Below are 56,871 nucleotides of genomic sequence, written 5' to 3'. Positions count from 1 at the left end.
CTGCCGCCACCGACCCCGGCTCAAGGGAGCCGCCTAGCATGAACGTGACGACCCTTGCCCCCGGGCAGAGACGAGGAGCGCACGCCATGAGCATCGTCCCTGACAACGCGCGGCGAGACGCCCACCACCTCTACCGGGCGATGCGCGAATTCCTGGAATCGATGGACGACACGCTTCCGGGCAAGTTCGAGATCACCAGGGAAGGGATCGTCCACGACATGATGGCGCCCGTCGGCCCACATGAACTGGCCACCTTGCACCTCCGAAGGCGCCTGGAGAAGGTCATGCCGGAGGAACTCGTGGCCCACACGGGCACTCCGGACGTGGAAGCCGAATCCGAGGGCATCATGCGGCATCCCGACGTCATGGTCATCGCGATGGCCGACATGGACGTCCCGGGTTCCATCGACGGACGGACGCTGATCGCCGCCATCGAAGTGGTGTCCCGCTCCAACCCTGAGAACGACTGGGTCGGCAAGACACGCGACTACCCGTGCCTCGGCATCCCGATCTACGCGATCTTCGACCCCCGCACCGCCACCGGTGCCGTACTCTCCGACATCCACCCGACCCCCAGCGGCCCTCGCTACGCCACCCGCAAGGACTTCCTGTACGGCGAGGACGTCACGATCGCCGACTGGACCATCTCCACGGTCGGGCTACCCCGCTACGGAGACACCCCCACGGACAGCACCGCCACCGACCCGTCGTCCTGACTCCCCCCGCCACCTGGCCCACTCCCCCGCGACACCCCACCCCCCGCGCCGGGACAGTGGAAGCATGGCTGAACAGACCACCCTGCTGACCGGGCAGAACCTTCCTCCCGTGCGGGACTGGATCGCGGGGGACGTGAAAGGCAGCGACTTCGATCCCGTGCTGGCGGAGCTGATGCAGGACGAGCCCCTCGCCCGGATCCGGCTGCCGCACGGGGAGGGCTGGGCCTGGCTGGCCACCCGGTACGAGGACGTCCGGATGATCGCCGGCGACCCCCGGTTCAGCCGGGCCGCGGCCGTCGAGCCGCCGATCACCCGGCCCGCGCCCACCTTCGAGCCCGACCCCGGATGCCTGGCCTTCGCCGATCCGCCCGATCACGGCCGGCTGCGCCGCACCGTCGAGAGCGCCTTCGCCGACGGTGCCGTGGAACGTCTGCGGCCGCACGCCCAGCAGATGCTCGACGAGCTGGTGGACGGCCTGCTGCACGACGGCCCCCCGTCCGACCTCGTCGAGCGCGTCCTCGAACCCTTCCCCGTCGCCGTGGCCTGCGAGGTCATGGGCGTGCCCTCGGGAGAGCGCCGGCAGGTGCGGGCCTGGGTGCGGCAGATCGCCTCGACCGACGGCTGCGCCGACAGCGCCAAGCGGGCGAAGGACGCCCTGTCCGCCCTGTACGAGTGGATCGGCGCCTCTGTCCGGGAACGGCACGGCAGTACGGACGCGGACGTCCTCTCGCTGCTCGGCGCCGCCGTCGGGCGCGGGGACATCAGCGAGGCCGAGGCGGTCGGCATCGCGGGACCGCTCCAGACCGGCGGTGACGCCGTCACTCACACGTGCGGCCAGATGCTGTTCATCATGCTGACGGACACGGCGTTGTACGAACGGCTCCGCGGGCGGCCCGAGTCCCGTACCGCCGCCGTCGACGAGCTGCTGCGCCACATCCCGCACCGCGCGTCCGTGGGACTCGCCCGGATCGCCCTGGAGGACGTCGACGTGCACGGCGTACGGATCTCCGCCGGCGAACCGGTCTACGCCTCCTACCTCGCCGCCAACCGTGACCCCGACGTCTTCCCCGACCCCGACCGGCTCGACGTCGACCGGGACGCCGGAGCGCACCTCGCGTTCGGCAGCGGCCCGCATCACTGCGCCGGCGCCTCCTTCGCCCGGATGCAGACCGAGCTGCTGGTCGACACCCTGTTGGACCGGCTCCCGGGACTGCGGCTCGCCGTGCACGTCGACCAGGTGCCGTTCCGCCGAGGCGCGATGGTCCGCGGACCGCGGAGCCTGCCCGTCCGCTGGTGACCGCCGCACCCGACACCGCTGCGCCCGACACCCCTGCGCCACGCACCCGGGCGGGGACGGCGAAAGGGCCCGCACGACCGAAGTCGTACGGGCCCTTTCTGGAGCTCGTGAAGGAGCTACCAGGTCATTCGGTCAACAATTACTTGTTGATCTTGGTGACCTGGCCGGCGCCCACGGTCCGGCCACCCTCACGGATGGCGAACTTCAGGCCCTCTTCCATGGCGACGGGCTGGATGAGTTCGACCTTCATCTCAGTGTTGTCGCCCGGCATGACCATCTCGGTGCCCTCGGGGAGGGTCACGACGCCGGTCACGTCCGTGGTGCGGAAGTAGAACTGCGGGCGGTAGTTGTTGAAGAAGGGGGTGTGACGGCCACCCTCGTCCTTCGACAGGATGTAGGCCTGGGCCTCGAACTCGGTGTGCGGCGTGACCGAACCGGGCTTGATGATGACCTGGCCGCGCTCGACGTCCTCGCGCTTGATGCCACGGAGGAGCAGACCGACGTTCTCACCGGCCTGGCCCTCGTCGAGCAGCTTGCGGAACATCTCGATGCCGGTGACCGTGGTGGTGGTCTTCTCCTGCTTGATGCCGATGATGTCAACGGTCTCGTTGACCTTCAGGACACCACGCTCGATACGGCCGGTGACGACCGTACCGCGACCGGTGATCGTGAAGACGTCCTCGACGGGCATGAGGAACGGCTTGTCGACGTCACGCTCGGGGGTCGGGATCGCCTCGTCGACGGCGGCCATGAGGTCCAGGACCGACTGGCCCCACTCCTTGTCGCCCTCGAGCGCCTTGAGCGCCGAGACCTTGACGACCGGAAGGTCGTCGCCCGGGAACTCGTACTCGGAGAGGAGCTCACGAACCTCGAGCTCGACGAGCTCCAGGATCTCCTCGTCGTCCACCATGTCGGCCTTGTTCAGGGCGACGACGATGTACGGAACGCCGACCTGGCGGGCCAGGAGCACGTGCTCCTTGGTCTGCGGCATCGGGCCGTCGGTCGCGGCGACGACGAGGATGGCGCCGTCCATCTGCGCCGCACCCGTGATCATGTTCTTGATGTAGTCCGCGTGACCGGGGCAGTCGACGTGGGCGTAGTGACGGCCCTCCGTCTGGTACTCGACGTGCGCGATGGAGATCGTGATACCGCGCTGGCGCTCCTCGGGAGCCTTGTCGATCTGATCGAAGGCCGAGGCCTCGTTCAGGTTCGGAAACGCGTCGTGCAGCACCTTGGTAATGGCGGCCGTGAGGGTCGTCTTACCGTGGTCGATGTGACCGATGGTGCCGATGTTGACGTGCGGCTTAGTCCGCTCGAACTTTGCCTTCGCCACTGGGGTCCTCCTGCGGAGTGGTTCTGGTACGCCTTACTCATCGGCGCCAGGTGATCTTTGCTGGGATGCCGCCCGCCGGGGTTTTCCCTCCCGGGTCATCCCCGGCGGTCGGTGTCAAGCCTAAAGCGTGTAAACGGGGTGTGTTACTCGCCCTTGGCCTTCGCGATGATCTCCTCGGCGACGTTCCTGGGAACCTCGGCGTAGGAGTCGAACTGCATCGAGTAGCTTGCGCGACCCGACGTCTTGCTGCGGAGGTCTCCGACGTAGCCGAACATCTCCGAGAGGGGCACGAGGCCCTTCACGACGCGAGCGCCGCTGCGCTCCTCCATGGCCTGGATCTGGCCACGGCGGGAGTTGAGGTCGCCGATGACATCACCCATCGACTCCTCGGGCGTGGTGACCTCGACGGCCATCATCGGCTCGAGCAGCACGGGGCTGGCCTTGCGCGCGGCCTCCTTGAACGCCTGCGAACCGGCGATCTTGAAGGCGAGCTCGGAGGAGTCGACCTCGTGGTAGCCACCGTCGAGAAGAATGACGCGGACGCCCGTCATCTCGTAGCCGGCCAGGATGCCGAACTGCATGGCCTCCTGCGCACCGGCGTCCACCGACGGGATGTACTCCCGCGGGATACGGCCACCGGTGACCTTGTTCACGAACTCGTACGCCGGACCGTCGGTCTCGGTGATGGGCTCGATCGCGATCTGCACCTTGGCGAACTGACCGGTACCACCGGTCTGCTTCTTGTGGGTGTAGTCGTGACGCTCGACGGTCTTGCGGATCGTCTCGCGGTAGGCGACCTGCGGCTTACCGACGTTGGCTTCGACCCTGAACTCGCGCTTCATACGGTCGACCAGCACCTCGAGGTGCAGCTCGCCCATACCGCCGAGGATGGTCTGGCCGGTCTCCTCGTCCGAGTGAACGTGGAAGGAGGGGTCCTCCTCCGCGAGACGCTGGATGGCTACACCCAGCTTCTCCTGGTCACCCTTGGACTTGGGCTCGATGGCGACCTGGATGACGGGCGCCGGGAAGTCCATGGACTCCAGGATCACCGGGTTCTTGTCATCGCAGAGCGTCTCACCGGTCGTGGTCTGCTTCAGACCCATCACGGCGACGATGTCGCCGGCGCCCACCGCCTCGATCTCCTCACGCTTGTTCGCGTGCATGCGGTAGATCTTGCCGATGCGCTCCTTCTTGCCCTTGACGGAGTTCAGCACCGCGGTGCCGGTCTCCAGGCGGCCCGAGTAAACCCGGACGAAGGTGAGCTTGCCGAGGTGCGGGTCGCTCATGATCTTGAAGGCGAGCGCGGACAGCGGCTCGTCGATCGACGGCTTGCGCTTGATCACGAGCTCCGCGTCCTTCACGTCGTGGCCCTCGATGGCCTCGACGTCAAGCGGAGTCGGGAGGTAGCGCACGACCGCGTCGAGCAGGGGCTGAACGCCCTTGTTCTTGAACGCGGTGCCACAGAACACCGGGGTGACCGTGACGCCCTCGGACTTGCCGGACGCGATGGTGACGCGACGGATCGCGGCGTACAGCTGCTCCTCGGTGGGCTCCTGGCCCTCCAGGAACAGCTCCATGATCTCGTCGTCGTGCTCCGCGACGGTCTCGACGAGCTGACCGCGGTACAGCTCAGCGGCCTCGACGTGCGTGGCCGGGATGTCGACGACGTCGTACATCTCGCCCTTGGCCGCCTCGGCGGACCACACGAGCGCCTTCATGCGGACCAGGTCCACAACGCCCTGGAAGTCCATCTCGGCACCGATCGGGAGCTGCATGATGATCGGGACAGCGCCGAGGCGGTCCTTGATCATGTCCACGCAGCGGTGGAACTCGGCGCCGGTACGGTCCAGCTTGTTCACGAAGCAGATGCGCGGCACGCCGTAACGGTCGGCCTGACGCCACACCGTCTCGGACTGCGGCTCGACACCGGCGACACCGTCGAACACCGTGACGGCACCGTCGAGGACGCGGAGCGAACGCTCCACCTCGACCGTGAAGTCGACGTGCCCGGGGGTGTCGATGATGTTGATCGTGTAGTCGTCGTCCTCAAGCGGCCAGTGACAGGTGGTGGCAGCAGAGGTGATCGTGATGCCACGCTCCTGCTCCTGCTCCATCCAGTCCATGGTGGCAGCGCCGTCGTGGACCTCACCGATCTTGTAGCTGACGCCGGTGTAGAAGAGGATCCGCTCGGTGGTGGTCGTCTTACCCGCGTCGATATGCGCCATGATCCCGATGTTGCGGACCTTGGCCAGGTCAAGTGAAGTGGTAGCCATAAGGCTTCGGTCTTCTCTCGGTCTCGATGTGGGTAGCGACTACCAGCGGTAGTGCGCGAAGGCCTTGTTGGACTCGGCCATCTTGTGGGTGTCCTCGCGCTTCTTCACAGCGGCACCAAGGCCGTTGGAGGCGTCGAGAAGTTCGTTGAGCAGACGCTCGGTCATGGTCTTCTCGCGACGGGCGCGGGAGTAACCGACGAGCCAACGCAGCGCGAGCGTGCTGGCGCGACCGGGCTTGACCTCGATCGGCACCTGGTACGTCGCACCGCCGACGCGGCGGGACTTGACTTCGAGGGTCGGCTTGATGTTCTCAAGCGCGCGCTTCAGCGTGATGACCGGGTCGTTGCCCGTCTTCTCACGCAGACCCTCCATGGCGCCGTAAACGATGCGCTCGGCGGTGGAGCGCTTGCCGTTCATCAGCACCTTGTTGATGAGGGAGGTCACCAGGGGGGAACCGTAGACCGGGTCGATGATGACCGGGCGCTTCGGGGCGGGGCCCTTACGAGGCATTTCTACTTCTCCTTCTTGGCGCCGTAGCGGCTGCGGGCCTGCTTGCGGTTCTTGACACCCTGGGTGTCGAGCGAGCCGCGGATGATCTTGTAGCGAACACCCGGCAGGTCCTTCACACGGCCGCCGCGCACGAGCACGATCGAGTGCTCCTGCAGGTTGTGTCCCTCACCCGGGATGTAAGCGGTGACTTCGATCCCGCTGGTCAGACGCACACGCGCGACCTTACGCAGGGCCGAGTTCGGCTTCTTCGGGGTGGTCGTGAACACACGCGTGCAGACGCCACGACGCTGGGGCGAACCCTCGAGTGCGGGCGTCTTGTTCTTCTCGACCTTGTCCTGCCGGCCCTTCCGGACCAGCTGCTGGATCGTAGGCACTACTTCTCCGGTTTCTGTGTGCCGAATGGTGAAGCTAACCTGGAACATCGCCGACCCACGCGGTCGGGTGTGTCGAACACTGCAGACTCTCGCCGTGAAGCGAGAAGGGCGCAGATTGCGGTGGCCGCTTATGGCTCTCGTTGCGGTTTGAAGGCACGCACCAGAGCCAGGGCACACCCCAGGCACAAGGTCTGAGGGTACCTACCTCATGGACTTCGGTCAAAACAAATGCCGTGGCGCCCGACACGCCGGACTTCTCCCCATCCATTCTGGGCGCTCCACGACCCTCCCGCAGCTTCGCGGAGGCCCTGGACGACCAGGTCGATTGCGCTGTGCGTGAACACCGCGCGGGATGCTGACCGACTGCCGCCGACCGGTCACCACGCGTCGGCGGCGCCCGCGTCCGCCGGACACCTTCGCGCTTCCGCCGGCACCCCGCTCCGCCCCTCGACTCCGCTCACCGGCACAGCAGTACGACGCCGCTGGACCCGCTCCCGCGGCATCCTCGGAGCCCTCTGACGGCATGCGGAGCCGGGAGCCCTCCTGCCGCCGCGGAACGCCTCCGAGGGCGGCGCATGCAGGAGGGCGGCCACCCCCACCGGGGATGACCGCCCTCCGTACTACTGCCTAGCGCCTACCGCTCACTGGTTGTACGGACCGTAGTCGTAGTCCTCCAGCGGGACGGCCTGGCCGGAGCCGGTGCCGAACGGCGAGTAGTCGATGTCGTCGTAACCGACGGCCGAGTACATCGCGGCCTTGGCCTCTTCGGTCGGCTCCACCCGGATGTTGCGGTAGCGGGACAGACCCGTACCGGCCGGGATGAGCTTACCGATGATGACGTTCTCCTTGAGGCCGATCAGGGAGTCGGACTTGGCGTTGATCGCCGCGTCCGTCAGAACCCTGGTCGTCTCCTGGAAGGACGCCGCCGACAGCCACGACTCGGTCGCCAGCGAGGCCTTGGTGATACCCATCAGCTGCGGACGGCCGGAGGCCGGGTGGCCGCCTTCCTGGACCACACGACGGTTCTCGGTCTCGAACTTCGACCGCTCGACCAGCTCGCCGGGCAGCAGCTCCGCGTCGCCCGACTCGATGATCGTCACGCGGCGCAGCATCTGCCGGATGATGATCTCGATGTGCTTGTCGTGGATCGACACGCCCTGCGAGTTGTAGACCTTCTGGACCTCTCCGACCAGGTGGACCTGGACGGCACGCTGACCCAGGATGCGCAGCACGTCGTGCGGGTTGGTGGCACCCACGGTGAGCTTCTGGCCCACCTCGACGTGCTCGCCCTCGGACACCAGGAGTCGGGCACGCTTCGAGATCGGGAACGCCGTCTCGTCGCTGCCGTCGTCCGGGGTGACCACGAGCTTCTTGGTCTTCTCGGTCTCCTCGATCCGCACGCGGCCGGAGGCCTCGGAGATCGGGGCGACACCCTTCGGCGTACGAGCCTCGAAGAGCTCGACGACACGGGGCAGACCCTGGGTGATGTCGTCACCGGCCACACCACCGGTGTGGAAGGTACGCATCGTCAGCTGGGTACCGGGCTCACCGATGGACTGGGCGGCGATGATGCCGACCGCCTCACCGATGTCGACCAGCTTGCCGGTGGCCAGCGAGCGGCCGTAGCACATGGCGCAGGTACCGACGGCGGACTCACAGGTCAGGACCGAGCGGGTCTTGACCTCCTCGATGCCGTGCTTGACGAGCTCGTCGATGAGGACGTCGCCGAGGTCGGTGTTGGCCGGGGCCAGCACCTTGCCGTCGACGGTGATGTCCTCGGCCAGCGCACGTGCGTACACGCTGGTCTCGACGTTCTCCGTCTTGCGCAGCACGCCGTCCTCGCCGCGCTCGGCGATGGCCAGGCGCAGACCACGGTCGGTGCCGCAGTCCTCCTCGCGGATGATGACGTCCTGGGAGACGTCGACCAGACGACGGGTGAGGTAACCCGAGTCGGCGGTACGCAGAGCGGTGTCCGCCAGACCCTTACGGGCACCGTGGGTCGAGATGAAGTACTCGAGCACCGACAGGCCTTCACGGAAGGAGGCCTTGATGGGGCGCGGGATCGTCTCGTTCTTGGCGTTGGACACCAGACCACGCATACCGGCGATCTGACGCATCTGCATCATGTTGCCTCGTGCGCCCGAGTTCACCATCATCGAAACCGGGTTGGTCTTCGGGAAGTTCGCGTTCATCGCCTCGGCAACCTCGTTGGTCGCCTTGGTCCAGATCGCGATGAGCTCCTGCGTGCGCTCTTCCTTGGTGATCAGACCACGCTCGTACTGCTTCTGGACCTTCTCGTCCTGGTCCTCGTAGCCCTTGACGATCGCGCGCTTCGCGTCGGGAACGACGATGTCGGAGATGGCCACGGTGACACCGGAACGGGTCGCCCAGAAGAAGCCGGCCGCCTTCAGGTTGTCGAGCGTCGCCGCCACGATGACCTTGGGGTAGCGCTCGGCGAGGTCGTTGACGATCTCCGAGAGCTGCTTCTTGCCGATCTCGTAGTCGACGAACGGGTAGTCCTCGGGCAGCAGCTCGTTGAAGAGCGCGCGGCCCAGGGTCGTCCGCAGGCGGAAGGTGTCACCCTGCTGCCATTCCGGCTCGTTCTCGTCGCGGGCCGGCGGGGTCCAGCCGCGCGGCGGGATGGTGCCCACCGGGAAGCGGATGTCCACGCGCGACTGCAGCGAGAGCTCGCCGGCGTCGAACGCCATGATCGCCTCGGCCACGGAAGCGAAGGAACGGTCCTCGCCCTTCACGTTCCGCAGGTCGCCGTCGGTGGTCAGGAAGAACAGACCGAGGACCATGTCCTGGGTCGGCATCGTGACCGGGCGGCCGTCGGCCGGCTTGAGGATGTTGTTCGAGGACAGCATCAGGATGCGGGCCTCGGCCTGCGCCTCCGCGGAGAGCGGCAGGTGGACGGCCATCTGGTCACCGTCGAAGTCCGCGTTGAACGCGGTGCAGACGAGCGGGTGGATCTGGATGGCCTTGCCCTCGACCAGCTGCGGCTCGAAGGCCTGGATGCCGAGGCGGTGCAGCGTCGGCGCACGGTTCAGCAGAACCGGGTGCTCGGCGATGACCTCTTCCAGGACGTCGTACACGACCGTGCGGCCGCGCTCGACCATCCGCTTGGCGCTCTTGATGTTCTGCGCGTGGTTCAGGTCCACCAGGCGCTTCATCACGAACGGCTTGAAGAGCTCCAGCGCCATGGCCTTCGGCAGACCACACTGGTGCAGCTTCAGCTGCGGACCGACGACGATCACGGAACGCGCGGAGTAGTCCACACGCTTACCGAGCAGGTTCTGACGGAATCGACCCTGCTTGCCCTTGAGCATGTCGGACAGCGACTTCAGCGGACGGTTGCCGGGGCCCGTCACCGGGCGGCCACGACGGCCGTTGTCGAAGAGCGCGTCGACGGCCTCCTGGAGCATGCGCTTCTCGTTGTTCACGATGATCTCGGGGGCACCGAGGTCGAGAAGCCGCTTCAGGCGGTTGTTGCGGTTGATCACACGGCGGTACAGGTCGTTCAGGTCGGAGGTCGCGAAGCGGCCACCGTCCAGCTGCACCATCGGGCGAAGGTCCGGCGGGATGACCGGCACGCAGTCGAGCACCATGCCCTTGGGGCTGTTGCTGGTCTGCAGGAACGCGGAGACGACCTTGAGGCGCTTGAGCGCACGGGTCTTCTTCTGGCCCTTGCCGGTGCGGATGATCTCGCGGAGGCGCTCGGCCTCCTCGTCCAGGTCGAAGGACTCGAGGCGCTTCTGCAGCGCCGCGGCACCCATCGAACCGTCGAAGTACGTGCCGAAGCGGTCACGCAGCTCGCGGTAGAGGAGCTCGTCGCCCTCCAGGTCCTGGACCTTGAGGTTCTTGAAGCGGGTCCACACCTCGTCGAGGCGGTCGATCTCGCGCTGCGCACGGTCGCGCAGCTGCTTCATCTCACGCTCGGCACCCTCGCGCACCTTGCGGCGCACGTCGGCCTTGGCGCCCTCGGCCTCCAGCTCGGCCAGGTCGGTCTCGAGCTTCTTGGCGCGGGCTTCGAGGTCGGCGTCGCGACGGTTCTCGACCTGCTGACGCTCGACGGAGACGTGAGCCTCCAGCGAGGGCAGGTCGCGGGTGCGGCGCTCCTCGTCGACGAACGTGATCATGTACGCGGCGAAGTAGATGACCTTCTCAAGGTCCTTCGGGGCGAGGTCGAGCAGGTAGCCCAGCCGCGACGGAACGCCCTTGAAGTACCAGATGTGGGTGACGGGAGCGGCAAGCTCGATGTGGCCCATCCGCTCACGGCGCACCTTGGCGCGCGTGACCTCGACGCCACAGCGCTCACAGATGATGCCCTTGAAGCGAACGCGCTTGTACTTGCCGCAGTAGCACTCCCAGTCCCGGGTCGGACCGAAGATCTTCTCGCAGAAGAGTCCGTCCTTCTCGGGCTTGAGGGTGCGGTAGTTGATGGTCTCGGGCTTCTTGACCTCGCCGTGGCTCCACTGACGGATGTCGTCAGCGGTGGCCAGACCGATCCGGAGCTCATCGAAGAAGTTGACGTCGAGCACTATGCGTCAATCCCTCTCAGGGTTGTAAGTCTTAGGGGTCTGATACGGGGGTCCTGGGGCCGGCGGGCCTTGATCACCTTTTCCACAGGCGGTCAAGGCCCGGCCGGACTCCCGTCAGACCTCTTCGACGCTGCTCGGCTCGCGCCGGGACAGGTCGATGCCGAGCTCCTCCGCCGCGCGGAAGACGTCCTCGTCGGTGTCACGCATTTCGATGGACATGCCGTCGCTGGACAGCACTTCCACGTTGAGGCAGAGGGACTGCATCTCCTTGATGAGCACCTTGAAGGACTCGGGGATGCCGGGCTCAGGGATGTTCTCGCCCTTGACGATGGCCTCGTAGACCTTCACGCGGCCGGTGACGTCGTCGGACTTGATCGTCAGCAGCTCCTGGAGGGCGTAAGCGGCGCCGTACGCCTCCAGCGCCCACACCTCCATCTCACCGAAGCGCTGACCACCGAACTGAGCCTTACCACCCAGCGGCTGCTGGGTGATCATCGAGTACGGACCGGTCGACCGGGCGTGCAGCTTGTCGTCGACCAGGTGGTGGAGCTTGAGGATGTACATGTAGCCGATCGAGATCGGGTCCGGGAACGGCTCACCCGAGCGACCGTCGAACAGCCGCGCCTTGCCGGACGGGAGGACCAGACGGTCACCGTCGCGGTTGGGCAGGGTGTGCTCGAAGAGACCGGCGAGCTCGTCCTCACGCGCACCGTCGAAGACGGGGGTCGCGACGTTCGTGCGCGGCGGAACCTTGTCGGCGCCGATCGCCTGCAGGCGCTGCGCCCACTCGTCCCCGAGACCGGAGACGTCCCAGCCGCGGCTGGCGAGCCAGCCGAGGTGGATCTCCAGGACCTGTCCCGGGTTCATTCGGGACGGGACACCCAGCGGGTTGAGGATGATGTCGACCGGGGTGCCGTCCTCCAGGAACGGCATGTCCTCGATCGGCAGGATCTTCGAGATGACACCCTTGTTGCCGTGACGGCCGGCGAGCTTGTCACCGTCCGTGATCTTGCGCTTCTGCGCCACGTAGACACGAACCAGCTGGTTCACGCCCGGCGGCAGCTCGTCGCCCTCTTCACGGTCGAAGACGCGGACACCGATGACCTTGCCGATCTCGCCGTGCGGGACCTTCAGGGAGGTGTCGCGGACCTCACGGGCCTTCTCACCGAAGATCGCGCGCAGCAGGCGCTCCTCCGGCGTCAGCTCGGTCTCACCCTTGGGCGTGACCTTGCCGACGAGAATGTCGCCGGCGACGACCTCGGCACCGATACGGATGATGCCGCGCTCGTCGAGGTCGGCGAGGACCTCTTCGGAGACGTTCGGGATGTCCCGGGTGATCTCCTCGGGGCCGAGCTTGGTGTCACGGGCGTCGACCTCGTGCTCCTCGATGTGGATCGAGGAGAGGACGTCGTCCTGCACGAGGCGCTGCGACAGGATGATCGCGTCCTCGTAGTTGTGACCCTCCCACGGCATGAACGCCACGAGCAGGTTCTTACCGAGGGCCATCTCGCCGTCCTCGGTCGCGGGACCGTCGGCCAGGACCTGGCCCTCGATCACGCGGGCGCCCTCGTCCACGACAACCTTCTGGTTGACGGAGGTGCCCTGGTTCGACCGGGAGAACTTGTGCAGGCGGTACGTGGTGTACGTGCCGTCGTCGTTGGCGGTGGTGATGTAGTCCGCGGAGACCTCCTGGACCACACCGTCCTTCTCCGACTTCAGGACGTCACCGGCGTCGACCGCGCAGCGGTACTCCATGCCAGTGCCGACCAGCGGCGCCTCGGACTTGATGAGCGGAACGGCCTGACGCATCATGTTCGCGCCCATGAGGGCACGGTTGGCGTCGTCGTGCTCCAGGAACGGGATCATGGCGGTCGCGACCGACACCATCTGGCGCGGGGAGACGTCCATGTAGTCGACGTCGTCACCGGGGACGTAGTCGACCTCTCCGCCACGACGGCGGACCAGGACGCGGGACTCCTCGAAGCGGAACTCGTCCGACAGCGGCGCGTTGGCCTGCGCGATGACGAATCGGTCCTCTTCGTCGGCCGTCAGGTAGTCGACCTCGTCGGTGACGACGCCACCGGTGACCTTGCGGTACGGGGTCTCGACGAAACCGAACGCGTTGACCCGGCCGTAGGAGGCGAGCGAGCCGATCAGGCCGATGTTCGGGCCTTCGGGGGTCTCGATCGGGCACATGCGGCCGTAGTGCGACGGGTGCACGTCACGGACCTCGAAGCCGGCCCGCTCACGGGAGAGACCACCCGGGCCAAGAGCCGACAGACGGCGCTTGTGGGTGAGACCCGACAGCGGGTTGTTCTGGTCCATGAACTGCGACAGCTGGCTGGTGCCGAAGAACTCCTTGATGGAGGCGACGACCGGCCGGATGTTGATCAGCGTCTGCGGCGTGATCGCCTCGACGTCCTGAGTCGTCATGCGCTCGCGGACGACGCGCTCCATACGAGCCAGACCCGTGCGGACCTGGTTCTGGATGAGCTCGCCGACGTTGCGCAGACGACGGTTGCCGAAGTGGTCGATGTCGTCGGTCTCGACGACGATCGAGGTGCCGTTGTCACCAACGGTCTCGGTCTCACCGGCGTGCAGCTTCACCAGGTACTTGATCGACGAGATGATGTCCTCGACGGTCAGGATCCCGGCGTCGAGCGGGGCGTCGCTGCCCAGCTTCTTGTTGACCTTGTACCGGCCGACCTTGGCGAGGTCGTAGCGCTTCGGGTTGAAGTAGAGGTTCTCCAGAAGCGTCTGCGCGGCCTCACGGGTCGGCGGTTCGCCCGGACGCAGCTTGCGGTAGATGTCGAGCAGCGCGTCGTCCTGGCCCTGGGTGTGGTCCTTCTCCAGGGTGGCGCGCATGGACTCGTACTCGCCGAACTCCTCGAGGATCCGCTCGGTGGTCCAGCCGAGAGCCTTCAGGAGAACGGTGACGGACTGCTTGCGCTTGCGGTCGATGCGGACACCGACCATGTCGCGCTTGTCGATCTCCATCTCCAGCCAGGCACCCCGGGACGGGATGACCTTGGCGGAGAAGATGTCCTTGTCGGACGTCTTGTCGATGGAGGAGTCGAAGTAGACACCCGGCGAGCGGACCAGCTGCGACACGACGACACGCTCGGTGCCGTTGATGACGAAGGTGCCCTTGTTGGTCATGAGCGGGAAGTCGCCCATGAAGACCGTCTGGGACTTGATCTCGCCGGTCTCGTTGTTGGTGAACTCGGCGGTGACGAAGAGCGGGGCCGCGAACGTGAAGTCACGGTCCTTGCACTCGTCGATGGAGTTCTTCGGGGGCTCGAAGCGGTGGTCGCGGAACGTCAGGGACATCGACCCACTGAAGTCCTCGATCGGGGAGATCTCCTCGAAGATCTCCTCCAGACCGGACTTGGTGGGGACGTCCTGTCCGCTGTCCAGAGCCGCCTCGACACGAGCCTTCCACGCGTCGTTGCCGAGCAGCCAGTCGAAGCTCTCGGTTTGCAGCGCAAGAAGGTTCGGAACCTCGAGGGGCTCCTTGATCTTTGCAAAGGAGATGCGCAGCGGGGCGGTGCTGGCGCCGTTGTTCGTATTCGCGGTCGAGGCAGTGCGCGAGGCGGCCAAGAGGGGGTCCTTCCGAGGGCTCGGACTCACTACGCGCGTACCGGTCCCATGTCGGACACAGCATCGGGCCTTTCTCTGTCCGGCCGGATAGGGCCAGGTCAGAGATGATCCGATCGTCGATGCTCCAGCATGGGTATGCCCCTGGTGACGGGCAGGAGGCAGCTAACAGGCAGCGCAAAGGGTCAGTGTAGCCACTCGGCCCACTGATGTCCAGTCCCGGTTTTGGCGACCCTGTTCTTCGTCCTCAACACCTGCCGCAAGCCATGCCCTCGATGCACATCGATACTGCCCTCTTCGCCGCCGATCCATGCCTCGGATACGGATCGTTGTGACGACGCGTCCTGAGAATTGCGCGCTGCGTGCGGTTCGTCAAGGCCCCCCAGGCCCAAAGCATGTGCCGCGATCGTCACGTCCGGCCCGTCCCGCAACCCGTCTCTCTGCCTGTCACAGGGCTGCGGGGGCACGACGAAGATCACCATACTCGCCGTGACCTGCAGTGCAAGGCAGCCGCTTCGAGGACCCCCGGCAACGCCGAAGAGCGACCACCCAGTTGGGTGATCGCTCTTCGGTGCGTCAGCGTTACAGCGCTACGTGAGCGGCTGTGACAGCTTCACAGGAGCCCTTGAGAGGCTCGTCGAGTTACTTGACCTCGACGGAGGCGCCGGCGCCCTTGAGGGACTCGGCGGCCTTCTCGGCGGCGTCCTTGGCGACCTTCTCGAGGACGGGCTTCGGAGCGCCGTCGACGAGGTCCTTGGCCTCCTTCAGACCCAGCGAGGTGAGCTCACGCACGACCTTGATGACCTGGATCTTCTTGTCGCCGGCACCCGTGAGGATGACGTCGAACTCGTCCTGCTCCTCAGCGGCCTCAGCGGTGGCGGCGGGGCCGACCGGGGCAGCGGCAACCGCGGCGGCGGCGGTGACGTCGAACTTCTCCTCGAAGGCCTTCACGAACTCGGAGAGCTCGATGAGGGTGAGGTTCTCGAACTGCGCGAGCAGCTCTTCCTGGGACAGCTTCGCCATGATGGCGTCCTTCCACTCATTCGGCAGGTGCCGGTATGTACTGGTGAGGCGGGCGTACGTTCGGCCCGCTGCGACCGTCGCCTCAGGCGGCGGTCAATGCGCGAGCCGAATTACTCGGCACCGCCCTGCTCGGCCTGCTTGACACGAAGCGCCTCCGCGGTGCGGACGAACTTCGAGGGGAGCGCCTGGAAGAGCTGAGCAGTCTGCGTCTGCTTGCCCTTGAAGGCACCCGCCAGCTTGGCGAGCAGAACCTCGCGGGACTCGAGGTCCGCGAGCTTCTTGATCTCGTCGGCGGACAGCGCCTTGCCGTCAAGGACACCGCCCTTGATGACGAGGTTCGGGTTGTCCTTGGCGAAGTCACGAAGACCCTTCGCCGACGTCACCGGGTCACCGGTGATGAAGGCGACCGCCGTCGGACCGTTGAACAGGTCGTCGAGCGTAGAGATCCCGGCCTCGTTGGCCGCAATCTTGGTCAGCGTGTTCTTCACCACGGCGTACTGGGCGTCTTCACCGAGCGAACGACGCAGCGTCTTGAGCTGCGCCACGGTGAGACCCCGGTACTCGGTCAGCACGGCGGCGTTCGAGCTACGGAACTGGTCCGCGAGCTCGGCTACCGCGGCAGCCTTGTCGGGCCTTGCCATAAGCGTGGCCTCCTTCCGGGTGATGAGGACCGCTCAGAAGGGGCCGACAAAACAAAACGCCCCGGCGCAGGCGCACGGGGCGTAGCTCTACCGGATGATCCGCACGCGTGGCAGCGGGTTCCGGGAACATGTCCACGATCACCTACGCGGGTCGTCCGCAGTTTCAGCGGATCCTTCGGTCACCACACCCTCTTGCGAGAACGAGGCAACGACCAGCGGTCTTTGGCTTCTCGTGGAGAGTACGTGAAACGAACTCCGTGAAGCAAATCCGGCCGAACGGCCCGGTACCACCGGGCGTCGGCCGGACCCGCTCACGCGGATCAGCCCTCCTGGGCGCCCTTCATCATCTCGGCGAGATCGGCGGTGTCCTTGGCGGGCGGAGCCTTCACCGTCACCGGCTTGTTGTAGTCGAGGAAGGTGATGGTCATGTCGAGCGGACCCTTGTCGGCGGTCCCCCGCATGCGGAACTGCTTGGTGCGGCTCTCGCCGTCGATCCAGGCGTCCATCGTGAACGCGTCGAGGCCCATCTTCTCGTACTGCTCAAGGCTCTTCTCGCGCTGCTCGCGCGTGGCCTTCTTCTCGCCCTTCAGCGTCTTACGGAGTCCGGCGAGGGTGATCGATCCCTTGTAGTGCGTGGTCTTCACGCCCTCGACGGTCTCGGTGCCGACCTTCTTCACGTTCTTGGAGCCGGTGAGGAAGGTGGACTCGGCCGCCGGGTTCTTGTCGGCCTCGCCGCCGCCGAGCTGGTCCGCGCCCATCCCCTTGTCGGCGCCGAGCGCGGACATGTCGAACTTGATCCAGCTCTTGCCGTCCATCTCCTTGGCCGCCTGCGCGCCGCCGCCTATGTACATCGCGCCGTCCACCAGACGCATCTCGACCGGACCGTCCGTGCCCGAGTCCGCGGCCGTCATCTTCATGCTCAGGGCCAGCGGCTTCATGCTCATCGACGCTTCGGCGGTCACCCTGCCCTCTTCCGGGACCTTGCCGGCCATCCGGTAGTGCAGCGAGGTGATGTCCTCGGTGTTCTTGGCCGCCTTCGCCACGGCCGCGGCGGGCGTCATCTCCGGCGACTGGTCGGTGCCCTTGGAACAGGCCGCCGCTCCCCCGCCCAGGACCAGGGCCGCAAGGGCCGCGCCGGTCGCTCCGCGTCGGACCGAGGTGTGCACAGCAGGTCTCATGATTCCCCCCAGGAAACAGATGAGCGATTCACAGATTCAGATGCGGCATGAACTTACCCGAGGGGTACGACAAGATCCTCAGGTTTTCGGCGCCCCTCACGACCGCTGCGGGGCCGCCCCCGAACCGCCTCCGGGCCGCTGTGAGGGCGTTCCGGAGGCGCGGCCTCCAGGGGTCAGGACGTGGCCCCTCCGGCGGCTCCCTGGGCCTTCAGAAGGTCCTTGAAGTCCGCGGTGTCGGCGGCCGGGGGCTTCTCGGCGGAGACCTTCGTCCCGTAGTCGCTGTAGTACGCCGTCGACGTCATGGTGCCGCTCGTCAGCTCGCCCTTCTCGACCTTCTTGACGAGCAGGTCGTCGCCGTCCACCCAGATGTCGACCTTCTCGGTGCTGACGCCGGCCGTGGTGAGCTGTTTCTTGAGATCGGCGAGCTGGCCGGCACTGAGGTGGGACGACCTGGTCGCGAGGTCCGCCACGTCGACCGTGCCGGAGTAGTGCGTGGTCCGCCGGCCGCGCACGGTCTCCGAGCCGACCTTCCGGACGTCCCCGGAGGCCAGCAGGAGCTTCACCGACTGGTTCGGCGTGGTGTTCTGCATCTGGTCCTTCAGGTACGCGCCCGAGCTGCCGCCGAACTGGGCGAGGTCGTCGTACGCGTACCGGATCCAGTGCTTGCCGCCCGACTGCCGGGCGAACGTGTCGCTCATCCGCGCGTAGTACGCGTCGGAGAGGTACCGGGCCTGCATCGAGGTGCTGCCGGTCTGCCGCATGGTGTCGGCGAGCGTGCCGCCCGTGTACGTGATGGTCATCGTGCCGGTGAGGCCGTCGGCCCAGCCCATGACGCCGTCGGCCTTCATGTCCATCAGGGTGCCCATGGACGTCGTGGACTCGACCTTCGCGGAGTCCGCGCCGTCGGTGGACCGCTCGGCGGAGCGCAGTGCCGCTATGGGGCTGACGCGGGTGGTGCCCCTGTGCACCGCCTTGTCGTCCTTGCCGGAACTCCCGGACGCGTCCGAGGAGTTGCAGGCGGTCAGGCCCCCGAGCGCGGCGGTCAGCGCGATCGAGAGGCTCACCCGGCGCACGATGGTGCTCTTCATTCGTCCCCACCCCTGTGTGATTCCTGTGACCGCACGCTAGCGCGGGCCACTGACGCACGTGTCCGGAATCCCGCCGGGCGCTCGCCGCGGAAGGGCTCCGGACATGAGGACGGGCCCCGCACCTCGAAAGGTTGCGGGGCCCGTCTCAGATTCGCGTGCGCGACGCGGTCACCGGGGTGAGCGGAGGGCTCAGACGGCGGCCGGGTCCTCCTCGACGAGGAGGTTGCGGGTGCGGTTGGGGTCGACGGGGACGCCGGGGCCGATCGTCGAGCTGAGAGCGGCCTTCTTGATGTAGCGACCCTTGGCGGCCGACGGCTTCAGACGAAGGATCTCGTCGAGGGCCGCGCCGTAGTTCTCCACCAGCTGGGTGTCGTCGAAGGACACCTTGCCGATGATGAAGTGCAGGTTCGAGTGCTTGTCGACGCGGAACTCGATCTTGCCACCCTTGATCTCGGTGACAGCCTTGGCGACGTCGGGGGTCACGGTGCCGGTCTTCGGGTTCGGCATGAGACCACGGGGACCGAGCACGCGGCCGAGGCGGCCGACCTTGCCCATGAGGTCCGGGGTGGCGACGACGGCGTCGAAGTCCAGACGGCCCTTCGCGACCTCGTCGATCAGTTCGTCGGAGCCGACGATGTCGGCGCCCGCGGCCTCCGCGGCCGCAGCACGGTCACCGGTCGCGAAGACCAGGACCCGGGCGGTCTTGCCGGTGCCGTGCGGCAGGTTCACGGTGCCACGGACCATCTGGTCGGCCTTGCGCGGGTCGACACCCAGGCGGAAGGCGACCTCGACGGTGCCGTCGAACTTGCTCGTGGAGGTCTCCTTGGCGAGACGGACGGCCTCGAGCGGGGCGTAGAGCTTCTCCCGGTCGATCTTGGCGTCCGCAGCGCGGAGAGACTTGCTGCGCTTGCTCACTACTGCTCCTGATGTGTTCTGAGGAGTCGTGGTGTGGGCCGAGCAGGCCCTGCCACGTGCGGCCGGAGCCGCAGATTTCCTACGAAGGTGGGTGTCAGCCCTCGACCGTGATGCCCATGGAACGGGCGGTGCCGGCGATGATCTTCGACGCGGCGTCCAGGTCGTTGGCGTTGAGGTCGGGCATCTTGGTCGTGGCGATCTCACGGACCTGCGCCTGGCTGATCTTGGCGACCTTGGTCTTGTGCGGCTCGCCGGAGCCCTTCTCGACACCCGCGGCCTTGAGGATCATCTTGGCGGCCGGCGGAGTCTTGGTGATGAAGGTGAAGGAGCGGTCTTCGTAGACCGTGATCTCCACCGGGATCACCCAGCCACGCTGCGACTCGGTCGCGGCGTTGTAGGCCTTGCAGAACTCCATGATGTTGACGCCGTGCTGACCCAGCGCGGGGCCGACCGGCGGGGCCGGGTTCGCCGCACCGGCGTTGATCTGGAGCTTGATGAGCCCCGTGACCTTCTTCTTCTTGGGAGGCATTCCGGGTCCTCTTTCGTTTTCGCCTTCCTACGTCCGAGTCGCCCCGGACGGCTGCCCCCAGTCGGACCAATGATCCGGATGGAGGCATACCGCACAACGATAACGGGTATCCATGCGCGGCTAAAAACCGAGCAGGTCAGACCGGCTGCAAGAGCCCGTCTGACCTGTTCGGAAGACGTACGTCCAGAAGCTGCTAGTTCTTCTGGATCTGGTCGAAGGAGAGCTCGACCGGAGTCTCGCGGCCGAAGATCTCGACGAGGCCCTTGACCTTCTTCGAGTCGGCGTTGATCTCGTTGATCGTGGCCTGCAGCGTGGCGAACGGGCCGTCGGTGACGGTGACCGAGTCGCCGACCTCGAAGTCCAGCACCTGGACCTCGACCTTGCGCTGCGGCGCGGGCTTGCCCTCGGCCTCGGCAGCCTCGCGGGCCGCCTTCTCCTCGGCCTCCGGAGCGAGCATCTTGACGATCTCGTCCAGGGTCAGCGGGTACGGGTCGTAGGCGTTGCCCACGAAGCCGGTGACGCCGGGGGTGTTGCGAACGACGCCCCAGGACTCGTTCGTCAGGTCCATGCGGACCAGGACGTAGCCCGGGAGCTTGTTCTGCTTGATGGTCTTGCGCTCGCCGTTCTTGATCTGCGCGACCTCTTCCTGCGGCACCTCGGCCTGGAAGATGAAGTCCTCGACGTTCAGCGAGACGGCACGCTGTTCGAGGTTGGTCTTCACGCGGTTCTCGTAACCGGCGTACGTGTGGATGACGTACCACTCGCCGGGGAGCGTGCGCAGCTCCTCGCGCAGGGCGGTCACGGGGTCGACGGGCTCGGCCTCTTCTTCGGCCTCGGCCTCGGCGGCTTCCTCGGACTCGTCGGCGACGAGGGCCTCGGCGGGCACGTCCTCGTCCGCGACGTCCTCACCGGACTCGTCCTCGACGTGCAGGGCCGCGTCCTCGGCGGGCTCGCCGGCGGCGGCATCGGCAGCCTCGAACTCGTCCACGACGTCCGCTCCCTCGACGACCTCGAGTTCGTCGTCAACGGACTCGACCGACTCGGAGGCGTCGTTCAGGTTCGGGTCAGACACGGTGGCTGCTTCTTCCTGGATACATGGGGGTGGAACACGCGAAAGGGGCGCCGGTGACGGCGCCCTTCGCTCTCGGCTCAGCCGAAGACGTACTTGGCGGCGTGGTTGAGCCCATAGTCAATCACGGTCACCAGGCCGATCATGATGACGACGAAGACAATCACCACGGTGGTGTACGTCGTCAGCTGATTGCGAGTCGGCCAGACGACCTTGCGGAGCTCCGCGACGATCTGGCGGTAGAAGGTGGCAAGGCGCTTCAGCGGGCCCTTCTTGGCACGCTTACCGCCCTTGCGGGGCTTCTTGGACTCGGGCGCCTCGGCATCAGGCATGTCGATGGAGCCCACGGCGTCCGTCACTCGTCCTCACCTGATTCCGGGTCGTGGCCGTGCCGCGCCCGGTTGAGCCGCACGGCGGTGCAATGCAGTACGTACATGCGCACACATCCTGGCGAAAGGTGTGTGAAGCAGGGCCGGAGGGACTTGAACCCCCAACCGCTGGTTTTGGAGACCAGTGCTCTACCAATTGAGCTACGACCCTTTGATTTCCCCCAACGTACCGCATCCGCCCGGGTGCTCGGTGGCACCGGTTGGGTGCGGCCGGTGAAGGCCAACGAGGTGAGAGTGTACGTGCTCCTGAGCCGGGCGTCGAACAGAAAGTGTCCGCATGTGCCGCCTCCGCTGAAGATCCACTGGTGAGGCCCGGGGAAGCGGACGGATGTTCTGGCACTGTTCAGTCTGTGAAACCCGCGTGCCGGGGGCGTTTCCGGTCTGAAACGATGGGTGCCATGAGCGCTGCAACCCCTCCCACCGAGCGCCGGGTCTCCGCCCGAGTCGGCTCGATCTCCGAGTCCGCCACTCTCGCCGTGGACGCCAAGGCCAAGGCCCTCAAGGCCGCCGGACGTCCGGTGATCGGCTTCGGCGCCGGTGAGCCGGACTTCCCGACCCCCGACTACATCGTGCAGGCGGCCATCGAAGCCTGCTCGAACCCCAAGTACCACCGCTACACGCCGGCCGGCGGGCTCCCCGAGCTGAAGGCCGCCATCGCCGCGAAGACCCTGCGCGACTCCGGCTACGAGGTGGAGGCCGCCCAGGTCCTCGTCACCAACGGCGGCAAGCAGGCCATCTACGAGGCCTTCGCCGCGATCCTCGACCCGGGCGACGAGGTCATCGTCCCGGCGCCGTACTGGACCACCTACCCGGAGTCCATCCGTCTCGCCGGCGGTGTCCCGGTGGACGTCGTCGCCGACGAGACCACCGGCTACCGCGTCTCGGTCGAGCAGCTGGAGGCCGCCCGCACCGAGAACACCAAGGTGCTGCTCTTCGTCTCGCCGTCCAACCCGACGGGCGCGGTCTACACCCGCGAGCAGATCGAGGAGATCGGCCGCTGGGCCGCCGAGAAGGGCCTGTGGGTCCTGACCGACGAGATCTACGAGCACCTGGTCTACGGCGACGCGGAGTTCCACTCCCTGCCCGTCGTGGTGCCGGAGCTGCGCGACAAGTGCATCGTCGTGAACGGCGTCGCCAAGACGTACGCGATGACCGGCTGGCGCGTGGGCTGGGTCATCGGCCCGAAGGACGTCATCAAGGCCGCGACCAACCTGCAGTCGCACGCCACGTCCAACGTCTCGAACGTGGCCCAGGTCGCCGCGCTCGCCGCCGTCTCGGGCGACCTCACGGCCGTCGCGAAGATGCGCGAGGCCTTCGACCGCCGCCGCAAGACCATCGTCCGCATGCTGAACGAGATCGACGGCGTGCTCTGCCCCGAGCCCGAGGGCGCCTTCTACGCGTACCCCTCGGTGAAGGCACTGCTCGGCAAGGAGATCCGCGGCAAGCGCCCCGCGGACACGGTCGAGCTGGCCGCGCTGATCCTGGAGGAGGCCGAGGTCGCGGTCGTGCCCGGCGAGGCCTTCGGTACGCCGGGCTACCTGCGGCTGTCGTACGCCCTGGGTGACGAGGACCTCGTCGAGGGCGTCAGCCGGATCCAGAAGCTGCTCGCCGAGGCGAAGGACTGACGTCCCTCCTCCTCGGACGCCCGTCGGAGCGCCGGTGACATCGCGCTCCACGCGCGCGCGGGGGCCGGCCACTCACCGAGTGGCCGGCCCCCGCTCTTTCGTTCGGGCAAGCCCCCGATCAGGGAAAGCGCTACCGGCGCGCCATCCGTGTGCGGCAAGATCCTGGGATGGAGCGCGTACGTGATGTAAGTGAACTGCCGAAGGCCCATCTGCACCTGCACTTCACCGGGTCGATGCGGTCCACGACCCTGCTGGAACTGGCCGACAAGTACGGCGTACGACTGCCGGACGCGCTGACCAGCGGGGAACCGCCGAAGCTGCGGGCGACCGACGAGCGCGGCTGGTTCCGCTTCCAGCGCCTGTACGACGCCGCCCGGTCCTGCCTGAGAGAGCCCGAGGACATCCAGCGGCTGGTCCGCGAGGCCGCCGAGGAGGACATCAAGGACGGCTCCGGGTGGCTGGAGATCCAGGTCGACCCGACGTCGTACGCCCCCCGGCTCGGCGGGCTGATCCCGGCCCTGGAGGTCATCCTCGACGCGGTGGACTCGGCCGTGCGGGACACCGGGCTCGGGATGCGCGTCCTGGTGGCCGCGAACCGGATGAAGCACCCGCTGGACGCCCGGACGCTGGCCCGGCTCGCCGTCCGGTACGCGGACCGCGGGATCGTCGGCTTCGGGCTCTCCAACGACGAACGGCGCGGCATGGCGCGGGACTTCGACCGCGCCTTCGCGATCGCACGGGAGGGCGGGCTGCTGGCCGCGCCGCACGGCGGCGAGCTGACCGGGCCCGCCTCCGTCCGCGACTGCCTGGACGACCTGCACGCCTCCCGGATCGGCCACGGCGTACGGGCCGCCGAGGACCCCCGTCTGCTGAAGCGCCTCGCGGACCGCGGGGTGACCTGTGAGGTCTGCCCCGCGTCGAACGTCGCGCTGGGCGTCTACGAGAAGGCGGCCGACGTACCCCTGAGGACTCTGTTCGAAGCCGGGGTCCCGATGGCCCTCGGCGCCGACGACCCACTGCTCTTCGGATCACGGCTCGCCGCCCAGTACGAGATCGCGCGGCGCCACCACGCCTTCACGGACGCGGAACTGGCCGAGCTGGCACGTCAGTCGATCCGCGCATCGGCGGCACCGGAGGCCGACCGCGCGAAACTGCTGGCCGGCGTCGACGACTGGCTGACCTCCTAGGGCGCGTCCGCAAAGTCACGTCGTCCGCCCGAAGGGCGGGTCCGTCACCGGCTGTCGGGCGCGATCCCGGTGAGCAGGGTGCGGGCGAGCGCCGGGGCGAAGGTGTCGAGCCGCGGGGCCGTGCCGTCCTGGGTCGCGTCGTAGGCGAACGCGCGCTGCGCGCAGGCCCCGAGGAGCAGGGAAGCGGCGGCGTAGGTGTCGGCGCCGGGCTGGACCCGCCCGGCCTCCTGCTCCGCGCGCAGATACGCGGCGACACCCCGGATCGGCATGTGGGGGCCGGCGCCCATGGCCCGCATCGCCTCGTCGTGACGCCGCTTGAGCTGGGTCTCCGCGTACAGGGAGGCGGCGATCGGGAAGCTCTGCTCGTAGAAGAGGGCCGCCTGGCGGGCGATCGCGGTGAGGTTCTCCTCCAGCGAGTGTCGCCCCGGCTCGGCCGTCAGCCGCTCCAGCAGCGGGCCGAGCCGGGGAAGGCGCTCCTCCAGGACGCGGATGAACAGCTCTTCCTTGCTCGCGAAGTACTTGTAGAGGGCCGCTTCGGAGCAGCCGGCCGCCTTCGCGATCTCCTTGGTGGTGGCACGGGAGAGGCCGAGGGTGAGCATGAGCTCGTGCGCCGCGTCGAGGATGCGGATCCTGGCCGGCTTCGACCGCGCGGGCTCGGCGGCGGATGTCTGCTGCATGGGGCCCAAGGATTCCACGGCGTGTCCTCGCGGGGTTGACGGGTGGGTGAGTACTTACTCACTCTAGAAGGAGCAGAGGTGAGTGAACACTCACCCACCTCGTCCGTCCATCTACCCACCCTCTGGGAGCAGGTCATGAAACTCACCGTTCTCGGTGCCACCGGAGGCATCGGCCAGGAGATCGTCCGCCAGGCCCTGGGCGCGGGCCACCAGGTCACAGCCGTCGTAAGGGATCCGGCGCGGCTCACCGTCACCGGCGCCGGTCTGGAGGTGTACCGCACCGACCTCACCGACCCGGAGTCGCTGCGCCCCGCCGTCGCGGGCCGGGACGCGGTGCTGTCCGGGCTCGGCGCGCGCCGGCGCAAGGACGCCGGGGTCGCCTCCCGGCTCACCCGTACGGTGCTGGGCGCGATGGAGGCGGAGCAGACACGGCGTCTGCTCGTGGTCAGCGCGAGCCCGGTCGGCCCGGCGGCCACGGAGGACGGGTTCGTCGACCGCGCCATGCGGGGCATGATCTCGTCGCTTCTGAAGGACGTGTACGCCGACCTGCGGGAGATGGAGGCCGCACTGGCCGCGAGTGCCACGGACTGGACGGCCGTCCGCCCGCCCCGCCTCCAGGACAAGCCGGTGACCGGCTCCTATCGCACGGCCGTCGGCGGATTCCCGGCCCGGGGCCGCTTCATCGGACGCGCCGACGTGGCCCACGCGATGCTGGCGATGACCCACGACCCGGCGACGGTGAAGCAGGGCGTGGGCGTCGCCTACTAGGCCGCCCCCGTGGGGCCGCCGGTGGGAGACCTCCGCGTCAGAGGCTGACGCCGACCGTGACCGGTTCGTTGACCAGGGTGATGCCGAAGGCGTCGTGGACTCCGGCGACGACTTCGCGGGCGAGCGCGAGGAGGTCCTCGGTGCTGGCCTCGCCCCGGTTGGTAAGGGCCAGCGTGTGCTTGGTCGAGATGCGGGCGGGGCCGGTTCCGTAGCCCTTGGTGAAGCCCGACTTGTCGATCAGCCAGGCTGCCGAGGTCTTGGTGTGGCCCTCGCCGGCGGGATACGCGGGCGGCACGGCGTCGGCACCGAGGCGCTCCCGCACGCGCGCGTGGAACGCGGCGAACGCCTCGTCGGTGAGGATCGGGTTGGTGAAGAACGACCCGGCGGACCAGGTGTCGTGGTCCTCGGGGTCGAGCACCATGCCCTTGCCCGCGCGCAGCTTCAGAACGGTCTCGCGGGCGTCGGCGAGAGGGACGCGGTCCCCGGGCTCGACACCGAGCGTGCGGGCGGTCTCCGCGTACTTGACCGGCGCCGAGAGGCCGTTCGCGTCCTCCAGCTCGAAGCGGACGCGCAGCACGACATGGCGGTCGGGGTCACCCTTGAAGCGGCTGTGCCGGTAGGAGAAGGCGCACTCGGCGTTGGTCAGCGTGACCGTCTCGCCCGTCTTCCGGTCATAGGCGATCACTTCACTGATCGTCGACGACACTTCCTGACCGTACGCGCCCACGTTCTGGATCGGGGTCGCGCCCGCGGAGCCGGGGATGCCGGCGAGGCACTCGATCCCGGCGAGCCCGGCCCCGACGGTGCGGGCGACCGCGTCGGTCCACACCTCGCCCGCGGCCAGCTCCAGCGTCGTACCGTCGAGCGAGAAGCCCTCCGTGGCGATGCGCAGGGCGGTGCCCGCGAAGCCCTTGTCGCCGATGACCAGGTTCGATCCACCGCCGATCAGCAGCAGCGGCGTGCCGGCGGCGTCGGCCTCGCGCACGGCGGCGACCACCTCGGCGTCGGTCGTGGCGGTGATCAGCCGGGCGGCCGGGCCGCCGAGCCGGAAGGTGGTCAGCGGGGCGAGCGGGGCATCGTGGAGTTCCAGCACGGGCCCAAGACTACGAGAAGGGTCGGGAGCCCCCGGCCACCGGTGCGCGCCGGATCGCCGTGCCGGACCTGCGGCGCCCCGGCACGCCGAACGGCCCCGCCGGTCGGGCGGGGCCGTTTCGTCGTGCGGTACGCATGTTCCCGGTGTCAGCGGGCGGCGGTCTCCAGGGGGCCGGTCTCCAACCGGGCGGCACCGGTCCGAGCCGCCTCGGTCGGATCCGCTTCGGGGACGAGCGCCGGCGTTCCGTCCTCCTCGGCGCGTTGCGGGCGCCCGGCGCTCGGGATGGCCAGGGCGGCGAGACCCGCGAGACCCACCACCACGGCGCCGACCACCAGCGCCGGCCGCAGTCCGTCGATGAAACTCTGTGCCGTCGCGTAGCCGCCCTGCGCCGCGAAGATCGAGGACATCACCGCGATACCGAGCGCGCCGCCCACCTCGCGCAGCGCGTTGTTGGCTCCGGAGGCGATGCCCTGCTCCTGCGGCCGGACGCTGGACATGACCAGGTTGGACGCGGGGGCGAAGTAGAGGGACATCCCGACGCCGCTGATGATCAGCGCGGGCAGCTGCGCGGAGTACGAGGCGTCGGCGGCGACCACGGAGGCGTAGTACGCGAGCCCCGCGGCCTGGAGGAAGAGCCCGGTCGCCACGACGGGACGTCCGCCGACGCGGTCGGAGAGGTAGCCGGCGATGGGCGCGACGAGCATCGGCATCCCGGTCCAGGGGAGCATCCGCAGGCCCGCCTCGGTCGGCGAGTAGCCGAGCACGCCCTGCATGTACTGGCTGAGCAGGAAGATCGAGCCGAACATCCCGAGGAACATCAGCAGGCTGGCCGCGTTGATGCCGGCGAAGGCGCGGGAACGGAAGAGCCGCATCGGGAGCATCGCGTTCCTGGCGCGGCTGCCGTGCAGGACGAACCCGGCGAGCAGCGCGGCGCCCGCGAAGAGGGCGGTCAGCACGAACGGGCTGGTCCATCCCTCGGCGGGCCCGCGGACCAGGCCGTAGACGATTCCGAAGAGGCCGCCGCTGGCGAGCAGGGTGCCCGGGAAGTCGAGCGGGTTGCCGTTGCCGAAGGACTCCGACAGCCGCAGTCGGGCGAGCGGGAGGACGGCGAGCCCCAGCGGCACGTTCAGCCAGAAGATCCAGTGCCAGGACACGTGTTCGGTGAGGCTGCCGCCGATGAGGGGTCCGGAGGCGACCGCGAGTCCGTTCACCGCGCCCCAGATCCCGTACGCCATCCCGCGCCGGGCGGCCGGGACCGCGGCGGTCAGCAGGGTCAGGGTCAGGGGCATCATGATCGCGGCGCCGACGCCCTGGACGGCCCGGGCGGCGATCAGGGAGTCGATGCCGGGGGCCATGGCCGCGGCGGCGGAGGCGCCGGTGAAGATGCTCAGGCCGACGAGGAAGAGCCGGCGGCGTCCGAACCGGTCACCGAGGGCCGCGCCGAACATCAGCAGGACGGCGAAGGTGAGCGTGTAGGCGCTCACGGTCCATTCCAGGTCGTCCAGCGCTCCCCCGAGATCCTTGCGGATCGAGGGCAGGGCCGTGGTGACGACGAGGTTGTCGAGGGCCGCCATGAATCCGGCGACGCTGGTGATGACGAGGGCCCAGCCGGCGCCGCCGCGCCGCTTGTCCGGTACCTCGGCCGACTTCGCGGTCGACGCCCCGGCCGGGTCGATCGGCCCGCTCTCTCCTGCCGGTCCGCCCTGGTCTGTCGGTCCGCCCTGGTCTGTCCGTGCCGTCCGCTGTGTCATCGCTCCCCCAGAGGTTGATGTGGATCATTGGTTAGTTATTGATGACTAACTTCTGCGGCCAGAGAAAGGCGCGGAACTCCACCTTCCCGCCGCCCTACTTCTCCAGCCGGCCCGTGATCCGCGCCGACGGGTACAGCCCTTCCCAGACCCGGTGCTCGGGCGGGAACCCCATGGACACCAGGCAGTTGATGAGCATGCCGTACGCCATGAAGGTCGCCGTGTCGTCGACCTGCGCGCCGAGCGGCACGTGCACCGTGTCCCAGAGCCGCATCCAGCCGGCCCGCACCGCTTCGCCGAGCTCGTGGTCACCGGCCTCCTCGGCCGCCGCCACCGCGACGTACATCTGCATCTGCATGAGCAGCCGCTCCGGGTGCTCCGCGATGACCTTCACGTAGGCGTTCGCCATGGAGTGCAGGGCTTCCTCGCCCTCCAGGCCGTCGGAGGCGTCCTCCATCGTGCGCCGCGCGAGCTCCATGCAGTGCTCGGCGGCCGCCAGGAAGATCGCCTTCTTGCCCGGGAAGAGCCGGAAGAGATACGGCTGCGAGACACCCACGCGCTTGGCGATCGCCTCGGTGGACGTGCCGTAGTAGCCGCCCCGGGCGAACTCGCTCATCGCCGCGCGGATGACGCTCTCGCGCCTCTCCTCTGCGCTCATCCTGACCATGCGGCTAAGTTAGTACTCAATCACTAACTACGTCAAGAGAGGGGGAACCGGCGGTTGTCGGAGACCGGTAAGGGGCGTCCGCAATGGGCGGACGCCCCTTACCCAGGCCTCGAAACAGGCCTCGGCCGTGCGCTACGGGTTGCCGCTCAGGCCAGTCGTACGACCGCGCGGGACATCCCGAGGACCTTCAGGCCGTCGCTCGTCGCGGTGAGGTCGACGCGCACGGTGTTGTCGTCGAGCTTGGCGCCGATCTTGGCGCTGACCTCGATGGTCGCGCCCTTGTCGTCGTTCGGGACGACGACGGGCTTGGTGAACCGCACGCCGTACTCGACGACCGCGCCCGGGTCGCCGGCCCAGTCGGTGACGACACGGACCGCCTCGGCCATGGTGAACATGCCGTGCGCGATCACGTCGGGGAGACCGACCTCGACCGCGAACTTCTCGTTCCAGTGGATCGGGTTGAAGTCCCCGGAGGCGCCCGCGTACTGGACGAGCGTGGCACGGGTCACGGAGAAGGTCTGGGCCGGCAGCTCGGTGCCGACCTCGACGTCCGCGTAAGAGATCTTCGCCGCCATGTCAGCCCACCTCCGCCGCGCGCGCCACAAGCTTCGTGACGGCTGTCACGACGTGCTCGCCCGCCTCGTCGTGGACCTCGCCACGGATGTCCAGGATGTCGTTGCCCGCGAGGGACTTGATCGACTCGATGGTCGAGGTGACCGTCAGCCGGTCGCCCGCACGGACGGGCCGGGTGTACGCGAACTTCTGGTCACCGTGCACCACCCGGCTGTAGTCGAGGCCCAGTTGCGGGTCCTGGACGACCTGACCGGCGGCCTTGAACGTGATGGCGAACACGAAGGTCGGCGGGGCGATCACATCAGGGTGTCCGAGCGCTCGCGCGGCCTCGGGGTCCGTGTACGCGGGGTTACCGTCACCGACGGCCTCCGCGAACTCGCGGATCTTCTCCCGGCCGACCTCGTAGGGGTCGGTGGGCGGGTAGGACCGCCCCACGAAGGACTGGTCGAGCGCCATGGGCTCGGCACCTCCTGGTTGTCTTCGCTCAATGACGCGGGTCCACTGCGGACCCGGAAAGGCCGGGCCGCCACGGACTCCGGTGCCCGGATCCGTGCCGGACACGGTTGCACAACGACGCGAGGCCGCCCCCCGCGAAGGGGACGGCCTCGTGTACGAGCCTGAATTATCGCGTTTCGCGGTGCGCGGTGTGCGCATTGCAACGCGGGCAGTGCTTCTTCATCTCCAGTCGGTCCGGGTCGTTACGCCGGTTCTTCTTGGTGATGTAGTTCCGCTCCTTGCACTCCACGCAGGCCAGCGTGATCTTCGGGCGGACGTCGGTGGCAGCCACAGGAGTGCTCCTTGACGAACGGATGGGACATTAATGCATAGAAGAGTAGCCGATCGAAGGACCGACCCCGCAATCGGCTACTGTCAGTAGCGGTGACCGGACTTGAACCGGTGACACAGCGATTATGAGCCGCTTGCTCTACCGACTGAGCTACACCGCTTTGATGAGATCGGCTCCCGCCTTGCGACGGGAACCTCTCACACCAGAGCCCCAATACGGAATCGAACCGTAGACCTTCTCCTTACCATGGAGACGCTCTACCGACTGAGCTATTGGGGCGAGCGATGAAGACATTACACGGTCGCCCGCCGATCGCCCAAATCCGTTTCGCGGCACCCGCCCCGGCCTGTTCCCCGCTGTTCGCCCGGCCGTTCCCGGGACCTCTCACGCACCCCTGGCGGCCCACGGATCACACGCGGTGACGAGGGCGTGACGAGCGCTTCCTGGGCCGTCCCAGCGTGACGGGAGCCCCACCGATCCCGTCGCGCGCGCCGTGTCGCCGGACTCCGCCCAGGTCCGGTCCGGTGCGGTCCTGCCTGGTCAACCACGCGCCGACGGACCACACCGGTACGACTATTGCGCTCCTCCCCGACGTTGACGGGTCGCCGCCCTAGGCTCGACTCACGCTGCGTGATCTTGTGTCCCCTCGCTCCGCAGCCGTCCCTCCCGCAGCCGCCCTCGAGCCCAGGAGCGCGATGCCCGACCGTCAGCAGCAGCCGCCCCACTCCTCGTCGGGACAGACCGACACGTCAGCGCTGCTGCTGTGCGGAGCGCGCCTCACCGACGGCCGGGCCGTGGACGTACGGCTGGGCGGCGGGCGGATCGAGGCGGTCGGGACCGCCGGAAGCCTGGCGGGCGCCTCCGGGGCCCTCGCCGCGAAGGTGGACCTGGACGGCTATCTCCTCCTGCCGGCGCCCGCGGAGGCCCACGCGCACAGCGACACCGCCCTGACGGCCGACGGTGACGGCCCGCTCGCCTACGACGACCAGGAGGTCCAGCGCCGGGCCACCGAGGCCGCCCTGCTGCAACTCGGCCACGGCGCCACGGCGTTGCGCTCCCACGTGCGCGTCGGCGACGTCCAGGGGCTGGACGCGCTGGCGGCGGTGCTCCAGGTGCGGCGGTCGCTGCGGGGGCTCGCGGAGCTGACGACGGTGGCGATGCCGCGGCTGCTGACCGGCGCGGCCGGTGCCGACGGGCTCGCGATGCTGCGGGACGCCCTGAAGATGGGCGCCTCCGTGGTGGGCGGATGCCCGGACGCCGACCCCGATCCCACCGGATACGTGGAGGCGGTCCTGGAGCTCGCCTCCGAACACGGCTGCCCGGTCGACCTGCACACGGACGCTGCCGACCCCGCGCGGCTCGCCCGGCTCGCGGCCATGGCGGGCGGGCTGCGGCCGGGCGTGACACTCGGACCGTGCGGCGGGCTCGGCGGACTGCCGACCGAGGTGGCGTCCCGCGCCGCGGACCAACTCGCCGCGGCCGGCGTGACGGTGGTGTGTCTGCCGCAGGGCGGCTGCGGCTCGGCCGACGTCCGCGCCACCGCTCCCGTACGGCTGTTGCGGTCGGCGGGGGTGCGCGTCGCGGCCGGCAGCGGCGCCCTGCGGGACGTGTCCAACCCGGTGGGCCGCGGAGACCCCTTGGAGGCTGCCTACTTGCTTGCCTCCCGCCACGGCCTGCGCCCCGAGGACGCCTACGAGGCGGTGAGTTGTGCCGCCCGGGCCGCTCTCGGGCTGCCCGAGGTGCGCGTGGAGGCGGGATTCCCGGCCGAGTTGCTGGCCGTGCGCGGGGACCGGCTCGACGGGGTGCTGTCCCTCGCGTACAGCAGGATCGTGGTGCACCGGGGGCGCGTGGTGGCGCGGACCAGCGCGGTGCGCGAGTACTGCAACTCGGCGTCCGCGTCGGGGCTCGACCTGCCGCGACAGGGGCGTGGGGGGCTTTCGTAGGACGCGATCCGGTCTGATCCTGCGGGGTCGGGCGGTCCTGGGCCGGACCGCCCCGGCGCGGGTAGCCCGCCGGCCCCCGGAGGCTTTCCTCCGGGGGCCGGCGGGCTGAAGGCGGTGCGGGCCGCGGCTGCGGCCCCGGCGCTCTAGAGCTCGCCGCCGCCGAGCATGCCGCCGCCCAGGGCTCCGGCGCCGACGCCCGGGAACGTGCCCGCCGGGAGTTCCGTGGCTCCCTTCGGCGCGCTGACGTCGCCGGCCTCGGCGAGCTTCAGGACGAGGGGGAGCTTGCTGCCCTTCGGGCCGTCGGCGAGGGCCGCGAGGTCGACCCTGATCTGCCGGAGGTCGCCGTTCTTCAGGGTGAAGTCGACGGAGACCTTCTTGTCCGGGGCTTCCTTGAGGTCCTTGGCGGTGGGGAGTTCCATGCCCGTCGGCAGGTCGCCCTGGAGCGGCCGGAGCTTGGCGATGACGCCGGTGACCAGGTCGCGGAAGTTGCCCGTGGCGACGACGTGCTCGACGCCGTCGGCACCCTCCTTCGTACGGAAGGTGACCTTGCGGCCGATGACCGTGCCCACCGCGTCCAGGATCTTCTGCTGCGTCTTGGCGTCGATGTCACCGGCGCCGCCCGCCCCCTTGGAGCCGCCGGAGGACTTCTGCGCGTCCTCCAGGGCCTTGGTGTCGATCTTCACCCAGTCGCCCTCGAAGACCTTCTTCATCTCCTTCTCGCTCGGAGGGAGATCGTCGGCCGACGGCAAGGGGAAGCCCATCGTCCTGCCGAGGGCCTTCATGTCGGCGCGGTAGTAAGTGAAGTCGCCGACGACGCGGAACTCGGCCAGGACACCGTCCGCCCCCGAGACCTTCAGACTCGTACCGAGAAGGTCCTTCTCGCCCGAATCCGCCAGCGGCTTCCTCGACTTGACCGAGACATCGACGTGCAGCGCGCTCAGGGCCTTCGCGGCCTCCGGCGGCAGAGCCTCGTCCGGGTCGGCGTCGCCACCGAGGGCGCTGATCGCGGCGGCGTCGGCGTCCAGGTCCAACCGGAAGGACAGGGACTTCTGTTCGCCGAGCCGGTCCACGGCGTGGTCCACCTTCTGGCCGGCGGTGAGGTTCTCGACCGTGCCGCAGGCGGCCGCCGTGGCGAGGAGGGCAACGGTGCAGCCGGCCGCGGTCACGGTCTTGCGTATGGCGGTGATGGTGGTCTCCTCTATGACGCCGGGCGGGCCCGCCCGGCGTTCCTTCGTTCGCGTGTTCCGTCGTTCTCGACGTGACCACCGTGGATCAGCCGCACGGGCCGGCCGGCCCGTGCGGGCCCATCCGGTGCGTCCGATACGTCCGGTGCACCGGCCGCACCCGGTGCGTCCACAGCGATCACCCATGTGACGCACGAGTTGTCCACAGGGTTGTGCGGCGAACGTCTCCTTCCGGGCGTACGGTCGGAGACATGCGCATTGTCATCGCTGGAGGTCATGGTCAGATCGCGCTGCGGCTGGAGCGGCTGCTCTCCGCGCGCGGCGACGAGGTCGTGGGGCTCATCCGCCACGCCGAGCAGAGCGACGATCTGCGGGCGACCGGCGCCGAGCCGGCCCTGTGCGACCTGGAGTCGGCGTCGGTGGACGACGTCGCGGCACACCTGCGTGGGGCGGACGCGGCCGTCTTCGCGGCGGGCGCGGGCCCGGGCAGCGGAGTGGACCGCAAGGAGACGGTGGACAAGGGCGCGGCGATCCTGTTCGCGGACGCCGCGGAGCAGGCAGGCGTACGGCGACACGTGGTCGTCTCCTCGATGGGCGCCGACGCGGACCACCCGGGGGACGAGATCTTCGACGCGTATCTGCGGGCCAAGGGCGAGGCCGACGCGTACATCCGCGGCCGTAAGGGCCTGGACTGGACGATCCTGCGCCCCGGCAGCCTGATCGACGACGCCGGCACCGGTCTCGTACGGCTGGAGGCGTCCACCGGGCGCGGCATGATCCCCCGCGACGACGTCGCCGCGATCCTCGCGGAGCTGGTGGACACCTCGGCGACGGCCGGTCTGACGCTGGAGGCGGTCGGCGGCTCGACACCGATCTCGGTAGCGGTGAAGTCGGTGGCCGGGAACTAGCCCAGGACCCGTCCTCGGCCCGCACACGGCGAGCGGCGCCGCCCATGCCGTCCGACACGACCCGGCGGCCACGGGGCACACTGATGGCATGTCATCGCGTCGCAGACACTGCCCCGAGTGCCGCCGGGAGATCGCCGTCGTCGCGGGCCGGTTCGCTCGGCACGATCCGCCCGGCGGGCGGGCGAGCGGCGAGCTGGTCTCGTGCCCCGGTTCACGCCGACAGGCACAACTCGGTGCGGCCCAGCCCGCCCTGGACGGATACGCGGTCCCGGACTTCCCGGGCCAACTGCCGCTGTTCTGAGGGCGCAGAGGCCCTGAGGGCAAGGGCGCTGAGGGCGCTGAGGGCGCTGAGGGCGCTGAGGGCGCTGAGGGCGCTGAGGGTTGAGCCGACTCGACCGGCCGCGCGCTCAGGGGTGCCCGGCCCGGGTGTCCCGCGGGCACGCGAGAACAACCGACCGTGGCCGTGGCCGTGGCCGTCGCCATGTCAGTCGAGCAGCTGGACCAGCTCGCCGGTGCGCGCGACCTCGTTGGTGATGTCCTTCCGAGGGTGCCAACCGACGCGCACCGCGTACGACTTCGAGTCGTCCGGCACACCCCGCACGGTGATCGGGAAGACGCACGCCGCCGCGTCGTCGTAGGCACCCGTGCCGAGTGTGCCGGTCGCGACGACCAGTCCCTCGGCGTCGTAGACCGTGACGAGCGCGCCCTTGTCGACGTCACTCAACGGGCCGCTGCCACTGCACATCCCGGTCTCCCCGGGGGCGGCCGCGATCCGCACCCGCCCGACCAAGGTGAATGTCCCCGCTCCGCCGTCATGGGCCCTGGAGAGCCCCCACGCCAGCGCGACGGCACCCGACCCGACGACGAGCCCGAACACGGCCGCCACCACCAAGGCGCCCCGGAAACCGAGGACTCCACGCTTCCGCCGGGCCTGGGACCCCTCCGACACGGCGGACGACTGAACAGCTCCCACACCGGACTCGCCGAGCACCTCATCAGACATGACCGAAGCATGACAGTGCCTCGCGCCGCAGTCGGTCGCTACTCGTCACGGTCACGTCACAGCGCACGGGGGGGGGGGGGGAGGGCGGGCCTGCCCGGGGGGGCGGGAAACGAACAGAGGCGGGCCAGCCGGGCCAGCCGGGAGCCCTCGGCCCCGCCCGCGCCCCAACACGAAGAAACCCCCTCCGATCCACGTTTCCGTGGATCGGAGGGGGTTCACCTTCATGTGGCGGCGCCAGGATTCGAACCTGGGAAGGCTAAGCCGGCAGATTTACAGTCTGCTCCCTTTGGCCGCTCGGGCACACCGCCGGGGTTGCTGCCTGAACCCCGCTTTTGGGCGGCGCTCCGTGGCAACGACGTAAACGATACCCGATGCCCGGGGGTGCTTCGCCACCCGATTGATCGAGCCTTGGGGGGAGGGGGGTGGCTAGGCTTATACGGATGCGGCCGGGGCCTACGCCGGGCTCGACGGCCGCCCCCACGCACCCCGATACAAGGAGCCACAGGACATGGCCGACTCCAGTTTCGACATCGTCTCGAAGGTCGAGCGGCAGGAGGTCGACAACGCCCTCAACCAGACCGCCAAGGAGATCTCGCAGCGCTACGACTTCAAGAACGTCGGCGCCTCCATCTCCTGGTCCGGCGAGAAGATCCTCATGGAGGCGAACTCCGAGGAGCGCGTCAAGGCGATCCTCGACGTGTTCGAGACCAAGCTGATCAAGCGCGGCATCTCGCTGAAGGCGCTGGACGCCGGTGAGCCGCAGCTCTCCGGCAAGGAGTACAAGATCTTCTCGTCCATCGAGGAGGGCATCTCCCAGGACAACGCGAAGAAGGTCGCGAAGATCATTCGTGACGAGGGCCCCAAGGGCGTGAAGGCCCAGGTGCAGGGCGACGAGCTGCGCGTCAGCTCGAAGAGCCGTGACGACCTGCAGGCCGTCCAGGCTCTCCTCAAGGGCAAGGACTTCGACTTCGCACTGCAGTACGTGAACTACCGGTAGGCCGGACCGAAACGCCCGGGACGAACCCGACGACCCGGGGCGCGCCCGGTTTCGGCGGGCGTGTCAGGCGTCGGTGGCGTCGCGAGAAGGGTGGGCACCCCCTGGGTGCCCACCCTTCTCGTCTCCGGTCGCGGTCTCCGGCGGTACCCGCTGCGCGCTCAGTCGCGCGAGTTGCCGAAGAGGACTCGGTAGATGATCAGCAGCACGAGCGAACCGCCGATGGCGGCCGCCCAGGTGGCACCGTCGTAGAAGTGCTTGCTGATGGGGTGGTCCAGCCAGCGGGCCGATATCCAGCCGCCGATGAACGCGCCCGCGACACCGATGAGGGTCGTGCCGATGAAGCCTCCCGGGTCGCGGCCCGGGAGCAGGAGCTTGGCCACAGCGCCTGCCAGCAGCCCCAGAATGATCCAGCTGATGATGCCCATGCCCTGAACCTGCCCCTCCGTGCCGCAGCCACGCTGTCCCGAACCTGTGAGTTCGGTTCGGCGGTGACGTGCTCGTCCTGTCCGTCCACGCGGCGGGTGACCTCTGCGTCCCGCCGGTGCCGTGTCGATGAACAAGACGTGGCCACGGCTCTTTTCGGTTGCAGCGATCAGTAGGGTGCGGCGCATGCCTCAGCCCAACGCCGCGTTGCGCCGAACCCTCGGTCCGGGTGACGCCGTGGTCATCGGGCTCGGCTCGATGATCGGCGCGGGGATCTTCGCCGCGCTCGGTCCGGCGTCGCGGGCGGCCGGCCCCGGACTGCTCCTCGGTCTCGCGATCGCCGCCGTCGTCGCCTACTGCAACGCGATGTCCTCGGCCCGCCTCGCCGCCCTGTACCCGGCTTCGGGAGGCACGTACGTCTACGGGCGGGAGCGGCTCGGGGCCTTCTGGGGGTATCTGGCGGGCTGGTCGTTCGTCGTCGGCAAGACGGCCTCCTGCGCTGCCATGGCGTTGACGGTGGGCGCGTACGTGTGGCCGGCTCAGGCACACGCGGTGGGGGTCGCGGCCGTGGTCGCACTGACCGCCGTGAACTACGGCGGCCTGCAGAAGTCGGCCTGGCTGACCCGGGTGATCGTGGCGGTGGTCCTGGGAGTCCTCGCTTCCGTGGTGGTCGGGTGTCTCGGCTCGGACGCTTCCGACGCCGGGCGGCTGGGCATCGGGCTGTCGTCCGGCGCGGGAGGGGTGCTCGAGGCGGCCGGCCTGCTCTTCTTCGCCTTCGCCGGGTACGCGAGGATCGCGACACTCGGCGAGGAGGTGCGCGACCCGGGACGCACCATTCCGCGCGCGATCCCGCTGGCCCTCGGCATCACCCTCGTGGTGTACGCGGCGGTCTCGGTCGCTGTCCTTTCCGTGCTCGGGTCGGGCGGGCTGGGGCTCGCTACGGCGCCGCTCGTGGACGCCGTACGGGCGGCCGGGCTGTCCGGGCTCGTGCCGGTCGTGCGAGTGGGGGCCGCGGTGGCCGCGCTCGGCTCACTCCTCGCGCTGATCCTGGGCGTCTCGCGGACCACGCTGGCCATGGCCCGTGACCGTCATCTGCCAGGTGCTCTGGCCGCCGTGCATCCACGCTTCCAGGTCCCGCACAGGGCGGAGCTGGCCGTGGGCGTGGTCGTCGCCGTGCTCGTGGCGACCGTGGACGTACGCGGTGCGATCGGCTTCTCCTCCTTCGGGGTCCTGGCCTACTACGCGGTCGCCAACGCGTCCGCGTGGACGTTGAGTTCGGCTCCCGTGTCGCGGGTCGTGCCGGTGCTCGGTCTCCTGGGGTGCCTGACGCTGGCCTTCGCCCTGCCTGTGGTGTCGGTGGTGGTGGGTGCGGGTGTGCTGGCGGTCGGGGCGGCTGCCTACGGCGTACGTCTGTGGGCGGGGTCGCGCTCGCGCTGACCGACCCGGGCGCCGGACGGCTGCCCTGATTCGGGCTCGGACTCGGGCTCGGGCTCGGGCTCGGACTCGGACTCGGACTCGGACTCGGACTCGGACTCGGACTCGGACCGAGGATGCCGTCGGCTATCGGCCGCTTCGTACCCGCTCCGTAGAGCGTGGTGTGGGGGACGGAGCCGTGGGTCAGGGAGTCCCGGCTGTCGTCGTGCGGTGGGAGAAGGCCGTCCAGGGCTGGAGGTCCCCGCCGTCGTGGGACTCCTCGTACCAGCCCGTTCCGTCGAGCCAGGTGCGCAGCCAGGTCGCGAGGTCGGGTGCGTCCACGTACCAGGCGTGGTCCGCCTCGTCGGCGTTCGGCTCGTAGAGCAGGACGGCCCCGTCGGGGTCCTGGCAGTCCACGCACGCGTACATGCCGCAGCCCCAGTGGGATATGGGCAGCACGCCCTCGGGCCAGGGCCACTCGGGGTCCTTGCGGCCGCTCTGCCGACTGGCCAGGTACTGCGGGACGACCGCGGGCTCGCCCGAGGGCGGGCCTTCAAGAAGGGGCAACAGGCCGTATTCCGGGCCGAATCCGCCGTCTCCTATCCGCAGGTAGAGCGAGGCGAGCAGCGCGGGCAGCGGGAAGCCCAGGACGGCCTCGGCGCGGGCGACCTCGGCCGTGTCCACCGGCGCGGGGAGCGAAGGCCAGCCCCAGGGACGGGTGTTGCGGGCCTCTGTGGCGACCCGTGCCAGCAACTGCTCGATTTCGGTCATGGGTTCATCATGCAGCGCGGCGCTGACAATCGGGCAGCCTGTGGACAACCCTCACGCGAGCCGGACATCGACCCCTTTTTCCGCCAGGAACGCGAGCAGTTCCTCGAAAGCCGGCGGCCGGCGGTCTGTGCGCGGGGTGCCGCCGAGGCAGGTGCGGGCGACATCCGACGCGTGCCAGACGAGGGTGAAGGGCCGTTCGGCGCCCCACCCTCCCCGCAGGCAGTCGTCGAGCGCGTCCAGGCTTCGGCCGAAGTAGCCGCCGGGGCCGTTGACGGCTTCGCCGAGCGCGCAGTGGAAGCCGTGGTGGTCGGTGATGTGGCGGCCGTCGAGGTGGAAGGTGGTTCCGGCGGGTGCCGACGGGGCGTCGTGGGGGTGGTGGTGGCGGGCCGTGTCGAGCCAGCAGGAACGGGCTTCGGGGCCGCAGCGGGCCCAGCGGCCGGGGGCGGACGGGCGCCCCTCCCACCAGAGGTCCCAGACCTCGGCGGCTCCGGGCGGTGGGCGCTCCGACCACGGGTCCAGAGCGAGGTCGACCAGGCCGCGGCCGCGCGCCGAGGGGATCCACGCGGTGACCTCACCCTCGACGGCCGGTTGGACGGTGTGGCCGTGGACGTCGAGGCGCAGCAACTGGGCGTGACCCAGGTCCTCCTCCCCCGCGTCCAGGGCGGCCCGGAGGGCGCCGCCCGGTGAGCAGCCGAGCAGTCGTATCGGCGGTTCCGCCGGCTCGGGACCGAGGCGGACGGGCGCGAGGTCCCGGCAGGTTCCCCAGGGCTCCTCCTCGGCGCCGAGGAGGAGGTGGCCGGGTGAGAGGGACGGCCGCCGGGGGGACTCGGTGCCGTTCTCCGCGGACTCGGACGCCTCGACGGTGATGTCGACCAGCGACGGATCACCGGGGCAGGGGCGGTCGCCGAGAACACGGACGTCCTCCAGGCACCAGGGACAGGAGCCGGCGCGCTCGCCCGTCCGGTCGAGGCTCTCCAGGCGGAGGGTGCCGAGCGGGGCGGGACCGCGCCCACGCGCGTGCTCGAGGGCTTTCCCCAGGTCGCCCTGGGGCGCGCAGCCGAGCAGTTCGTACGTCCGGCGGGCGGGCGGGGGCGGGTCGCCGAAGAGGCTCTCCGCGTCGGCGCACAGGGCCCAGGGCTCGCCCGGGACCTCCGTGCCGCGCTGTGTGGCCTCGGTCTCGTACGGCACCAGCCGGTACTTCGGCCGGCCCTCCCCCGTGGTCATGCTCTAGCGCGCCGCGAACGGCTCGTCCGTGCGCACGATTTCGCGGCCCAGCGGGAACAGCGAGACCGGGATGAGCTTGAAGTTGGCGATGCCGAACGGGATGCCGATGATCGTGAGGCACATGGCGATGCCCGTCACGATGTGGGTCAGGGCCAGCCACCAGCCGGCGAGGACCAGCCACAGGACGTTGCCCACGCAGGACGGGGCGCCCGCGTCGTGGCGCTCCACCGTCGTATAGCCGAACGGCCACAGCGCGTAGACGCCGATGCGGAAGGCGGCGATGCCGAACGGGATGCCGATGATGGTGATGCAGAGGATGAGACCCGCGGCCAGGTATCCGAGGAACAGCCAGAAGCCGCTCAGGATCAGCCAGATGACGTTCAGAATGGTTCTCATTGCTGTCGACCTGCCATCTGTTCGAGCCGGGCGATTCGCTCCGCCATCGGCGGATGCGTAGAGAACATCTTGGACATTCCCTGTCCCGGGCGGAAGGGGTTCGCGATCATCATGTGGCTCGCGGTCTCGATGCGCGGCTCGGGGGGCAGGGGCAGCTGCTTGGTGCCGGCGTCGAGCTTGCGCAGCGCGCTCGCGAGGGCGAGCGGATCGCCGGTGAGCTGGGCGCCGGAGGCATCCGCCTCGTACTCCCGGGAGCGGCTGATGGCGAGCTGGATGAGGGAGGCGGCGAGCGGTCCCAGAATCATGACCAGGAGCATGCCGAGGATGCCGGGGCCGTCGTCGTCGTTGGAGCGGCCGATCGGGATCAGCCAGGCGAAATTGACGAGGAACATGATCACGGAGGCGAGAGCACCGGCCACGGACGAGATCAGGATGTCGCGGTTGTAGACGTGACTGAGCTCGTGGCCGATGACGCCGCGCAGTTCGCGCTCGTCCAGGATGCGCAGGATCCCCTCGGTGCAGCACACGGCCGCGTTGCGCGGGTTGCGGCCCGTCGCGAACGCGTTCGGTGCTTCCGTCGGCGAGATGTACAGCCGCGGCATGGGCTGGCGGGCCTGGGTGGAGAGGTCGCGGACCATGCGGTACAGGGCGGGGGCCTCGAACTCGCTCACCGGGCGGGCCCGCATCGCGCGAAGGGCCAGCTTGTCGCTGTTCCAGTAGGCGTACGCGTTCGTCCCGAGCGCGATGACCAGCGCGACGATCAGGCCGGTACGCCCGAAGAAGCTGCCGATGACGATGATGAGTGCGGACAGTCCCCCGAGGAGTACGGCTGTCCTGAGCCCGTTGTGCCGGCGGTGCACGGTACGCCCTCCAAGTGGTGCGGCAGGGGAACCCTTTGCTTGCTTACTGCTCTGCTTCCACTCTTCAGTGGACCCTCCCGTACTGGTCAACGCCAGACGGGAGGCTCTAGTTCCCTTGTGCGCGCGGCCCGGCGGGTGGGCCGTCCGGGTGATCGGAGCGGTGGTCCACGCGCGCGTGGAACGCGCGGACGGGCCGGGAAACGGGGTCGGATCGGGCCGGGAGCGGCGGGTCCGGTCGGGTCGGGAGTGCCGCTCTCCGGTTCTAGAAGAGGCCGGTCTCCGAGAAGCGCAGGATCAGCTGGGGCGCACCGGAAAGGGCCACGCCCAGTACGGCCGTCAGGGCGATCGCGGCCGTCAGCGGGGCGGGGACGCGGTGGGTGCCCGGCTCGCCCTCGGGGGCGCGGAAGAGGAGCGTCGTCCACTGGAGGTAGTAGAAGAGCGCGATCACCACGTTGACGGCCATGACGACGGCCAGCCAGCCGAGCCCGGCGTCGACGACCGCCGAGAAGACGGTCACCTTGGCGAAGAGGCCGATGATGCCCGGGGGCAGGCCCGCGAGGCAGAGCAGGAAGAAGCCGAGCACCAGCGCGGACAGCGGGTTCCTCGCGTACAGGCCGCGGTAGTCGCTGATGCGGTTGAGAGGGCTCGTGCGGGCCACCAGGGCGGCTACGGCGAAGGCGCCGAGGTTCACGGCGGCGTACATGAGGGCGTAGGCCACCGTGGAGCCGATGGCCTTCTGGGCGTCCTTGGAGTAGGCGGCGGACGCGATCGGCACCAGGAGGTAGCCGGCCTGTCCGACGGAGGACCAGGCGAGCAGGCGTACCGCGCTGTACGCGCGCGTGGAGCGCTGCCGCAGGGCCCCGACGTTGCCGACCGTCATGGTGAGGGCGGCCAGGGCGGCCAGCGCAGGCCCCCAGACGTCCGCGTACGACGGGAAGGCGATGACGGTGACGAGGATCAGCCCGGAGAAGCCGACCGCCTTGCCGACGACCGACAGGTAGGCGGCGATCGGCAGGGGTGCCCCCACGTAGGTGTCGGGCACCCAGAAGTGGAAGGGCACGGCGGCCGTCTTGAAGGCGAAGCCGACGAGGGTGAGGACGACGCCCGTCTGAGCGAGGGTGTGGAACTGTCCGTCGACGTGCTGGATCCGGTCGGCGATCCGGGTGAGGTGCAGGGTGCCCGTCGTCGCGTAGACGAAGCTGACGCCCATCAGGCTCACCGCGGTCGCGGTGACGGACGACAGGAAAAACTTCAGGGCCGCTTCCGATGACTTCCTGTCGCCGCGCCGGATGCCGACGAGGGCGAAGGCGGGCAGGGAGGCCACCTCCAGGGCGACGATGAGAGTGGCGAGGTCGCGGGAGGCGGGGAGCAGGGCCGCGCCCGCCGCCGAGGAGAGCAGCAGGAACCAGTACTCCCCCTCGGGGAGGTCCTTGTCGGCGTCCTTGAGGGCGGTGACCGAGAGCAGGGCCGCGAGGAGCGCGCCGCCGAGGACCAGGAGCTGGATGACCAGGGTGAAGCGGTCCGCCACATAGCTGCAGGCGTCCGCGTCGCCGGTCAGGCAGAACGTGGCCCGGTCGCCGTCCAGGAGGGGCAGCAGCAGCAGCGCGGACGCGGCGAGGCCCGCCACCGAGATCCAGCCCAGTACGGCCTTGCGGGCGTCGCCGACGAAGAGGTCGGCGACGAGCACGACGAGTCCGACGACCGCCGCGAGGGTGGGCGGCGCGATGGCGAGCCAGTCGACGGACTGGACCAGGGAACTCATCGGGTGCCTCCTGCGAGGAGCTGCTGTACGGCCGGGTCGGTCAGGCCGAGGAGGGCCCTGGGCCACAGGCCGGCGACGACGGTGAGGGCGACGAGCGGCGTCCAGGCGGCGAACTCGTAGATCTGCACGTCGGCGAGTTTCGGCGCCTCCTGCGAGGCCGAGCCCATGCAGACGCGGCGCACCACGATGAGCATGTACGCGGCGGTGAGCAGGGTGCCGAACGCGGCGATCGCCATGAAGGTCAGATAGGCGGGCCTGCTGAGGGCCTCGGCGGGCTTGAACGCGCCGAACAGCGCCAGCATCTCGCCCCAGAATCCGGCGAGTCCGGGCAGTCCGAGCGAGGCGACGGCGGCGAACGCGAGCAGGCCGCCGAGGCGCGGGGCCTTGCCGTACAGCGCGGCGCCCGTCCGGTCGGCGAGGGTGTCGAGGTCGGTGGTGCCCGTACGGTCCTTCAGCGCCCCGACCAGGAAGAAGAGGAGGCCGGTGATGAGGCCGTGGGCGATATTGGCGAACAGCGCGCCGTTCACGCCGGTCGGCGTCATGGTCGAGATGCCGAGCAGGACGAAGCCCATGTGGCCGACGGAGGAGTAGGCGATGAGCCGCTTGAGGTCGCCCTTCGCGCCTTGTTTGGCGAGGGCCAGACAGGCGAGCGATCCGTAGATGATCCCGACCACGGCGAGAGCGGCGAGGTAGGGGGCGAAGGTGCGGAAGCCGTCCGGGGTGATGGGCAGCAGAATCCGCACGAACCCGTACGTGCCCATCTTCAGCATGACGCCGGCCAGCAGGACCGAGCCGACGGTCGGTGCGGCGGTGTGGGCGTCCGGCAGCCAGCTGTGCAGCGGCCACATCGGCGTCTTGACGGCGAGCCCGATCCCGATCGCCAGCACGGCGATGACCTGCACGGATGTGCTCAGCGACCGGCCGTTGTCAGTGGCGAGTGCCACCATGTCGAATGTGCCCGCCCTGATTCCGATCAGGAGCAGGCCCAGCAGCATGACGACCGAACCGAGCAGGGTGTAGAGGATGAACTTCCAGGCCGCGGCCTGACGTTGGGCGCCTCCCCACCGGGCGATGAGGAAGTACATCGGGATGAGCACCATCTCGAACGCGAGGAAGAACAGCAGCAGATCGAGGACGGCGAAGGTCGCGAGGGTGCCGGTCTCGAGGACGAGCAGCAGCGCGACGAATGCCTTCGGGGTCGGGCCCGCGGGCATCTTGAAGTAGGAGTACAGCGCGCAGAGGAAGGTCAGCAGCGCGGTCAGCACGAGAAGGGGGAGGGAGATGCCGTCGATGCCGAGGTGGATCCGCACGTCGAGTGCGGGGATCCAGCTGATGTCCGTCGTGGCCTGCATCCTCGACGGGTGGTCGTGGTCGAAGCCGAGCGCGAGGACGATCGCGGCGATGAGGACGACACCGGTGACGACCACGCCGTGCCGCAGCACCGCCTGCTCGGGCGACTTCCCCTTCAGTCCGGGGGGGGCCGGCAGCAGGGCCGCGGCGGCCCCGATGAGCGGCCCGACGACGATCAACGCGAGAAGAACCTGCATCACGGACTCACTGATATCGATCACGCCTGCTCACGCTCCCGTGGCGACGAGGACGGCGGCGACCACCAGGACGACGGTGCCGGCGAGCAGCGCGCTCACATAGGTCTGCACGTTGCCGGTCTGCGCCCGCCGTACGGCGGTGCCGAGCCAGCGGGGTAGGGCGCCCGCGCCGCGTACGTAGGTGTCGACGACCTCGCGGTCGAGGAACCGGACGAGCTGGGCTCCGGCCTGGACCGGGCGGACGAACAGCGCGTGGTAGACGGCGTCGAGGTGGAAGCCGACGGCCGCGTGACGGTGCAGCGGGCCGAGCAGCAGCCGGCCCGGGTCCGCGGGGTCGGGCGCGTAGGCCACGTCTCCGAAGGCGGGCTCGTGGCTGGCGATGGCCTCGGCCTCGACCAGTCCGGCATCGGCGTCGGGGTGGGCCGCGACCGCGCCCAGCGGGACGCGGGCCGCCATCGTGGTGGTGTTCCTCCAGGCGCCGTACGTGATGATCCCGCCGACCAGGGCGAGTCCGGTGCCGAGCACCGACGTGGTGAGCACGGGCGTCAGGTCACGGCCGTCGAACCAGTCGGGGAGCGGCCCGTAGGTGAGGCCGAAGGCGAGCGAGGGCACGGCGAGCACCCACAGGACGGCGGTCATGGTGACCGGCTGCCTGCCGTGGTCGGGGGCCTCGGTTCCCTGTCCGTGGAAGGCCAGGAGCCACAGCCGGGTCGCGTACGCCGCGGTGAGGACGGCGGTGACCAGGGCGGTGATCAGGACGATCCAGCCCGCGGCGCCGGGAGCGTGCTCGGTGTGACCGGTGGCGACGTGCTCGGCGGCGCCGAGGACGGCCTCCTTGGAGAAGAAGCCGCTGAAGGGCGGGATCGCGGCGAGCGCGAGGAGGGCCACGGTCATCGTCCAGTAGGCGTCGGGCACGCGGTTGCGCAGGCCCTTCATACGGGACATGACGGCGAGCGAGTTGGTGCCGGAGGCGTGGATGACGACACCGGCGCCGAGGAACAGCAGCGCCTTGAAGGCGCCGTGCGCGAGGAGGTGGAAGACGGCGGCACCGCGGTCGCCGACGGCGAGGGCGCCGGCCATGTAGCCGAGCTGGCCGATCGTCGAGTAGGCGAGGACCCGCTTGATGTCGTCCTGGGCGAGCGCAGCGAGGCCGGACCCGGTCATCGTGACGCCGGCCATGACGGCGAGGACGACCATCGCGGCCGAGGAGGCCTGGAAGACGGGAAGGAGCCGGGCGACGAAGTAGATGCCGGCGGCGACCATCGTCGCGGCGTGGATCAGCGCGGAGACGGGGGTGGGGCCCGCCATCGCGTCGGGCAGCCAGGTGTGCAGCGGGAACAGTGCCGACTTGCCCGCCACGCCGGCGAGGAGGAGCAGGGCGACCAGCGTCGGGTGGTGCAGTCCGCCGCTCGCGACGGTGCCGAGGACCGAGGTGATGCGGAAGGAACCGGCGTCGGTGGCCAGCGCGAACAGGCCGATGAGGAAGGGGACGTCGCCGAGCTTGGTGACCAGGAAGGCCTTGAGGGAGGCGGCGCGGGCCTCCGGGGTCTCCCAGTAGTGGCCGACGAGGAAGTACGAGCAGATGCCCATGATCTCCCAGCCGACCAGGAGCACCATCAGGTCGCCGGAGTAGACGACGAGCAGCATCGCGGAGGTGAACAGGGAGACGAGAGCGGCGTAGGAGGGGTAGCGCGGGTCGTCGCGCAGGTAGCCCGTCGAGTAGATCTGCACGCAGGTGGCGACGACGCCGACGAGGACGGCGACGAGAGCCGCGAAGCCGTCGATGTGCAGGGCCAGTTCGATGGGGACCGAACCGGTCGGGGTGAGTTCGGTGTGCGCGTCGATGGCCTGCCCGCCGTCCTGGCGGACGGTGACGGTCACGGCGAGGACGAGGGACGCGAGCGGGGGCAGGACGGCGAGCGGCCGGACGAAACCGGGTGCCGTGCGGCCCAGGAGGAGGCCGGCGGCGGCACCGAGGAACGGCAGGAGGGGGACGAGGACGGCGAGGGTGGTCGTGGTCACGCGGTGGCCTCAGCCTTCTCGGCCACGGGGGCGTCGCTGTCGGGGTCGTCGGGGCCGTGGCCCTCTGCGGTGTCGCGGAGTTTGTCGATGTCCGAGGTGCCGCGGTTGCGGTACACGGACAGGACGATCGCGAGGCCGATGCCGATCTCGGCGGCGGCGATGGCGATGGTGAACAGGGTGAGGGCCTGGCCGGAGTGCAGGGTGTCGCGGGCGGCCTTGGAGAGCCAGACGTCGAAGGCGACGAGGTTCAGATTGACGGCGTTGAGCATGAGCTCGACCGACATCAGGACCAGGATCGCGTTGCGGCGCGCGAGGACTCCGTACAGGCCCGTGCCGAACAGGAGGGCTGCCAGCACGGCGGGATAGGCGAGGTGCATCAGCGGGCCCCCTGCTTGTCTTCGTGTTCCGTGCCGTCGCGGCCGCCGGGGACGCGCGGGGTGCTCGTCACGCCGGTGTCGGCCTTCGCCTTGCGGGAGAGGACGATCGCGCCGACCAGGGCGGCGAGGAGGAGGACGGAGAGGGCTTCGAAGGGGAGGACCCAGTTCTGGAAGAGGCTCGCTCCGGTGACCTCGGTGGAGCCGGCGGCGGGACCGTCCAGGTCGACCCAGGTCGTGCGGAACGCGTCGACGACGACCCAGACGAGGGCGCCGGTCGCGGCGACGGCGACGGTGAGGGCGGCCCAGCGGTTGCCGGAGTCGGCGTCCGGGGAGCGCCCGATGGGAGCTCTGGTGAGCATCAGGCCGAAGAGGAGGAGAACGACGACGGAACCGACGTAGATGAGGACCTGCACCCAGGCGATGAACTCGGCCGTCAGCAGCAGGTATTCGACGGCCAGGCCGCCGAGCGCCACGACCAGCCACAGGGCGGCGTGCACCAGCTGGGTGGTGGTGACGGAGACGATCGCGGCGCCGAAGGTGACCAGGCCGACGAGGACGAAGGCGATCTCGACGCCGGTCGGGGAGAGGAAGCCGTGGTGTCCGGCGGCGACGGTGGTGGTCGCGTGGGCCACCGTGGCGGTGGCTGCTGCGAAGGTCACGACTGGCCCTCCTGAGGACCGGAGGGCGGTGTGGCCGGGGGCTCCGGCTCCCCGGGCGGGCCGGTCGGCCGTCCGGGCGGGGCCGCCTGGTCGCCCTGGGCGGAATCGGCCTGAGCGGGATCGGCCTGCCCGGGATCGGCCTGCGCGGGATCGGCCTGCGCGGGATCGGCCTGCACAGCTTCCGCTTCCGCTGCCTCCGTCTGCGCTGTCTCCGTCTGCGCTGCCTGTTCGGCGGCGAGTTTGTCGGCGGTCTTGCGGGCGGCGGCGATCTCCTTGGGTTCCTCGGCGGCGGGGTCGAGGGCGGGCGGGGCGGGGACGGTCCACATCCACTCGCGGAGCTTGTCGCGTTCGTGGGTGAGTTCGTGGATGTCGGTCTCCGCGTACTCGAACTCCGGGGACCAGAAGAGGGCGTCGAAGGGACAGACCTCGATGCAGATACCGCAGTACATGCACAGGGAGAAGTCGATGGCGAAGCGGTCGAGGACGTTGCGGCTGCGCTCGCGGCCACCGGGGGCGGCGGGCGGCACCGTCTCCTTGTGGGAGTCGATGTAGATGCACCAGTCCGGGCACTCACGGGCGCACAGCATGCAGACCGTGCAGTTCTCCTCGAAGAGGCCGATGACGCCGCGGGTGCGGGGCGGGAGTTCGGGCTGGGCGTCGGGGTACTGCGCGGTGACGGTCTTCTTCGTCATCGTGCGGAGGGTGACGGCCAGACCCTTGGCGAGGCCGGAGCCGGGGAGGGGAGCCATGGTTACGCGATCACCACCTTGACGATGCCGGTGAGGGCGATCTGGGCGAGGGAGAGGGGGACGAGGACGGTCCAGGAGAGTTTCTGGAGCTGGTCCTCGCGCAGCCGGGGGTAGGTGACGCGGAGCCAGATGACGACGAAGGCGAGGATCGCGGACTTCAGCAGCGTCCACACCCAGCCGAGGCCGTCGGCGCCCCAGGGGCCGTGCCAGCCGCCCAGGAAGAGGACGGTGGTCAGTCCGCACAGGACGACGATCCCGGCGTACTCGGCGAGCAGGAACAGGGCGAAGCGCAGGCCGGTGTACTCGGTGTACGCGCCGAAGATGATCTCGGAGTCGGCGACGGGCATGTCGAAGGGGGGCCGCTGGAGTTCGGCGAGGCCGGCGACGAAGAACACGATCGCGCCGACGATCTGCCAGGGCAGCCACCACCAGTGGAACGCGTCCACGATCCCCGGCAGCGACACCGTGCCGGCGGCCATCGCGACCGAGGCCGCCGTCAGGAGCATGGGGAGTTCGTAGGCGAGGAGTTGAGCGGCGGTGCGCAGGCCGCCGAGGAGGGAGAACTTGTTGGCCGAGGCCCAGCCCGCCATGAGCGACCCGAGGACACCCACGCCCATCACGGCGAGCACGAAGAAGATGCCCGCGTCGACGACCTCGCCGACCGCGCCCTCACCGGGGCCGATGGGGATCGCGAGGAGGACTAGGAGATACGGGAGGAGGGCCACGGCGGGCGCGAGCTGGAAGATGCGACGGTCCGCCCCCGCCGGGACGATGTCTTCCTTCTGGGCGAACTTGACTCCGTCCGCGACGAGTTGGGCCCAGCCGTGGAACCCGCCCGCGTACATCGGGCCGAGACGGCCCTGCATGTGGGCCATCACCTTGTGCTCGGTCTGACCGACGATCAGGGGAAACGTCAGGAACACGACGAAGACGACGATCAGGCGGAGGGCGACGTCGAGCGCGTCGTTCACTGCGGTCCTCCTGAGGGGTCGTCGTCGGGGCTTCGGGTGGGCGCGGCCTCGGGGCCCGGTTCGGGTTCTGGGTCGGGGTGGGGTTCCAGGTCGGGGTCCGAGGCCGGCCCGGACTCCGGAGCACGCGTCGGATCGGCACCAGTCCCGGACGCGATCTCGGGCTCGGCCCCGGGCTCGGCCTTCGGCCCGGGCTGGGACGTCGGCCCGGGCTCGGCCTTGGGCTCGGGCTCGGCCTTGGGCGCACGGTCCGCCCTCGGCAGCCGTTCGGGCTCGGGTTTCGCCTCCGGCTCCCGTTCCCGTTCCCGTTCCCGCGCAGGCTCCGCCTCCGGCTCCCGCACAGGCTCCGGCTTCGGCGTCGCGTCCTCGAACGCGGGCTTCGGCTGGTGCCAGGGGGCGTCGGCTGCCGGAGCCGAGCGAGCACCCGGAGCGGTCGGCCCGGCCTGAGGCGCGGCCCCGGACGGAGCGCTCGACCCGGAGGCAGGATCCCCGGCGTCCGAAGGTCCCGCCTCTGCCGGTGTCGCCTCCGCCGGTGTCGCCGTCTCGGCCCGTTGGCTCGCCGAGCCCTGCCCCGCGGTGCGCGTGCGGCGGGCCGGGCGGGCCGGGCGGGCCGGGCGGGAAGTCTCGGTTCCGGAGGCGGCACCCTCACCAGGTGCGGCCGTACCTGCGGCGGCGCCTCCGGGAGCCGCGCCGGCGACCGCGCCTGCGGACGTCGCCCCCTCCGGAGCGGCGCCCGTTGCGGAACCCGGCGCCGCCTGGCCGGCCGAACCCTCGCCCGCCGTGCGGGTCCGGCGGACCGGGCGGTCGCCGGCTGCGCGGGCCGCGCCGCGGGCGGGGCGGGACGGTGCCGGCGGGAGCTGGCCCTTGAGGGGGCCCCACTCGTTGGGGTCGGGAACGCCGGGCGGGAGCATCTGGCGGCGCTTCGGGCCGCCGTGCTCGGACTCGCCCGGTTCCTTCGCGCCGGGCCAGGCCTTGGCGACGCGGGCTGCCAGGACGAAGTCCTTGCGCAGGGGGTGGCCCTCGAAGCCCTCCGGCAGCAGCAGCGGGTCGAGGTTGGGGTGGCCCTCGAAGCCCACGCCGAACATCTCGTGGGTCTCGCGCTCGTGCCAGCCGGCCCCCGCGTAGACGGAGACGGCCGAGGGGAGGACCGGGCCGGCGTGCGGGACGGTCGTACGGACGAGGAGGCGGCGTACCGGGGACAGGGCCACGACGTGGGCGCTGACGCGGAAGCCGGTGCCGGGTTCGTCGACGGCGCTCAGCCAGTCGAAGTAGGTGCAGCCGAGGGTGTCGCGGGCCGTTTCGAGGGCCGCGATCCAGGCCGTGGGCGGTACGTCGACCGTGAGGACCTCGTAGGACTCCTCGGCCGTGGCGTCGGGGCCGAAGAGTTCCTCGGCGGGGGCGGGAAGCCAGCCGACGGTCATCGGTCCTCCTCCCCGGGAGCGGGAGCGGGAGCGTCGGTCGCGGACGGTGTCGCCTCGGGGGCCGGTGCGATCCGGCCCTCCCCCGCCGCGGACGGCTGCGGCGCCGGGCCCGCGGGCACCGGCGGCTTCACCAGGCCGCTCTGCAGGGCCGCGGCGGACGGCCGTGCCGTGCCGTACCGCTCCCCCAGCGACTCCCGGGCGATCTTCTCCTGGAGCTTGAGGATGCCCTGGAGCAGCGCCTCGGGGCGGGGCGGGCACCCGGGGACGTACACGTCGACGGGGATGATCTGGTCGACACCCTTGGTGACGGAGTACGAGTCCCAGTAGGGGCCGCCACAGTTCGAGCAGGCCCCGAAGGAGATGACGTACTTCGGCTCGGGCATCTGCTCGTACAGGCGCTTGACGGCGGGCGCCATCTTGTCGGTGACCGTGCCGGACACCACCATCAGGTCGGCCTGGCGGGGGCCGGGCGCGAAGGGGATCACGCCGAGCCGGATGAAGTCGTGGCGGGCCATCGACGCGGCGATGAACTCGATCGCGCAGCAGGCGAGGCCGAAGTTGAAGACCCAGAGCGAGTAGCGGCGGCCCCAGTTCAGGACCACCTTCATCGGCTCGGGGGCGAGCCGGGCGAGCGCGCCGAGCCGCTTGGGCTCGGGCAGCAGGACCGGCTCCGGAGCGGAGGGGGTCACGTCCATGCGAGGACGCCCTTCTTGTATGCGTACAGCAGGCCCACGGCGAGGAAGCCGAGGAAGATGAACATCTCGACGAGCGTGGCGGCGCCGTAGCCGGGAGCGGCGAAGACCGTGGCCCAGGGGAACAGGAAGATCGAGTCGACGGCGAAGATGACGTAGAGGAACGCGTACACGTAGTAGCGGACCTGGGTGTGGGCCCAGCCCTCGCCGACGGGGTCGACGCCGCACTCGTACGTCAGGAGTTTCTCGGGGGTGGGGACCACGGGCCGCAACAGGCGGCCGGCCCCGAACGCGACGGCGACGAAGAGCACGCCGACGACGGCGAGCAGTCCGACGACCGAGTACGACTGGAAGTAGTCCGCCGCGACGACGGACCCGGTCGCCGTGACAACGGTCGGTTCCGGCACGTCAGCCCCTCACTCCCTGACCTCGTTGCGCCCCGTCGTGCGCCGTCGCGCAGTCGGTGAAGCGCCGTGTTCGACGATCTGTACGGACGGGAGTCTAGGGCCTGCTAAAGAGAGCGTAAGCAGCCCGTCACACCTCGACCATCCCCCGACCACCGGGCACGCGTTCACGTCTCACGGTGTGAACGGCTCCCCGCCGGCATCTCGTGTCCCGTCCCGCCGTCACCCCTGAGGGTGGGGTTATCCCCAGTGCATCGCGGCGGCCCACCTCATGGCGCGGCGGCGCGCCGCCGGGCAGGCTAGCGGATATGACCGAACGCATCACGCCCACCGGTTCGTCGGACGGACCGTCCGACGGCGACCGGCTGCCTCCAGCGCGCTTCGCCCTCGACCGGCAGACCTGGAAGGAGATCGCGCATCTCCTGCTGAACCTGCCGGCCTCGCTCATCGGTTTCGTGTACGTGGTGACGATGCTGGCCACCGGCGCCGGGCTGGCGGTGACGGTCGTCGGACTGCCGCTGCTCGCGGGCGGGCTGCGCGGCTCGCGGCAGCTGGGCAAGGCCGAACGGGCGCGGGCGCGGCGGCTGTTGGGGCTGCGGATCGACGAGCCGAGCCCGTTGCCGCGGGCCGGGTTCTTCGGCTGGCTGTGGTCGAGCCTGAAGGACCCGGTGGCCTGGCGCGCGACGCTCTACGACTTCATCCGGCTGCCCTGGGGCATCGCGACCTTCGTGGTCACGCTGGTGTCGCTGTTCGTGCTGTGGCCGGTGCTGCCGTTCCTCGCGCGGGGGCTGACGAACGTGGACCGGGCACTGGTGCGCGGACTGCTGTCGCCCGACGACGCGCTGGAGCGGCGGATCGCCGAGCTGGAGTCCAACCGCGGGGTGGTGGTGGACGCGGCGGCCGCCGACCTGCGCCGCATCGAGCGCGATCTGCACGACGGTGCGCAGGCCCGGCTCGTCGCGCTGGCGATGGGGCTCGGCCTGGCCAAGGAGAAGCTGCTGGAGGATCCCGACGCGGCGGCGGTGATGGTCGACGAGGCGCACGGCGAGGTGAAGCTCGCTCTGCAGGAGCTGCGCGACCTGGCCCGGGGTATCCATCCGGCGGTCCTCACGGACCGCGGTCTGGACGCGGCCCTGTCCTCGGTGGCCTCGCGGTGCACGGTGCCGGTGAAGGTGACGGCCGACCTGGAGACGCGGCCCGCCGCGGCCATCGAGGGCATCGCGTACTTCACCGTCTCGGAGCTGCTCCAGAACGTCAGCAAGCACAGCGGCGCGCGCTCGGCGTCCGTCGACGTCTGGCGGTCGGACGACCGTCTGCTCATCCAGGTCCGCGACGACGGCCACGGCGGGGCGGGCCTCGACGGCGGTACGGGCATGGCGGGGCTCGCCGACCGGCTGGGCGCGGTGGACGGTCTGTTCGTCGTCGACTCACCGGAGGGCGGCCCGACGGTCGTGACGGCCGAACTCCCGTGGCGCGCCCGCGAGGGCGGCCTCGCGCGGTAACGCGCAGGCGGCAGCACGCACGCCTCCCGGACCGAAGGCCGCACGGTGGTCCACCGTGCGGCCTTCGACGTCCGGCCGGTGTGCGCGGAGCGACCGTAGGTAGGGAAAACCCCCGGACCGAGACGCCGACCCGCTCCATGGTCCGCGGGCGGCGCGGACAGCAGAGTTGGGGTACGAGCCGACGCGCGGAACGAGTCGAGGCGCAGGACGCGACGAGAGAACGGACGGACGGATGGCCACGGAGTACGGAAACGGATACGGGCACCGGAGCGGGCCCGGATTCGACGGGGCGGGCGCCGGCGAGCGGCGACACCGTCTTCCGGCCCCGCTGCGGGCACCGATCGAGGCCCGCAGCTGGCGGGAGTTCGGCTACGTGATGCTGGGCCTGCCGCTCGGCATCCTCATGTTCACGTTCGCCGTCACGATGGTGTCGCTGGGCGCGGGCCTGCTCATCACCTTCCTGGGCGTCCCGGTGCTGGCCGCCGCGCTGGCCGGCTGCCGCGGCTTCGGCTCGCTGGAACGGGCGCGGGCGCGCGGGCTGCTGGGTGTCGAGGTGGCCGATCCCGAGCCGCTGCGGATGCGCAAGCAGGGTCCGATGGCGTGGATGGGCGCGGTGCTCAGGAGCGGCGCCTCGTGGCGGCACCTGCTGTACGCGGTGGTCCAGTTCCCGTGGGCGGTGTTCTCCTTCTCGGTGGCGCTGAGCTTCTGGGCGTACGGATGGGCACTGCTGACGTATCCCCTGTGGTTCTGGGTCTTCCCGATGTACGCGGGCCAGGGCGGCCTCCAGCTGTACGGCGACGGAACGCACTCCGTGTACCTGGACAACCCGTTCGAGATCACGATGACCGCGCTGCTCGGGCTGCTGTTCACGATGGCGACCCCGTGGATCGTGCGGGCGTTGACGAGCGTGGACCGGCTGATGGTGCGCGGGCTGCTCGGCCCGTCGCGGCTGGCGACCCGTGTGGTGGAGCTGGAGTCGGACCGGGGCGTGGTCGTCGACACCGCGGCGGCCGACCTACGGCGCATCGAGCGCGATCTGCACGACGGGGCGCAGGCCCGGCTCGTCGCGCTGGCGATGGACCTGGGGCTCGCCAAGGAGAAGCTGACCGAGGACCCGCAGGCCGCCGCGCGGATGGTCGGCGAGGCGCACGGTGAGGTGAAGACGGCTCTCCAGGAGCTGCGGGACCTCGCGCGCGGCATCCACCCGGCGGTGCTGACCGACCGGGGGCTCGACGCCGCGCTGTCCTCGGTCGCCTCGCGGTGCACGGTGCCGGTGCGGGTGGAGGTCGACCTGCCGGCGCGGCCGATGCCCGCCATCGAGGGCATCGCCTACTTCACCGTCTCCGAACTGCTCCAGAACATCAGCAAGCACTCCCGGGCGACCCGGGCGAGCGTGGACGTGTGGCGGGTCGAGAACCGGCTGATGCTCCAGGTCGTGGACAACGGGGTGGGCGGCGCCGACGCCTCCTCGGGTTCGGGCCTCGCGGGACTCACGGAACGGCTCGACGCGGTGGACGGGATCCTCGTCGTGGACTCGCCGGTGGCCGGCCCGACGCGGATCACGGCGGAACTGCCCTGGCGGGGCTGAACCGCGCCTGCCGGCCGACGCCCCACCGCGGGGCGGTCACGGCCCGGCGGGACACGACCGACCAGGCGGGGCCGACAGGCCCCGCCTGCATCCGCGCCCCCTCCGGGACCCCGGACGGGCACGCGGCACACCCGTCCGGAAACGCCGGTCGGGCTGAGGCATCACCCTCCAGAACCCCACCTCCACAGACCCCTGGCGTATTCCCGCCGCCCGGGCGCGCCCCGATCGGAATGCTGGAATGCTGGGGTCTGTCGTACGAGCGCTGTCGTACGAGCGGGGACGAACCCGGCGGGTCCGGGGACGGCCCGGGGCGGGCTCTGGGGGGCCGAAGAATCGTGGAGGACAGGGTGCGGGTCGTCATCGCCGAGGATTCAGTGCTGCTCAGGGAGGGCCTGACCCGGTTGCTGACCGACCGGGGGCACGACGTGGTGGCGGGGGTCGGGGACGGCGAGGCGCTGATCAAGACCATGACGGAGTTCGCGGCGCAGGGCGCGCTGCCGGACGTGGTGGTCGCCGACGTACGGATGCCGCCGACACATACCGACGAGGGCGTGCGGGCGGCCGTGCAGCTGCGCAAGGCACATCCCGGACTCGGTGTGCTCGTGCTGTCACAGTACGTGGAGGAGCGGTACGCCACCGAACTGTTGGCCGGTTCCAGCCGTGGCGTCGGTTATCTGCTCAAGGACCGGGTCGCCGAGGTGCGCGAGTTCGTGGACGCCGTGGTGCGAGTGGCCCAGGGGGGTACCGCGCTCGACCCGGAGGTCGTGGCGCAGCTGCTCGGCCGCAGCCGCAAGCAGGACGTGCTGGCCGGACTGACGCCGCGCGAGCGGGAAGTGCTGGGACTCATGGCCGAGGGCCGGACGAACTCCGCCGTCGCCCGCCAGCTGGTGGTGAGCGACGGTGCCGTCGAGAAGCACGTCAGCAACATCTTCCTGAAGCTCGGACTGTCCCCGAGCGACGGGGACCACCGGCGTGTTCTGGCCGTTCTGACCTATCTGAACTCCTGACCATCTGACACTGTGTCAGTTGTCGGACAGAACCAGGAGGCAGACGGGGAGCGTCGTTCGGAGAGAGAGCCGAGGGCGGGGAAATCATGACAAGTCAGGGCGTCAGGCCGTCTCAAAATGGTGTCCATCATGCGAATGGCCGAAGGAAGGCGACCCTTACGGACGTAGGGTTGAAAAGGGAAGGGTCTACGGCAGGACCCCTCCCGGACAGCCGCCTCAAAGGAGGTCCAGTTCAGTGACGAGCCAGGTCAGTAGCCCAACGGAGCAGGCCGACGAACCCCTCGTGGGAGAACAGCGCAAACCGGTCGGGACGAAGGACGTCCGCCGGCTCGACCGGGTCATCATCCGGTTCGCGGGGGACTCGGGTGACGGGATGCAGCTCACCGGTGACCGTTTCACTTCGGAGACGGCCTCGTTCGGCAACGACCTCTCGACGCTGCCGAACTTTCCGGC

Annotated in this window: 52 protein-coding genes, 4 tRNA genes and 1 pseudogene (1 of these 57 only partly in view); 15 read left to right on the top strand and 42 right to left on the bottom strand. The window is 69.6% G+C overall.

Features of this window, described 5'->3' with window-relative positions:
- The 3 genes from AB0C62_RS36130 to AB0C62_RS36120 all read left to right on the top strand — a co-directional run.
- On the top strand, positions 1-37 hold the final stretch of the coding sequence (locus tag AB0C62_RS36130) for a helix-turn-helix domain-containing protein (RefSeq protein ID WP_362980561.1). Its footprint begins 1,013 nt before the window's first position; the window shows 37 of its 1,050 coding nt (coding positions 1,014-1,050); the start codon falls outside the window, past its left edge; it ends in the stop codon at positions 35-37.
- Between the two features lie 49 nt (positions 38-86).
- Positions 87-716, top strand: coding sequence for a Uma2 family endonuclease (locus AB0C62_RS36125; RefSeq protein WP_362980559.1), 630 nt, complete (start codon positions 87-89; stop codon positions 714-716).
- Between the two features lie 64 nt (positions 717-780).
- Positions 781-2,013: a cytochrome P450 gene (locus tag AB0C62_RS36120; RefSeq protein ID WP_362980557.1), complete on the top strand. Its 1,233-nt coding sequence runs from the start codon at positions 781-783 to the stop codon at positions 2,011-2,013.
- Between the two features lie 139 nt (positions 2,014-2,152).
- Here the strand turns inward: AB0C62_RS36120 and tuf are convergent, their stop codons facing one another.
- The 15 genes from tuf to AB0C62_RS36045 all read right to left on the bottom strand — a co-directional run bounded on the left by tuf (position 2,153) and on the right by AB0C62_RS36045 (position 21,624).
- Positions 2,153-3,346: an elongation factor Tu gene (tuf, locus tag AB0C62_RS36115; RefSeq protein ID WP_355882066.1), complete on the bottom strand. Its 1,194-nt coding sequence runs from the start codon at positions 3,344-3,346 to the stop codon at positions 2,153-2,155.
- Positions 3,347-3,489: 143 nt separating this feature from the next.
- Entirely contained in the window at positions 3,490-5,619 is a 2,130-nt protein-coding gene (fusA, locus tag AB0C62_RS36110; RefSeq protein WP_362980555.1) for an elongation factor G, read from the bottom strand.
- 39 nt (positions 5,620-5,658) lie between these two features.
- Positions 5,659-6,129, bottom strand: a complete 471-nt coding sequence (rpsG, locus tag AB0C62_RS36105) for a 30S ribosomal protein S7 (protein WP_055517367.1) — start codon at positions 6,127-6,129, stop codon at positions 5,659-5,661.
- Positions 6,130-6,131: 2 nt separating this feature from the next.
- Positions 6,132-6,503: a 30S ribosomal protein S12 gene (gene rpsL / locus AB0C62_RS36100; RefSeq protein WP_003948652.1), complete on the bottom strand. Its 372-nt coding sequence runs from the start codon at positions 6,501-6,503 to the stop codon at positions 6,132-6,134.
- A 641-nt stretch (positions 6,504-7,144) separates the two neighbouring features.
- On the bottom strand, positions 7,145-11,044 hold the full coding sequence (locus AB0C62_RS36095; protein WP_164373163.1) for a DNA-directed RNA polymerase subunit beta': 3,900 nt from the start codon (positions 11,042-11,044) through the stop codon (positions 7,145-7,147).
- Positions 11,045-11,158: 114 nt separating this feature from the next.
- Entirely contained in the window at positions 11,159-14,644 is a 3,486-nt protein-coding gene (gene rpoB, locus AB0C62_RS36090; RefSeq protein ID WP_362980553.1) for a DNA-directed RNA polymerase subunit beta, read from the bottom strand.
- Positions 14,645-15,283: 639 nt separating this feature from the next.
- The gene (rplL, locus tag AB0C62_RS36085) at positions 15,284-15,664 is read right to left on the bottom strand and encodes a 50S ribosomal protein L7/L12 (RefSeq protein WP_362980551.1); all 381 of its coding nucleotides are present in this window, start codon (positions 15,662-15,664) and stop codon (positions 15,284-15,286) included.
- A 110-nt stretch (positions 15,665-15,774) separates the two neighbouring features.
- Positions 15,775-16,305 carry a 50S ribosomal protein L10 gene (rplJ, locus tag AB0C62_RS36080; protein ID WP_081218869.1) on the bottom strand — a complete coding sequence of 177 codons (531 nt, stop codon included), beginning with the start codon at positions 16,303-16,305 and terminating at the stop codon, positions 15,775-15,777.
- 320 nt (positions 16,306-16,625) lie between these two features.
- Complete coding sequence (locus AB0C62_RS36075; RefSeq protein WP_362980571.1) at positions 16,626-17,471, bottom strand: DUF1396 domain-containing protein; 846 nt, start codon at positions 17,469-17,471, stop codon at positions 16,626-16,628.
- Between the two features lie 185 nt (positions 17,472-17,656).
- Positions 17,657-18,571 (bottom strand): hypothetical protein, encoded by a 915-nt coding sequence (locus tag AB0C62_RS36070; protein ID WP_362980548.1) that lies wholly within the window; start codon positions 18,569-18,571, stop codon positions 17,657-17,659.
- Between the two features lie 189 nt (positions 18,572-18,760).
- Positions 18,761-19,486, bottom strand: coding sequence for a 50S ribosomal protein L1 (rplA, locus tag AB0C62_RS36065; protein ID WP_081218866.1), 726 nt, complete (start codon positions 19,484-19,486; stop codon positions 18,761-18,763).
- Between the two features lie 94 nt (positions 19,487-19,580).
- A complete protein-coding gene (gene rplK / locus AB0C62_RS36060) occupies positions 19,581-20,015 on the bottom strand; it encodes a 50S ribosomal protein L11 (RefSeq protein ID WP_164373168.1) in 435 nt (144 codons plus the stop codon).
- A gap of 193 nt (positions 20,016-20,208) precedes the next feature.
- Positions 20,209-21,087: a transcription termination/antitermination protein NusG gene (nusG, locus tag AB0C62_RS36055; RefSeq protein WP_362980546.1), complete on the bottom strand. Its 879-nt coding sequence runs from the start codon at positions 21,085-21,087 to the stop codon at positions 20,209-20,211.
- A 77-nt stretch (positions 21,088-21,164) separates the two neighbouring features.
- Entirely contained in the window at positions 21,165-21,443 is a 279-nt protein-coding gene (secE, locus tag AB0C62_RS36050) for a preprotein translocase subunit SecE (protein WP_081218863.1), read from the bottom strand.
- Between the two features lie 108 nt (positions 21,444-21,551).
- A tRNA-Trp gene (locus AB0C62_RS36045) sits at positions 21,552-21,624 on the bottom strand.
- A 247-nt stretch (positions 21,625-21,871) separates the two neighbouring features.
- On the opposite strand from AB0C62_RS36045, the gene AB0C62_RS36040 reads away from it, so the two are divergent.
- Entirely contained in the window at positions 21,872-23,098 is a 1,227-nt protein-coding gene (locus AB0C62_RS36040; RefSeq protein WP_362980544.1) for a pyridoxal phosphate-dependent aminotransferase, read from the top strand.
- Between the two features lie 167 nt (positions 23,099-23,265).
- Positions 23,266-24,285, top strand: coding sequence for an adenosine deaminase (locus tag AB0C62_RS36035; protein ID WP_362980542.1), 1,020 nt, complete (start codon positions 23,266-23,268; stop codon positions 24,283-24,285).
- A 44-nt stretch (positions 24,286-24,329) separates the two neighbouring features.
- Here the strand turns inward: AB0C62_RS36035 and AB0C62_RS36030 are convergent, their stop codons facing one another.
- A complete protein-coding gene (locus tag AB0C62_RS36030; protein ID WP_362980540.1) occupies positions 24,330-24,962 on the bottom strand; it encodes a helix-turn-helix domain-containing protein in 633 nt (210 codons plus the stop codon).
- Positions 24,963-25,097: 135 nt separating this feature from the next.
- Here AB0C62_RS36030 and AB0C62_RS36025 point away from each other — a divergent pair, with 135 nt between their 5' ends.
- Positions 25,098-25,730 carry an NAD(P)H-binding protein gene (locus AB0C62_RS36025; RefSeq protein ID WP_362980569.1) on the top strand — a complete coding sequence of 211 codons (633 nt, stop codon included), beginning with the start codon at positions 25,098-25,100 and terminating at the stop codon, positions 25,728-25,730.
- Positions 25,731-25,767: 37 nt separating this feature from the next.
- Here AB0C62_RS36025 and AB0C62_RS36020 read toward each other — a convergent pair whose 3' ends face one another.
- The 8 genes from AB0C62_RS36020 to AB0C62_RS35985 all read right to left on the bottom strand — a co-directional run bounded on the left by AB0C62_RS36020 (position 25,768) and on the right by AB0C62_RS35985 (position 30,877).
- On the bottom strand, positions 25,768-26,823 hold the full coding sequence (locus AB0C62_RS36020; protein WP_362980538.1) for a UDP-N-acetylmuramate dehydrogenase: 1,056 nt from the start codon (positions 26,821-26,823) through the stop codon (positions 25,768-25,770).
- Between the two features lie 146 nt (positions 26,824-26,969).
- The gene (locus AB0C62_RS36015) at positions 26,970-28,574 is read right to left on the bottom strand and encodes an MFS transporter (protein WP_362980535.1); all 1,605 of its coding nucleotides are present in this window, start codon (positions 28,572-28,574) and stop codon (positions 26,970-26,972) included.
- Between the two features lie 94 nt (positions 28,575-28,668).
- Positions 28,669-29,238 (bottom strand): helix-turn-helix domain-containing protein, encoded by a 570-nt coding sequence (locus AB0C62_RS36010; protein ID WP_362980533.1) that lies wholly within the window; start codon positions 29,236-29,238, stop codon positions 28,669-28,671.
- A 146-nt stretch (positions 29,239-29,384) separates the two neighbouring features.
- On the bottom strand, positions 29,385-29,813 hold the full coding sequence (locus AB0C62_RS36005) for a MaoC family dehydratase (RefSeq protein WP_362980531.1): 429 nt from the start codon (positions 29,811-29,813) through the stop codon (positions 29,385-29,387).
- A gap of 1 nt (position 29,814) precedes the next feature.
- Positions 29,815-30,267, bottom strand: a complete 453-nt coding sequence (locus tag AB0C62_RS36000; RefSeq protein ID WP_081218857.1) for a MaoC family dehydratase N-terminal domain-containing protein — start codon at positions 30,265-30,267, stop codon at positions 29,815-29,817.
- A 166-nt stretch (positions 30,268-30,433) separates the two neighbouring features.
- On the bottom strand, positions 30,434-30,598 hold the full coding sequence (rpmG, locus tag AB0C62_RS35995; protein WP_004571794.1) for a 50S ribosomal protein L33: 165 nt from the start codon (positions 30,596-30,598) through the stop codon (positions 30,434-30,436).
- A gap of 87 nt (positions 30,599-30,685) precedes the next feature.
- A tRNA-Met gene (locus AB0C62_RS35990) sits at positions 30,686-30,758 on the bottom strand.
- Positions 30,759-30,804: 46 nt separating this feature from the next.
- Positions 30,805-30,877, bottom strand: a tRNA-Thr gene (locus AB0C62_RS35985).
- A 416-nt stretch (positions 30,878-31,293) separates the two neighbouring features.
- Between AB0C62_RS35985 and AB0C62_RS35980 the strand changes: the two genes are divergently transcribed.
- Positions 31,294-32,541: an amidohydrolase family protein gene (locus AB0C62_RS35980; RefSeq protein WP_362980529.1), complete on the top strand. Its 1,248-nt coding sequence runs from the start codon at positions 31,294-31,296 to the stop codon at positions 32,539-32,541.
- A 143-nt stretch (positions 32,542-32,684) separates the two neighbouring features.
- Here the strand turns inward: AB0C62_RS35980 and AB0C62_RS35975 are convergent, their stop codons facing one another.
- Positions 32,685-33,707, bottom strand: coding sequence for a hypothetical protein (locus AB0C62_RS35975; RefSeq protein WP_362980527.1), 1,023 nt, complete (start codon positions 33,705-33,707; stop codon positions 32,685-32,687).
- 269 nt (positions 33,708-33,976) lie between these two features.
- Between AB0C62_RS35975 and AB0C62_RS35970 the strand changes: the two genes are divergently transcribed.
- Positions 33,977-34,633 carry an SDR family oxidoreductase gene (locus AB0C62_RS35970; protein ID WP_362980525.1) on the top strand — a complete coding sequence of 219 codons (657 nt, stop codon included), beginning with the start codon at positions 33,977-33,979 and terminating at the stop codon, positions 34,631-34,633.
- An 88-nt stretch (positions 34,634-34,721) separates the two neighbouring features.
- Positions 34,722-34,934, top strand: coding sequence for a hypothetical protein (locus AB0C62_RS35965; RefSeq protein ID WP_362980523.1), 213 nt, complete (start codon positions 34,722-34,724; stop codon positions 34,932-34,934).
- 183 nt (positions 34,935-35,117) lie between these two features.
- Here the strand turns inward: AB0C62_RS35965 and AB0C62_RS35960 are convergent, their stop codons facing one another.
- A complete protein-coding gene (locus tag AB0C62_RS35960; protein WP_362980521.1) occupies positions 35,118-35,636 on the bottom strand; it encodes a hypothetical protein in 519 nt (172 codons plus the stop codon).
- Positions 35,637-35,862: 226 nt separating this feature from the next.
- Positions 35,863-35,944: transfer RNA gene (locus AB0C62_RS35955), tRNA-Tyr, on the bottom strand.
- Positions 35,945-36,144: 200 nt separating this feature from the next.
- On the opposite strand from AB0C62_RS35955, the gene AB0C62_RS35950 reads away from it, so the two are divergent.
- On the top strand, positions 36,145-36,633 hold the full coding sequence (locus AB0C62_RS35950; RefSeq protein WP_081218834.1) for a YajQ family cyclic di-GMP-binding protein: 489 nt from the start codon (positions 36,145-36,147) through the stop codon (positions 36,631-36,633).
- A 158-nt stretch (positions 36,634-36,791) separates the two neighbouring features.
- Here AB0C62_RS35950 and AB0C62_RS35945 read toward each other — a convergent pair whose 3' ends face one another.
- Positions 36,792-37,058 carry a GlsB/YeaQ/YmgE family stress response membrane protein gene (locus tag AB0C62_RS35945; protein WP_081218833.1) on the bottom strand — a complete coding sequence of 89 codons (267 nt, stop codon included), beginning with the start codon at positions 37,056-37,058 and terminating at the stop codon, positions 36,792-36,794.
- Between the two features lie 184 nt (positions 37,059-37,242).
- Between AB0C62_RS35945 and AB0C62_RS35940 the strand changes: the two genes are divergently transcribed.
- Complete coding sequence (locus tag AB0C62_RS35940) at positions 37,243-38,493, top strand: APC family permease (protein WP_362980519.1); 1,251 nt, start codon at positions 37,243-37,245, stop codon at positions 38,491-38,493.
- Positions 38,494-38,673: 180 nt separating this feature from the next.
- Here AB0C62_RS35940 and AB0C62_RS35935 read toward each other — a convergent pair whose 3' ends face one another.
- The 14 genes from AB0C62_RS35935 to AB0C62_RS35870 all read right to left on the bottom strand — a co-directional run bounded on the left by AB0C62_RS35935 (position 38,674) and on the right by AB0C62_RS35870 (position 52,324).
- Positions 38,674-39,240 (bottom strand): SMI1/KNR4 family protein, encoded by a 567-nt coding sequence (locus AB0C62_RS35935; protein ID WP_362980517.1) that lies wholly within the window; start codon positions 39,238-39,240, stop codon positions 38,674-38,676.
- Positions 39,241-39,291: 51 nt separating this feature from the next.
- Positions 39,292-40,464 carry a barstar family protein gene (locus AB0C62_RS35930; RefSeq protein ID WP_362980515.1) on the bottom strand — a complete coding sequence of 391 codons (1,173 nt, stop codon included), beginning with the start codon at positions 40,462-40,464 and terminating at the stop codon, positions 39,292-39,294.
- Positions 40,465-40,467: 3 nt separating this feature from the next.
- Positions 40,468-40,860: a YccF domain-containing protein gene (locus AB0C62_RS35925; protein ID WP_362980513.1), complete on the bottom strand. Its 393-nt coding sequence runs from the start codon at positions 40,858-40,860 to the stop codon at positions 40,468-40,470.
- The gene (htpX, locus tag AB0C62_RS35920) at positions 40,857-41,720 is read right to left on the bottom strand and encodes a zinc metalloprotease HtpX (protein ID WP_081218828.1); all 864 of its coding nucleotides are present in this window, start codon (positions 41,718-41,720) and stop codon (positions 40,857-40,859) included. The genes AB0C62_RS35925 and htpX overlap by 4 nt, the downstream gene beginning before the upstream one ends.
- A 262-nt stretch (positions 41,721-41,982) precedes the next feature.
- A complete protein-coding gene (locus AB0C62_RS35915; RefSeq protein ID WP_362980511.1) occupies positions 41,983-43,482 on the bottom strand; it encodes an NADH-quinone oxidoreductase subunit N in 1,500 nt (499 codons plus the stop codon).
- Entirely contained in the window at positions 43,479-45,053 is a 1,575-nt protein-coding gene (locus AB0C62_RS35910; protein WP_362980509.1) for an NADH-quinone oxidoreductase subunit M, read from the bottom strand. Before AB0C62_RS35910 ends, AB0C62_RS35915 begins: the two co-directional genes overlap by 4 nt.
- Positions 45,054-45,059: 6 nt before the next feature.
- Positions 45,060-47,051: an NADH-quinone oxidoreductase subunit L gene (locus AB0C62_RS35905; protein ID WP_362980507.1), complete on the bottom strand. Its 1,992-nt coding sequence runs from the start codon at positions 47,049-47,051 to the stop codon at positions 45,060-45,062.
- A complete protein-coding gene (gene nuoK, locus AB0C62_RS35900) occupies positions 47,048-47,428 on the bottom strand; it encodes an NADH-quinone oxidoreductase subunit NuoK (protein ID WP_164373195.1) in 381 nt (126 codons plus the stop codon). Before nuoK ends, AB0C62_RS35905 begins: the two co-directional genes overlap by 4 nt.
- On the bottom strand, positions 47,428-48,087 hold the full coding sequence (locus AB0C62_RS35895) for an NADH-quinone oxidoreductase subunit J (protein ID WP_362980505.1): 660 nt from the start codon (positions 48,085-48,087) through the stop codon (positions 47,428-47,430). The genes nuoK and AB0C62_RS35895 overlap by 1 nt, the downstream gene beginning before the upstream one ends.
- On the bottom strand, positions 48,084-48,836 hold the full coding sequence (locus AB0C62_RS35890) for an NADH-quinone oxidoreductase subunit I (protein ID WP_362980503.1): 753 nt from the start codon (positions 48,834-48,836) through the stop codon (positions 48,084-48,086). Before AB0C62_RS35890 ends, AB0C62_RS35895 begins: the two co-directional genes overlap by 4 nt.
- Before the next feature lie 2 nt (positions 48,837-48,838).
- On the bottom strand, positions 48,839-49,807 hold the full coding sequence (locus tag AB0C62_RS35885) for a complex I subunit 1 family protein (RefSeq protein WP_362980501.1): 969 nt from the start codon (positions 49,805-49,807) through the stop codon (positions 48,839-48,841).
- Positions 49,804-51,225 carry an NADH-quinone oxidoreductase subunit C gene (locus AB0C62_RS35880; RefSeq protein ID WP_362980499.1) on the bottom strand — a complete coding sequence of 474 codons (1,422 nt, stop codon included), beginning with the start codon at positions 51,223-51,225 and terminating at the stop codon, positions 49,804-49,806. The genes AB0C62_RS35885 and AB0C62_RS35880 overlap by 4 nt, the downstream gene beginning before the upstream one ends.
- Entirely contained in the window at positions 51,222-51,920 is a 699-nt protein-coding gene (gene nuoB / locus AB0C62_RS35875) for an NADH-quinone oxidoreductase subunit NuoB (protein ID WP_362980497.1), read from the bottom strand. Before nuoB ends, AB0C62_RS35880 begins: the two co-directional genes overlap by 4 nt.
- Positions 51,911-52,324, bottom strand: coding sequence for an NADH-quinone oxidoreductase subunit A (locus AB0C62_RS35870; RefSeq protein ID WP_362980495.1), 414 nt, complete (start codon positions 52,322-52,324; stop codon positions 51,911-51,913). Before AB0C62_RS35870 ends, nuoB begins: the two co-directional genes overlap by 10 nt.
- A gap of 305 nt (positions 52,325-52,629) precedes the next feature.
- On the opposite strand from AB0C62_RS35870, the gene AB0C62_RS35865 reads away from it, so the two are divergent.
- The 4 genes and pseudogenes from AB0C62_RS35865 to AB0C62_RS35850 all read left to right on the top strand — a co-directional run.
- Complete coding sequence (locus AB0C62_RS35865) at positions 52,630-53,823, top strand: sensor domain-containing protein (RefSeq protein ID WP_362980493.1); 1,194 nt, start codon at positions 52,630-52,632, stop codon at positions 53,821-53,823.
- A 232-nt stretch (positions 53,824-54,055) separates the two neighbouring features.
- On the top strand, positions 54,056-55,411 hold the full coding sequence (locus tag AB0C62_RS35860; protein ID WP_362980491.1) for a sensor domain-containing protein: 1,356 nt from the start codon (positions 54,056-54,058) through the stop codon (positions 55,409-55,411).
- A 347-nt stretch (positions 55,412-55,758) separates the two neighbouring features.
- Positions 55,759-56,418 carry a response regulator transcription factor gene (locus AB0C62_RS35855; protein WP_358822461.1) on the top strand — a complete coding sequence of 220 codons (660 nt, stop codon included), beginning with the start codon at positions 55,759-55,761 and terminating at the stop codon, positions 56,416-56,418.
- A gap of 235 nt (positions 56,419-56,653) precedes the next feature.
- Positions 56,654-56,871, top strand: a pseudogene (locus AB0C62_RS35850) (2-oxoglutarate ferredoxin oxidoreductase subunit alpha); the annotation flags it as partial.

The sequence above is a fragment of the Streptomyces sp. NPDC048643 genome, from assembly GCF_040650615.1.
GTDB lineage: Bacteria > Actinomycetota > Actinomycetes > Streptomycetales > Streptomycetaceae > Streptomyces.
This window is presented reverse-complemented; position numbering and strand designations above follow the sequence as displayed.

Excerpts from the sequence above, each read along its gene's own strand:
- AB0C62_RS35970 (WP_362980525.1), top strand. The coding sequence starts at position 33,977 with ATGCGCATTGTCATCGCTGGAGGTCATGGTCAGATCGCGCTGCGGCTG.
- AB0C62_RS36120 (WP_362980557.1), top strand. The coding sequence starts at position 781 with ATGGCTGAACAGACCACCCTGCTGACCGGGCAGAACCTTCCTCCCGTG.
- AB0C62_RS35950 (WP_081218834.1), top strand. The coding sequence starts at position 36,145 with ATGGCCGACTCCAGTTTCGACATCGTCTCGAAGGTCGAGCGGCAGGAG.
- AB0C62_RS36000 (WP_081218857.1), bottom strand. The coding sequence starts at position 30,267 with ATGGCGCTCGACCAGTCCTTCGTGGGGCGGTCCTACCCGCCCACCGAC.
- AB0C62_RS35935 (WP_362980517.1), bottom strand. The coding sequence starts at position 39,240 with ATGACCGAAATCGAGCAGTTGCTGGCACGGGTCGCCACAGAGGCCCGC.
- AB0C62_RS35860 (WP_362980491.1), top strand. The coding sequence starts at position 54,056 with ATGGCCACGGAGTACGGAAACGGATACGGGCACCGGAGCGGGCCCGGA.
- rplJ (WP_081218869.1), bottom strand. The coding sequence starts at position 16,305 with ATGGCAAGGCCCGACAAGGCTGCCGCGGTAGCCGAGCTCGCGGACCAG.
- AB0C62_RS35940 (WP_362980519.1), top strand. The coding sequence starts at position 37,243 with ATGCCTCAGCCCAACGCCGCGTTGCGCCGAACCCTCGGTCCGGGTGAC.
- AB0C62_RS35960 (WP_362980521.1), bottom strand. The coding sequence starts at position 35,636 with ATGTCTGATGAGGTGCTCGGCGAGTCCGGTGTGGGAGCTGTTCAGTCG.
- AB0C62_RS36030 (WP_362980540.1), bottom strand. The coding sequence starts at position 24,962 with ATGCAGCAGACATCCGCCGCCGAGCCCGCGCGGTCGAAGCCGGCCAGG.
- AB0C62_RS36125 (WP_362980559.1), top strand. The coding sequence starts at position 87 with ATGAGCATCGTCCCTGACAACGCGCGGCGAGACGCCCACCACCTCTAC.
- AB0C62_RS35915 (WP_362980511.1), bottom strand. The coding sequence starts at position 43,482 with ATGAGTTCCCTGGTCCAGTCCGTCGACTGGCTCGCCATCGCGCCGCCC.
- AB0C62_RS35890 (WP_362980503.1), bottom strand. The coding sequence starts at position 48,836 with ATGGCTCCCCTCCCCGGCTCCGGCCTCGCCAAGGGTCTGGCCGTCACC.
- AB0C62_RS35980 (WP_362980529.1), top strand. The coding sequence starts at position 31,294 with ATGCCCGACCGTCAGCAGCAGCCGCCCCACTCCTCGTCGGGACAGACC.
- AB0C62_RS35930 (WP_362980515.1), bottom strand. The coding sequence starts at position 40,464 with ATGACCACGGGGGAGGGCCGGCCGAAGTACCGGCTGGTGCCGTACGAG.
- AB0C62_RS36040 (WP_362980544.1), top strand. The coding sequence starts at position 21,872 with ATGAGCGCTGCAACCCCTCCCACCGAGCGCCGGGTCTCCGCCCGAGTC.
- AB0C62_RS35965 (WP_362980523.1), top strand. The coding sequence starts at position 34,722 with ATGTCATCGCGTCGCAGACACTGCCCCGAGTGCCGCCGGGAGATCGCC.
- fusA (WP_362980555.1), bottom strand. The coding sequence starts at position 5,619 with ATGGCTACCACTTCACTTGACCTGGCCAAGGTCCGCAACATCGGGATC.
- AB0C62_RS36010 (WP_362980533.1), bottom strand. The coding sequence starts at position 29,238 with ATGGTCAGGATGAGCGCAGAGGAGAGGCGCGAGAGCGTCATCCGCGCG.
- AB0C62_RS36070 (WP_362980548.1), bottom strand. The coding sequence starts at position 18,571 with ATGAAGAGCACCATCGTGCGCCGGGTGAGCCTCTCGATCGCGCTGACC.
- nuoB (WP_362980497.1), bottom strand. The coding sequence starts at position 51,920 with ATGGACGTGACCCCCTCCGCTCCGGAGCCGGTCCTGCTGCCCGAGCCC.
- nuoK (WP_164373195.1), bottom strand. The coding sequence starts at position 47,428 with ATGCACCTCGCCTATCCCGCCGTGCTGGCAGCCCTCCTGTTCGGCACG.
- AB0C62_RS35880 (WP_362980499.1), bottom strand. The coding sequence starts at position 51,225 with ATGACCGTCGGCTGGCTTCCCGCCCCCGCCGAGGAACTCTTCGGCCCC.
- AB0C62_RS36015 (WP_362980535.1), bottom strand. The coding sequence starts at position 28,574 with ATGACACAGCGGACGGCACGGACAGACCAGGGCGGACCGACAGACCAG.
- AB0C62_RS36025 (WP_362980569.1), top strand. The coding sequence starts at position 25,098 with ATGAAACTCACCGTTCTCGGTGCCACCGGAGGCATCGGCCAGGAGATC.
- AB0C62_RS35945 (WP_081218833.1), bottom strand. The coding sequence starts at position 37,058 with ATGGGCATCATCAGCTGGATCATTCTGGGGCTGCTGGCAGGCGCTGTG.
- rplL (WP_362980551.1), bottom strand. The coding sequence starts at position 15,664 with ATGGCGAAGCTGTCCCAGGAAGAGCTGCTCGCGCAGTTCGAGAACCTC.
- rpsG (WP_055517367.1), bottom strand. The coding sequence starts at position 6,129 with ATGCCTCGTAAGGGCCCCGCCCCGAAGCGCCCGGTCATCATCGACCCG.
- AB0C62_RS35865 (WP_362980493.1), top strand. The coding sequence starts at position 52,630 with ATGACCGAACGCATCACGCCCACCGGTTCGTCGGACGGACCGTCCGAC.
- AB0C62_RS35925 (WP_362980513.1), bottom strand. The coding sequence starts at position 40,860 with ATGAGAACCATTCTGAACGTCATCTGGCTGATCCTGAGCGGCTTCTGG.
- AB0C62_RS36035 (WP_362980542.1), top strand. The coding sequence starts at position 23,266 with ATGGAGCGCGTACGTGATGTAAGTGAACTGCCGAAGGCCCATCTGCAC.
- AB0C62_RS36005 (WP_362980531.1), bottom strand. The coding sequence starts at position 29,813 with ATGGCGGCGAAGATCTCTTACGCGGACGTCGAGGTCGGCACCGAGCTG.
- rplK (WP_164373168.1), bottom strand. The coding sequence starts at position 20,015 with ATGCCTCCCAAGAAGAAGAAGGTCACGGGGCTCATCAAGCTCCAGATC.